Source organism: Delftia sp. S65 (assembly GCF_016516495.1).
Taxonomy (GTDB): domain Bacteria; phylum Pseudomonadota; class Gammaproteobacteria; order Burkholderiales; family Burkholderiaceae_C; genus Comamonas; species Comamonas acidovorans.
The window spans coordinates 1-56,490 of the sequence record NZ_JACVUR010000015.1 but is presented as its reverse complement, the minus strand read 5'-3'; the positions used below and the strand labels follow the sequence as shown (position 1 = coordinate 56,490).

The following is a 56,490-nucleotide window of genomic DNA, read 5'->3' as shown; positions in this document are numbered from 1 at the left end:
AGGGCCGCAAGGCCTGCCGCCACCGATGGTCCACTCCGCCTCCGATCCGCTTTCCATCGACCTCTACGACCAGCCGGGCCACCTGATCCGGCGCGCGCAGCAGATCGCGGCGCAGCTGTTCCGCGACGTGCTGGGGCCGGACGTGACGCCCGTGCAGTACGCCATCCTGCGCATGCTGCAGGAAAAGCCGGGCATCGACCAGGTGACGCTGGCGCGGCTGGTGGCGCTGGACAACTCCACCACGGCCGACATCGCGGCGCGCCTGGAGGCCAAGGGCTGGGTGCTGCGCGAGATCCTGCCCCGGCGCCAGCGGCGCCTGACGCTCACGGCCGAGGGCGAGACCATGCTGGCCGGCTTCGTGCCCAATGTCCACGAACTGCACGAGCGCATGCTGGCCGCGCTCGAACCCCAAGAGCAGGCCGAGTTCAAGCGCCTGCTGCGCAAGTTCGTGCAGTTGCACGACGCACGCGACACCCTCGACGCTTCCTCATCCGACTGACGGCGGCCCGGCCGCCTCCGCCTCCGCGTCCGCGTCTGCGCGGCCCCGCCTGATCGGGGAAACCCCGGTATCTGGCGCAGATTTTCATTCAGTAAACTGAATCACATTCAGCATACGTAATGATGTGCTGAGAACACAAGAAAGCTTCCACAGAGCTTCAACCCAAGGAGACCCACGATGACTGCCTCTACCCCTGTCCCATGGCTGCAGCGGCCTTGCGCCGCCGCATCGTCCAACTGTCCGTTGCGGGAGCTGCGGCCATGAGCGCCGACCTGCGTGCAAGCGTCGACCAGCGGCCGATGACGCGCTTCCAGTGGTCGGTCATAGCCCTGTGCATGGTGCTCAACATGATCGACGGCTTCGACGTCCTGGTCATGGCCTTCACGGCCTCGGCCGTGTCGGCGCACTGGCAGCTCAGCGGCGCCCAGCTGGGCTTTCTGCTCAGTGCGGGCCTGTTCGGCATGGCGGGCGGATCGCTGCTGATCGCGCCCTGGGCCGACCGGCTGGGCCGCCGGCCGCTGATCCTGGCCTGCCTGGCCCTCTCGGGCGTGGGCATGCTGGGCTCGGCCTTCAGCCACAGCGCCATCCAGCTTGCCGCGCTGCGCGTGCTCACGGGCCTGGGCGTGGGCGGCATCCTGGCCTGCAGCAACGTGATCGCCAGCGAGTACGCCTCGCAGCGCTGGCGCAGCCTGGCCGTCACCCTGCAGTCCACGGGCTACGCGCTGGGCGCCAGCATTGGCGGCTCCATCGCGGTGTGGCTGCTGGGGCGCCATGACTGGCGCGCCGTCTTCCTGTTCGGCGGCTGCGTGACGCTGGGCGTGCTGCTGCTGGCCTGGTGGCGACTGCCCGAATCCATGGATTTCCTGCTGGCGCGGCGCCCGGCCGGCGCGCTGCAGCGGCTCAATGCCCTGGTCGGCCGGCTGGGCCTGCCCGCATTGGCTGCGCTGCCGCCTGCCGCGCCCTCGGCGGCGGGGTCGGCGCGGCGGGGCCCGCTGCAGCTGTTTGCGCCGGGCCTGCGCCGGCCCACGCTGCTGGTCTGGCTGTCCTTCTTCGCGGTGATGTTCGGCTTTTACTTCGTCATGAGCTGGACGCCCAAGCTGCTCGCCGCCTCGGGCCTCACGCCCGAGCAGGGCGTGACCGGCGGCGTGCTGCTGAGCCTGGGCGGCATCCTGGGTGCCACTTTGCTGGGTCTGCTGGCGGCGCGCTATCCCGTGCACCGCGCGCTGGCCGGCTTCATGCTGGCCACGGCCGTGCTGCTGTGCTTCATCGTGAGCAATCCGGGCTCGCTGCTGCTGTCGTATGCGCTGGCCTTCCTGATCGGCGTCTTCGTCAACGGCTGCGTGGCGGGGCTCTATGCCATCGCGCCCATGGTCTATGGCGGCGAGGTGCGCGTGACCGGCGTGGGCTGGGGCATAGGCATAGGGCGCATCGGCGCCATCGTCTCGCCCATGGTCGCGGGCTCGCTGCTCGACGCCTCCTGGTCGGCCAGCCAGCTGTACGTGGGCTATGGCGCGGCCTTCGTGTTCGCGGCCTGCATCGTATCGCTGCACCGGTTGCAAGGGCCCGAAGCCGGCAGGCCCGCAGCCACGGGCCGCACGCTGTCGGCGCATTGAGCGCGGCTTGCAGACAAGAAGGAGAACCCCATGACCGAATGCACCACCGCACCCTCACCCGTGCCCGCCTTCCCGCTGGACCAGTGGTATGTCGCCGGCTTTGCCTGGGAGCTGCAGGACGCGCCGCTGGCCCGCACCCTGCTGGGCCGGCCCGTCGTGCTGTTTCGCACGCCCGATGGCAGCGTCGCCGCGCTGGAAGACCGCTGCTGCCACCGCGAGCTGCCGCTGTCCTGCGGCACGGTGGAGGCGCGCGGCCTGCGCTGCGGCTACCACGGCCTGCTGTTCGACCGCGCCGGGCAGTGCCTGGAGATTCCGGGCCAGCAGCGTATACCGCCCAAGGCCTGCGTCAAGTCCTTCGACCTGCGCGAGCGTGACCAGATCCTCTGGATCTGGATGGGCGCCGCGCCCGATTCCGTGCCCGCGCAGGAGCCGCCCGCCTATCCCGTGCACGGCGATGCGCGCTACCGCTTCGGCGGCGATGTCTACCACTACGACGCGCCCTACCAGCTCATCCACGACAACCTGCTGGACCTCAGCCACCTGGGCTATGTGCACCTCAAGACCATTGGCGGCAATGCCGGCGTCCACATGAATGCCGAGCTCAAGGTCCGCCAGGAGGGCGACAGCGTCACCGTGCTGCGCTGGATGCCCGACTCCGACCCGCCGCCCACCTATGCGGCGGCCTGGCCGTTCGCGGGCCGCATCGACCGCTGGCAGGAGGTGGAGTTCCACCCCTCGCATGTACGCATCTGGACCGGCGCCATGGACGCAGGCAGCGGGCAGCTGGACGACCCGCAGCGCGAAGGCTTTCACATGCGGGGCTTTCACGGCGTGACGCCGGAGACCGAGCATTCGGCCCACTACTTCTGGACCATTGCCACCAACCCGCATCCGGACATGCAGGACACCACGCGCCTGGTGATCGACCAGACGGCCGCCACCTTCGAGGAGGACAAGGTCGTCATCGAGGCCCAGTTCCGCAACCAGCAGCGCTTTGGCGCGCGCCCCGTCATCGACATACACGTGGACGCAGGCCCCAACCGCGCGCGCCGCGTCATCCACCGGCTGCGCGAGGCCAGCGCCCGTGCGCTGGCGGCGGCCTGATTTTTCCGAACCCCTCCATTCCCACGTTTTTCCCATGCAAGCCAACCCCATCCTCCAGGTGCGCGTCGCGCGCAAATGCGCCGAGGCGCAGGACATCTGCAGCCTTGAACTCGTGCCGCTGGACGGCCAGAGCCTGCCCGCCTTCACGGCCGGCTCGCACATCGACCTGCACCTGCCCGGCGGCCTGGTGCGCCAGTACTCGCTGTGCAACGACCCGCAGGACACGGGCCGCTACGTGGTCGGCGTGCTGCGCGAAGCCGCCTCGCGCGGCGGTTCGGCCGCCGTGCACGAACAGGTGCAGGAAGGCCAGCAGATCGCCATCGGCGCGCCGCGCAACCACTTCGCGCTGCATGCGGGCGGGCCTGCGCGGCATCTGCTGCTGGCCGGTGGCATAGGCATCACGCCCGTGCTGGCCATGGCGCGCCAGCTGGCGCGCGAGGGTGCCGATTTCGAACTGCACTACTGCGCGCGTTCGCGCGAGCGCATGGCCTTCACGGCCCTGCTGCAGTCGGTGCCCTGGGCCGACCGCGTGCACCTGCATGTGGATGGCGAGGGCGCGCTCGACATGGCGCAGCTGCTCGGCGCCCCGCAGGCGGGCCTGCACCTGTATGTCTGCGGCCCGCGCGGCTTCATGGACGCGGCGCTGGGCATGGCACGCACGTCGGGCTGGGGCGAGGACAGCCTGCACTACGAGTTCTTCGCGGGCGAGGCCGTGCAGCGCGAGGGCGATGCCGGGTTCGAGATCGAGATCGCAAGCACCGGCCAGGTGGTGCGCGTGGCGCCGGAGCAGACCGTCGTCCAGGCGCTGGCCGGCATCGGCGTGGAGGTGCAGACCTCGTGCGAGCAGGGCGTGTGCGGCACCTGCCTCACGCGTGTGCTCTCGGGCGAGCCCGAGCACCGCGACATGTACCTGACCGAGGACGAACAGGCCGCCTGCGACCAGTTCCTGCCCTGCTGCTCGCGCGCCAAATCCGCCCGGCTGGTGCTGGACCTGTAGGGCGGCACCGCGCAGGGCCGCTGGCGGGTGGACAATGGGTTTTCCCTTGCCCACAGCCCGTTGAAGCCGCTGATTTCCCCGCGGCAGCGGGCGCCGCTCTTTCGCCATGCAACCTGCCCTGCTTGTCCTGAACTTCAACGCCGAAGGCCATCTGCGCCAGATGGCCCAGGCCTTTCCCTCCTTCGACCTGCTCTACGCGCCCGACGCCAGCCAATGCGAGGCGGCTCTCGCCGAGCACGGCGCACGCATCCAGGCCGTGCTGACCATCGGCTCCATCGGCCTGTCGGCCGCGCAGATGCAGCGCATGCCTGCGCTTCGGCTGGTCTGCGCGCTGGGCGCGGGCTACGAGAACATCGATGTCGCCCATGCGCAGGCCCATGGCATTGCCGTGGGCAATGGCGCGGGCACCAATGACGACTGCGTGGCCGACCACGCCATGGGCCTGCTGATCGCCTCCGTGCGCGGCCTGGTGCGCCTGGACCGCGCCACGCGCGACGGCGTCTGGCGCACCGCCATGCCGCTGCCGCCCAATGTCTCGCACAAGCGCCTGGGCATCCTCGGCATGGGCGCCATCGGCGCCAAGATCGCCCAGCGCGCGCTGGGCTTCGAGATGGAGATCGGCTACCACAACCGCAGCCAGCGCAGCGAGCTGCCCCACCGCTACTTCGGCGATCTGCTGTCCCTGGCGCAATGGGCCGATGTGCTGCTGGTCGCCACGCCGGGCGGCCCGGGCACGCGCCACCTCATCAACACGCAGGTGCTGGATGCGCTGGGCCCGCAGGGCCATCTGGTCAATATCGCGCGCGGCAGCGTGGTCGATACCGCCGCCCTGGCCGCCGCCGTGCGCGAAGGCCGCCTTGCCGGCGCGGGCCTGGATGTCTACGAAAGCGAACCCGCGCCCCCGGCCGAACTGCTGGACCTGGACGCCGTGGTGCTCACGCCCCATGTGGGCGGCTGGTCGCCCGAAGCCGTGCAGGCCTCGGTGGACCGCTTCATCGCCAACATGCGCTGCCACCTGGAAGGCCGCCCGCTGGTCTCGCCGGTCACGGCCTGAGGCCGGATTCAGCCCTGTGCCATCCCGGCAGCTGCTGCCAGGTGCAGCAGCCCCATGACCAGGCAGATGGCCGAGGACACATGCCAGAAGCGGTCGCTGTTGTCCGGGAACCGCGGCTTCAGCCACGGATAGGCCACGGCCCGCGCCACCAGCACCAGGCCGGCCCCGGCCAGCACCGTGCGCATGAAGGGCAGGGGTCCTAGCAGGCCCGCGCCTGCCAGCGCATACCTCGCCAGCAGCGACAGAACCACGCCGATGGCCGCCGACACCAGCGGCGGATACCAGTGCCCGGCCTCGGCCATGCGCGCCATGCGCTCGCCGGCACCCATGAGCCGCAGCCCGCGTCCCCCCCAGACGATGCAGGCGAAGTGGGCCAGCGCGGCCGCCGTGTCGAACAGGGCGGCGGCCAGGGCCAGCAGTTGCAAGCCCTTCACGGCAGGGCTTCCCACGCGCCGGTGTGCTGATGTTTCTTCATGGTGTATTCCTTGGGATTTGCTGCAATGGCCGGCCACTGTAGTGCTTAAACTCCGGGCAGAAAACTCGCCTTGTGCTCAGGTTTTGCCGCATGCCCTCCCATACCTCCGCTACCACTGAATCCCAGAGAAGAAGACAGCCCGTACAGGCCCGTGCGCAGCGCACGCTGCAGGCCATTCTTCAGGCAGCAGCTCAGATTCTGGTCAAGGAGGGCGAAGCCGCGCTCACCACCAACCGCATTGCCGAGCGCGCAGGCGTCTCCATCGGCACGCTCTACCAGTACTTCCCCGACAAGCAGGCCGTCTTCCGCGCCATGGTCGATGGCCAGCGCCGTGCGGCCGTCGCGGCCATCGAGGCCTGGCTGGAGCAGGCGTCGGAGCAGGGCCTGTCGCGCGAGGCCGTGGCGCGCGGCGTGGTCGCCTGCATCGTCGAGGGCTTTGCGGGCCGCACGCCTGCGCGGCGCAAGCTGGCGCGCTTTGCCTGGCGCCAGGATGGCGATGAGCGCATTGCCCTGTCCATGCGCGAGACCGCCGAGCGCATGGCCGCCCACCTGCAGCGCTGGGGTGGCCCCTCGCTGTCCTATGCGCGCCTTTACGTGGCCACGCGGGCCGTGCTGGGCACCGTGCGCTTCGCCTCGCTGGAGGCTTCGCCGCTGATTGCCTCGGGCGCACTGGAGGAGCTGCTGTGCGAGATGGGGACAGACATGTTGCTGGGTGGCGTGCAGGGCGCCGGCGCTGTTGCCTCATAGAGGCTGTTCCATTCGCCGAGGCCATCATGGGGCATGGCGTTCGTTGATGGCGTGCCGGAGGCCCGGGCTGTTCCTGCGCAGCAGGATGGCGAAAAAAAAGGCCCCGCAGAGCGGGGCCTTTTGCTTCTACCGGAGTGTGCGATCAACCGATAGCATTCTAACGAGTTCGCGCGGCAATGGCTTTCTCCGCCACATCCACCAGGTCGGTGCCGACCTGCTGCTTCCACTTGTCGTAGACGGGGCGCGTGGCCTTGACGAAGGCTTCGCGCTCGGCCGGCGTGAGCTGGGTCACGGTCACGCCGTTGGCGGCCAGGTCCTTGAGCAGCGGCTTGTCGGCCTCGATCATGCCCTTGCGCGCGATCACGATCTGCTCCTTGGCGGCGTCCACGGCGGCCTGGCGCACGATGTCCTGATCTTCCTTGGTCCAGGTGGCCCAGATGTCCTTGTTGACCACGAAGATCAGCGGATCGTTGATGTAGCCCCACAGCGTCAGATGCTTCTGGCCCACGGACTGCAGCTTGGCGGCCATGTAGACCGAGACGGGGTTTTCCTGGCCGTCCACGGCGCCGCTGGCCATGGCGGGCTGGGCATCGGCCCAGCTCATCTGCGTGGGGTTGGCGCCCAGCGCGGTGAAGGTGTCCAGGAACAGCGGCGAGCCCACGACGCGGATCTTCAGGCCCTTGAGGTCGGCAGGGGTCTTGATGGCGTGCTTGGAGTTGCTGATCTCGCGGTAGCCGTTCTCGCCCCAGGCCAGCGGCACCACGCCGGCCTTTTCCAGGCGCTGGAACAGGCGCTTGCCGGGCTCGCCATGCGTGAGCGCGTCGGCGGCGGCGTAGTCGGGCATGAGGAAGGGCAGGGCGAACAGGTTCAGCTCCTTGATCTGGGGCGACCAGTTCAGCGTGGAGCCCACGGCCATGTCGATCACGCCCTGGCGCAGCGCGCTGAATTCGCGCGTCTGGTCGCCCTGGATCAGGGACACGCCCGGGTAGAGCTTGATGTTGATGCGGCCGTTGGTGCGCTCGCGCACCTTGTTGGCCCAGATCTCGCCGCCCTTGCCCCAGGGAAAGGCCGTGCCCAGCACCAGCGACATGCGGTACTCGCTCTTGTACTTGGCCTGGGCATGGGCCATCAGGGGTGCAGAAGACAGGGCCAGGGCCGCTGCTGCGGCCAGGCCGCTGGCGAGGAAGCTGCGAAGTTTCATTGCGAAGGTCTCCTTGTGAAATTGGAATGATTTGTAAGTCAATGGCACCGAAAGCGATTGCCAGTCTATGCAACTGGCGCGTCCCAAGCCAGGGACGCCTAGCAAGGGCCGCCCCGCAGCGAGGGTGTCGTCCCCCTCCCGCGCAGCGAGAGAGGGGGAAGCCGCGTAGCGGCTCAGGGGGTGCTTAATAACCCAGGCGGGCGGGCAGCCACAGGGCCAGCTGCGGGAAGGCGATCACGGCGATCATCACCAGGAACATGGCCAGCAGCATGGGGCCGACCCAGCGCACGGTGGACTCCATGCGCACGCCCGCGATGCGGCAGGACACCATCAGGTTCACGGCCAGCGGCGGCGTGAACTGGCCCAGCGCCACCTTGAGCGTGAGGATGACGCCGAACCACACCGGGTCCCAGTTGTAGTGCTGCATGATCGGCAGCAGCAGCGGCACGAAGATCAGGAAGATGGAGATGCCGTCCAGGAACATGCCCACGGTGATCAGCAGCAGGATCAGCAGCGCCATCACGCCGTACTCGCCCAGGCCCGAGTCCACGATGGCCTTGGCCACCGGATCGATCACGCCCAGCGTGGACAGCGAGAACGCGAAGATGCCGGCCAGCGACACCACCAGCAGGATCACGGCCGACAGCTCGCCGGCCTCGCGCAGGATGGGGTAGAGGTCGCGCAGCGTGATGGTGCGGTGGATCACCATGCCCACGAACAGGCCGTAGAACACGGCCACCACGGCGGCCTCGGTGGGGGTGAACCAGCCGGCGCGCATGCCGCCCAGGATCAGCACCGGAGCGGCCAGGCCCCAGGAGGCCTCGCGCAGGCTGCGCCAGAACGGCGGGCGCGGCATGGATGATTCCAGCGCACCCATCTTGTGCTTGCGTGACATCCACACGGCGGGAATGATCAGCGCCACGCCGGCCAGGATGCCGGGGATCATGCCGGCCGCAAACAGCGCCGGCACCGAGGCGCCGGGCACCAGCACCGAGTAGATGATGAAGGCCACGGACGGCGGGATCAGGATGTCGGTGGCCGCGGCCGCGCCCACCACGCTGGCCGAGAAGCTGCCCGGATAGCCGGCGCGGCTCATGGCCGCGATCATCACGCCGCCCACGGCGGCGGCATTGGCCGGGCCCGAGCCCGAGATGCCGCCCAGGAACATGGCCACGGCAATCGCCACCAGGGGCAGCATGCCGGGGCCGCGGCCGACGATGGCCACGGCGAAGTTCACCAGGCGCAGCGCCACGCCAGAGCGGTCGAAGATCGAGCCCACGAGCACGAACATCGGAATCGCCAGCAGCGGGTACTTGCCCAGGCCCGCATAGAAGTTCTGCGGCACGGCCAGCAGGCCGAACCACTGCGTGTCGGGGCTGGCCAGCGCGATGGCGGCGGCGCCCGCCAGGCCCAGGGCCGCGCCGATCGGCACGCCCAGGAACATCAGGCCCAGGAAGGCGATGAAGAGCAGGGTTGCGATCATTGCGCCTTCTCCCCGGTGCTGTCATCGAAGGCGCCAGGGCGGCCCTGGCGCTGGAACAGCTGCAGCGCGCGCAGCGTGATCAGTGCCGAGCAAATCGGCAGCCACATCGAATACCACCACTGCGGCACGCCGATGCCGGGCGAGGTTTCCTCGAACCGGTAGTCGTCCCAGACCACGCGCACGCTCAGTGCGGCGATCACGGCGAACAGCAGGGCCACCATCAGCGTGCCGAAGCGCGCCAGGCGCTTCCTGCGCAGGGCGCTGCCGCCTTCGGCGAAGTACTCGATGCGGATATGGGCGTTGCGCGCCACGGCCGCCGAGCCCGCGACCATGGCCAGCAGGATCATCAGGAAGACCGAGATTTCCTCGGTCCAGGCGAAGGAGGAGGAGGTGAAGTAGCGCACCAGCACATTGGCGAAGGTGATCAGGGCCAGCAGGGCCATGATCACCACGGTGAGCCAGTCCTCGATGCGCAGCGAACGCGGCTCGTCCGGCTGCGAAGGCGTCTCAGCGGCGCCGTTTTCGGTGGGAGGGGATGACATGGACGCGGGGAGTCAGAAAATTACACATGGCGGGGCAGATGCAGTCACTGAGCTTCCTCGGCGTCGTGTGCCGGGGGCCGTGAGGAAAAAATGTCACATTGGGTAAATGCGGCGCAGCGCCATTATGTGCGCATCCATGCGGTGTGGCAGAGGGACCATCCCTGCCCTGTCAGGCACCCGTCACGGCCCGGCGGATAATGAGGCCCATGGAAACCAAATGGCTAGAAGATTTCGTCAGCCTGGCTGAAACACGCAGTTTCAGCCGCTCCGCCCAACTGCGGCACGTGACGCAACCTGCGTTCTCGCGCCGCATCCAGGCACTGGAGGCCTGGGCCGGCACCGACCTTGTGGACCGCAGCTCCTACCCGACCCGGCTCACGCCGGCCGGCAAGACCATGTATGACCAGGCGCTGGAGATGCTGCAGTCGCTGCAGAGCACGCGCACCATGCTGCGTGCCCACGTCAGCGCGGGCAAGGGCATGGTGGGGTTTGCGGTGCCGCACACGCTGGCCTTCACTTTCTTCCCGAACTGGGTCTCCAGCGTGCAGGCCAAGTTCGGGCCGTTCCGCAGCCGGCTGTTCGCGCTCAACGTGCATGACGCCGTGATGCGCCTGGTCGAAGGCGGCTGCGACCTGCTGATCGCCTACTTCCATCCGTCCCAGCCCTTCCAGCTTGACCCGGCGCGCTACGAGATGGTCAGCCTGGGCCATGAGGTGCTCGCCCCCTACGCCAAGCCCGACGCCGACGGCCTGCCGCTGCACCAGCTGCCGGGCCGCCAGGGCCAGCCGCTGCCTTATCTGGGCTATGCGCCCGGCGCCTACCTGGGCCGGGTGACGGAGCTCATCCTCAAGGAAGCGGCCGAGGCCGTGCACCTGGAACGCGTCTACGAGACCGACATGGCCGAAGGCCTCAAGGCCATGGCGCTGGAAGGCCATGGCGTCGCGTTTTTGCCGTTCAGCGCCGTGCGCAACGAGCTGGAGGCCGGGCGCCTGGTCAGCGCCGCACCTGCGGGCGACAACGGTTTTCGCATGGACATGGAAGTGCGCGCCTACCGTGAAAAACCCGCCAGCAAGGACGCACCCCAGGGCGTGGCCGGCGCGCTGTGGAACTTCCTGCTGGAGCAGGGCGAGACCATCGGCTGACACGCCAAACGGCACGCATCAGGAAAAAAGGGGCTCTCGCAGCCCCTTTTTGCTGCACGTTGGTGCATGCGGGTGCCCGGCAAGAGCCCGACTTGGTGCGCGGGTTATGCCTAGGGTAAACACCTATTATGCATAGCATGCATAAGGGCTTTTGCAAACGGCATTGGCTGTGCCACCGGCCCTGGCATTAGAGTGCGCGCACAGCAACCACGCCGTGTGCAGGACCGCCGGTGCGCTGGATCGGGCAAAAAACGCGTGCCATGGCACGGCAGTTGCTTACCTGAATCCGGCTGACGTGCTGGAAAGCCCTAGCACGTGTCGGTGCTCCAGCACCGTGCGTGATTGCACAATATGTGTCACATCGTTGATAGTTCGAGCAAGCCCACAAGGCGACTCGACCGTTCTCATCAAGACCGTTTTCGTTCTCATCTCAGGAGACCCGTATGAAGAAGCATTTGTTGGCCATCGCCGTGACCGCCCTGGCTGCAGGCAGCGCTTTCGCGCAGGCTGGTGACACCCTGGCCAAGATCAAGTCCTCCGGCGCCGTGACGCTGGGCGTGCGTGAATCCTCCGGCCTGGGCTACACGCTGGGCAATGGCAAGTACGTGGGCTTCCACACCGAGATGGGCGAGCGCGTGCTGGCCGACATCCAGAAGGAACTGGGCCTGGCCAAGCTGGACATCAAGTACCAGCCCGTCACCTCGCAAAACCGCATCCCCCTGGTGACCAATGGCACCGTGGACATCGAGTGCGGCTCCACCACCAACAGCCAGGCCCGCCAAAAGGATGTGGCCTTCGCCGTGACCACCTACGTGGAAGAAGTGCGCATCGCCGTCAAGGGCAACTCCGGCATCACCGGCATCAAGGACCTGAACGGCAAGACCATCGTCACGACGACGGGCACCACCTCGGTGCAGACCCTGCGCAAGAACAAGCGCGCCGACGGCCTGACCTTCAAGGAAGTCATGGGCAAGGACCACGCCGACAGCTTCCTGATGCTGGAAACCGGCCGTGCCGATGCCTTCATCATGGACGGCTCCATCCTGGCCGCCAACATCTCCAAGTCCAAGGCACCTGCCGAGTACAAGATCGTCGGCGAAACTCTGTCGGTCGAGCCCATCGCCTGCATGCTGCGCAAGGACGACCCCGCCTTCAAGAAGGCCGTGGACGATTCCATCAAGCGCCAGATCGCCGACGGCTCGCTGGCCAAGCTCTATGACAAGTGGTTCATGCAGCCGATTCCCCCGGCCAACGTGAAGGTCGGCCTGCCACTGTCCGACGCCACCAAGGACGCATGGGCCCACCCCAACGACAAGCCCATGGAGTCGTACGAAGTCAAGTAAGCACCAGCTGAATGCCGCCCCTTCTGCCATGCGGTTGGAAGGGGCGTTTTTTGTTGCGTCGCCGGTTTTTCTGCCGGCACGCATTTCGTGTTTTGAATGAAGGGGTGCTCCTATGAGTTGGGATTGGCAGGTGTTCTGCCAGGACACCATTACCCAAGAGGTCGGTCAAAGCTGCTTCGGCAAGAACGGCGATATCACCTACCTGGACTGGATGCTGTCGGCCTGGGGCTGGACCATTTCCGTGTCGCTGCTGTCGCTGGTGATCGCACTGGTCGTCGGATCGCTGATCGGCACGCTGCGCACTTTGGAGGGCCGGCCGTGGATCGTGCGGCTGGGCAATGCCTGGGTGGAGCTGTTTCGCAATATTCCGCTGCTGGTCCACATCTTCATGTGGTACCACGTGGTTCCGTCCTTTGTTCCTGCGCTGAAGTCGCTGCCGGGCTTCGTGCTCGTGGTGCTGGCGCTGGGCTTCTTCACCTCGGCGCGTATCGCCGAGCAGGTGCGTTCGGGCATCCAGGCACTGCCGCGCGGCCAGCGCTATGCGGGCATGGCGATGGGTTTCACCACGTTCCAGTACTACCGCTACGTGCTGCTGCCCATGGCGTTCCGCATCATCATCCCGCCGCTGACCAGCGAGACCATGAACGTGTTCAAGAACTCGTCCGTGGCCTTCGCCGTGTCCGTGGCCGAGCTGACCATGTTCGCCATGCAGGCGCAGGAAGAGACTTCGCGCGGCATCGAGATCTATCTGGCCGTCACCGGTCTGTATGTGATTTCCGCCTTTGCCATCAACCGCATCATGGCCTTCATCGAGAAGCGTTCGCGCGTCCCGGGCCTGATCGCTGCCAGCGGCGGAGGACACTGACATGAACCTGCAAATCGACTGGTCGTTCTTCACCTGGGACCTGTTCAGCAACTTCGTGCTGAAGGGCCTGTACTTCAGCCTGACGCTGACCGTCATCGCCACCATCGGCGGTGTGCTCTTCGGTACCGTGCTGGCGCTGATGCGCCTGTCCGGCAAGAAGTGGCTTGATGTGCCCGCCACGCTCTACGTCAACGGCATGCGCTCCGTGCCGCTGGTGATGGTGATCCTGTGGTTCTTCCTGCTGATGCCGCTGATCATCGGTCGGCCCATCGGCGCCGAGGTCTCGGCCATCATCACCTTCATCGCCTTCGAGGCGGCCTACTTCAGCGAGATCATGCGCGCGGGCATCCAGTCCATCCCGCGCGGCCAGGTCTCCGCGGGCCAGGCCATGGGCATGACCTACGGCCAGAACATGCGCCTCGTGGTCCTGCCCCAGGCGTTCCGCAACATGCTGCCGGTGCTGCTCACGCAGACCATCATCCTGTTCCAGGACACCTCGCTGGTCTATGCCATCGGTGCCTACGACATGCTCAAGGGCTTCGAAGTGGCGGGCAAGAACTATGGCCGTCCCATCGAATCCTATCTGGCCGCTGGCGTGACCTACTTCTTGCTGTGCTACTCGCTCTCGTGGGCAGTCAAGCGCCTGCACAAGAAAATTGCCATCATTCGATGAGCCAGCACCCCATTGAGGAATTGCAATGATTGAACTCAAGAACGTTTCCAAGTGGTACGGCAGCTTCCAGGTGCTGACCGACTGCTCCACCAACATCCAGAAGGGTGAGGTCGTGGTGGTCTGCGGCCCTTCGGGCTCGGGCAAGTCCACGCTGATCAAGACCATCAACGCGCTGGAGCCCTTCCAGAAGGGCGAGATCTTCGTGGACGGCGTGGCTGTGCACGATCCCAAGACCAACCTGCCCCAGCTGCGCAGCCGCGTGGGCATGGTGTTCCAGCACTTCGAGCTGTTCCCGCACCTGTCGGTGACCGAGAACCTGACCATCGCCCAGATCAAGGTGCTGGGTCGCAGCCCGGACGATGCCAAGAAGCGTGGCCTCAAGATGCTGGACCGCGTGGGCCTGACGGCGCACAAGGACAAGTTCCCGGGCCAGCTGTCGGGTGGCCAGCAGCAGCGCGTGGCCATTGCGCGCGCGCTGTCCATGGACCCCATCGTGATGCTGTTCGACGAACCCACCTCCGCGCTGGACCCCGAAATGGTCGGCGAAGTGCTGGACGTGATGATTGGCCTGGCCAACGAAGGCATGACCATGATGTGCGTGACCCACGAAATGGGCTTTGCGCGCAAGGTGGCCAGCCGTGTGATCTTCATGGACGTGGGCGGCAAGATCCTGGAGGACTGCTCCAAGGACGAATTCTTCGGCAACCCCGAAGCGCGCCAGCCCCGGACCAAGGAATTCCTCAACAAGATCCTGCAGCACTGAACCGGTGCGGCCCTTGCGGGCACGGCGATCAAGGGGCGCTTCGGCGCCCTTTTTTGTGGCCAAGGCGAGCTGATGATGAGAATCGTTCTCGATACAATCGCCGGCTCAGCTGTTTGCATCGTGCTCCAGATTCCGCCCCCATTACCCCGCCGCCGGACAACTTCCACGTCCGCCGTGCCATGCCTGCCATGAAGCGCGACGACGCCCCGGGAGAGCCCGGTGGCCATTCCCGCAGTCTCTACACCCGCTGGCGCAAGCCGCTGCAGCGCATGCTGGCGCGATACTTCAAGAGCCCGGCCGATATCGAGGATGCCTCCCAGGAAGTCTTCGTGCGCATGCTGTCGGCCGACAAGCGCCTGCCTGTGGACGAAGAGCGGCCCTATCTGCATCAGGTCGTGCGCAGCGTGGCGGCCTTCGCGCACCGCACGGCGCCGCAGCAGGCCGGTGTGCGGCTGGTGTCCGTGGAGGATTGCCGCGACGAGGTCGAGTCCCTGCCGGCCCGCGACAGAGCCGATCATGCGCTGGACGATGAGCGCCGCCAGCGCCTGGCCCGGCTGCGCGATGCCCTGAACGAGCTGCCCGAGCGCCAGCGCCAGGCCTTCGTGCTTCACCGCGTGCAGGAACTGACGCTGGAGCAGACGGCCGAGCGCATGGACATCACCGTGCGCATGGTCTCGCGCCACCTGAGCCGGGCACTGTCCTATTGCGAGATCCGCGTACGCTACGCCAGCGCCGAGCAAATGCGTGCCCTGCTGCGCGCAGACGAGCAGCGGCCGGGCGCCGCAGAGAACACACGATGAGCAACGAACTTCCCCCGGGCGTTTCGCCGCAGGAGCTGGTGGGGCTGCATGACAGGGCGGCCGACTGGTTCGTGCGCCGCCAGCAGCCGGACTGGACGGGCGCCGATGAGCGCGCGCTGGACGCATGGCTGGGCGCCAACCCGCTGCACCGCAGCATCTTCGAAGGCATGTCGCGCCACTGGCATGGCGCACCACAGCTCAGGGAACTGTTTCCCGATGAGTTTGGCGCAGCGGTGCCGCCCGCCGAGCCTGCCGTCTGCGCTGCACCAGCGGCCGCGCCGCCGCGCCAGCGCGTTCTTGCCCGCTGGCCCGGCCGCCCTGCGGCGGCCCTGTCCGTGCTGGCGGTGGTCTCGCTGCTGGCCTGGGGGGGCTGGTACCGCTGGGACCACACGCCAGGCTATACGCTGCAGGCCCGCACGGCGCCCGGGCAGACGCAGAGCATCGAGCTGCCCGATGGCTCGCGCGTGGCCCTCAACGTGGACAGCGAACTCCAGGTGCGCTACTACCCGCGCCGCCGCGAGGTGGTGCTGGATCGGGGCGAGGCCTTCTTCGAGGTCACGCCCGGCCCGGACAGGCCCTTCACCGTGGACTCCGGCGCCAGCCGCGTCCGGGTGGTGGGCACCGCGTTCAATGTGCGCGCCGGGCCGCCGCGGCTGGTGGTGAAGGTGCTGGAGGGCAAGGTGCAGCTGCGGCCCGAGCGTGACCGGGCTGGGGGCGATGTCCTGCTGCTGGCGGCAGGCGCGGGCGTGGCTGTGGACGGCGCCGGCCGGCACAGCACCGTGGTGGCCGATGCGGACAGCGTGGGCGACTGGCGCACGGGCCAGGTACGCTTCAGCGGCACGCCGCTGGCGGAGGTGGCGCAGGAGCTGTCGCGCTATCTGGGTGCGCCCGTGGAGCTGGGCGACGAGTCGCTGGGCCGCCTGCGTGTCTCGGGCCTGCTGGCCACGGCCGCGCCCGAGCGCTTTGTGCGCGCGCTGCCGGCCTTGATTGCGGTACGCGTGCAGCCGCGCAGCGGCGGAGGTTGGCTGATCGTGCGGGGATGAATCGAAGGTTGAGAAACAATTTGTTTCAAACTGATGGCCAACCCCAGGTTCCAGCTTTGCACCGGTTTTGGCTTCTATAGGGGCAGGGGCGTGGATTTTCCAGGCCCGCACGGCTGCCAGCCAAGGACCACCGAGGGCGCTCGTCCCTCACGCCCCAGCCAACGGCCGCAACACCTGACGCGCATGCGCGGGTGGGCTGGCATGGCTTGTCCGGCGCGGTTCCTGATCGCCCGCGACGGCTGCCTGCGGCCTGCCCGTCGCGTGCCCGTGCAACGGCACAGCAACGGAGTGGCAATGAGAGCGCAAGAAGCAGCAGGCAGGGAATTCGCAGGCAGGGGCACACATGCCCGACGCAGGAACATGAAGGAGCAGGGCGCCGGCCCGCAGGCCAGTCCGCGCCTGCTGGCGTGGCTGGTGGCCGGTGCCGTGGCCGGCATGGGCGCCGCGCCGTCCGCCCGTGCGCAACAGCTTCAGCAGCCGGCCGCCTCTTCACCGATGCCGTCATCCGGACAGCGGCTGGCCTTTGACCAGCCGGCCCAGCCGCTGATCAACGCGCTGCGCGCCTTTGGCCGCCAGACCCAGTTCCAGGTGCTGTACGACGAAGCCGTGCTGGGCGGCCGCCAGGCGCCGGCCCTCCAAGGCAGCTTCACGCCGCAGGAGGCCATGGACCGGCTGTTGGCCGGCACCGGCGTGACCGCGCACAGCACCGAGCAGGGCACGTTCACGCTGCGAAAGGCGCCTGCGCCTGAGCCTGCGCCGCAGGCGTCGGCGGGCACCATGCTGTCCACGGTCAACGTGACCTCGCAGCGCATGGCCGCGCCGGGCAGCTACGTGGACAGCGGCAGGAGCGCCAGCACCAAGCTGGACACGCCGCTGATCGAGACGCCGCGCTCCATCTCCATCGTCACCCAGGAGCAGTTGCAGAACCAGGCGCCCAAGAGCATCGAGCAGGCCCTGTCGTACACGGCCGGCGTGTCCACCGAAGTCACGGGCGCGGACCTGCGCATGACGGGCGCCATCATCCGGGGTTTCAGCGATGGCAGCTCCTACTACAAGGACGGCCTGCGGCAGTTCTCCGCCGGCACCTATGGTTCGTGGAACGACGAGATCGACGAGCTGGACAGCATCGAGGTCATCAAGGGCCCGGCCTCCGTGCTCTTTGGCCAAGGGCGGCCGGGCGGCGTGATCAACGTGGTCTCCAAGAAACCCGAGGCCGACCATGTGAACAGCGTGGGCCTGTCCTATGGCCGCTACCAGCGCGCCCAGGCCACGGCCGATCTGGGCGGCGCGCTGGATGCTTCGGGCGACCTGCTGTACCGGCTCAACCTCAAGGCGCGAGACAGCGACGGACGCACCGTGGGCTCGCGCGATGACCGCATCTCCATCGCGCCCTCGCTGCGCTGGAACCTCTCCGGCCGCACCCACCTGACCGTGCTGGGCAGCTACTCGCGCGAGCGCGGCACGCCCAAGTCCTGGTGGCCCAGCCTGTTCACCTACCCGCAGATCAAGGACCTGCCCGCGCACCTGACGGCCGGCGACCCGTCCTTCGACCGCTTCGACCGCGACACGCGATCGCTGGGCTACGAGTTCTCGCACCAGACCGACAGCGGCTGGCAGCTCACGCAGAACCTGCGCTACTCCACCATCGACATCGACTACCGCCACATCTACGCCATGGACGTGCTGGCCGACGGCCGAAGCGTCTCGCGCGCCAGCCTGGCCCAGCGCACCAAGGGCCGCACGCTGGCGCTGGACACCCGCCTGCACAAGGACCTGCGATGGGGCGGGCTGCAGCACCGGATGGCCTTCGGCATGGACCATGTGAAGTACAGGGAGCGCGGCGGCCTGGGCTTTGGCTGGGATGTGCCCGACCTGGACATGCTCGACCCCACCTATGGCCAGTCCATCGCCTATCCAGAGCTGGAGGACAGCCGCACGGACCTGCGCCAGACCGGCATCTACACGCTCAACCAGTTCAAGTTGGACCGCTGGGTGGCCAATCTCAGCCTGCGCCATGACCAGGCGCGCACCACGCAGAACAGCAGCACCCAGCCGCGCATGAGCGACAGCGCCACCACCGGCAGCGCGGGCCTGCTCTACCTGTTCGACAGCGGCTGGGCGCCCTATGCGAGCTACGCGACCTCCTTCGATCCGGTCACGGGCCTGCAGTACGACGGCAATCCGTTCGAGCCCCGGCGCGGCAAGCAGTACGAGGCGGGCGTGAAGTACCAGCCTCCGGGAAGCACCTCGCTGATCACGGCCTCGGTCTTCGACCTGCGCCAGACCAACGTCACCACGCTGGACCCTGACCACCCGCGCTTCAGCATCCAGACGGGCGAGGTGCGCTCCACGGGGCTGGAGCTGGAAGGCCGCTTCGCGCTCACGCGCGAGCTGAACGCGCTGGCCAGCTACACCTACCTGGACCCGCGCACCACGCAGAGCAACCGGCCCGCCGAAATCGGCCGCCAGACCATACAGACCACACGCCACATGGCCAGCCTGTGGCTGGACTACCGACCGCGCGCGGTGCCGGGCCTGATGGTGGCCGGCGGCCTGCGCTACAAGGGTCGCTCTCCCTACAACGTGGCAGCGGACGGCACGCTGAACATCAACGACTCCGCCACGCTGGCCGACCTGGCGCTGGCCTACGAGACGCCGCAGTACCGCATCGCGCTGAACATCAACAACCTGTTCAACCGCAAGTACTTCGCAGGCATCTTCCGCGGCGTGGATCGCGAGGCCACGCTGAGCTTCAAGTACTACTGGTCTATGTAGAAGACCTGCGCGCGGGTGGCTTGCGCGCGGCGCGAGCCGGCCCGCGCGGCTCGGCCGTCCTGATCAACTGGTGGTTGAACTCCTTCCACAGCGCGTCGCGCCGGGCCAGGGCCTCGGACACATCCTTGTGGCGCAGCTGGGCCACGGCCGAGACCAGGGCGTTGCACAGGTAGAAGGCCGCCGTGTAGGAGTGAAAGGGCGAGGCATTGGCCGTGCGCACCTGCAGCCAGTGGTGGGCCACGGTGGCCAGCGGCGCGGCGGGGCTGTCGGTGATGGCCAGCACCTGGGCGCCGGCGTCGGCAAAGCGCTGCGCTATCTCGAAGGTGCCGCGCGAATACTGGCTGACGCTGAAGGCCAGCAGCGTGTCCGAGGGGCCGATCCACAGCAGCTGGTCGGCCGGCGCGATGGCTCCGGCATCCAGCTCCTGCACGCCGGGGCGGCACATGTTCAGGTGCAGGGCCAGCCAGGCGGATACCGGCGAGCTGTTGAGCTGGGCCAGCACGAACACGCGGCCCTCGCCCTGGGCCAGCTTGCGGGCCATGGCCTCGAAGGCCGCCATGTCCAGCCCCTCGCGCGTGGCCTGGATGTTGTGCTGGTCGTGCAGCAGCGCATCGTCCACGCACTCGCTCAGGCTGCGCTGCGCGCCCAGCAGCACGGGCGCGCGCTGGGCGGCCGTCTGCAGCAGCGCCGTCACTTCGCCGCGCGCCTCGCGCTGGGCTTCGGCATAGCTGGCATAGCCGAGCTTGGCGAACAGCCGCACCACGGTCGAGGCGCTGGTGCCCGTGTGCGCGGCCAGCGCCGTGGCCGACTCCAGCAGCGCATGCGGGTAGTTGCTGCCCAGGGTCTGGGCCAGCGTCAGCTCGCTGGCCGTCAGCTCCGCGCCCTGCTGCGCCAGGCGCTGCGGCAGCAGCAGTGCGGCTTTTTGCAATGGTGATTTCATATTTTTCTTGTATATGCAACGTGTGTTGCAAAATAGGGGGACGCGTGCAACACTGCATGCACTCTGGAGATTCCACCATGCACGATACCCTCGAACAAAGCCGCGTGCAGCAGCGCGCGAGACTGCTGGACTGGCTGGGCGGCCAGCAGCAGGCCATGCAAGACCTGTTGCACAGGATTGTCGATATCGACAGCGGCAGCCGCGATGAAGCCGGCATCCTGGCCGTGGCCCAGGCGCTGCGCGAGCGGCTGGAGGCGGCCGGCGTGGCCGTGCGTTTCGAGGACGTGCCCGGCTACGGCGTGCTGCTGCATGCCGATGTCGCCGGTCCCGACGGGGACGGCCCGGCCGAGGGCGCGCCCATCTATCTGATGGGCCACATGGACACCGTCTTCCCGGCGGGCACCGTGGCGCGCCGCCCCTTCCGCGTGGAAGAGGGCAGGGCCTACGGTCCCGGCGTGGCCGACATGAAGTCGGGCCTGGTGCTCAACGTCTTCGTGGCCGAGGCCTTTGCGCGCTGTGGCGGCCTGAAGGCGCCGCTCAAGCTGTTCTTCTCGTGCGATGAGGAAATCGGCTCGCCCGCCACGCGCCAGACCATCATGGACACGGTGCGCGGCGCGCGCGCCGTCTTCAATGCCGAGCCCGGCCGCGTCAGCGGCAACCTGGTGACCAGCCGCAAGGGATCGATGGCCGTGGAGTTCGAGGTGCAGGGCGTGGCCGCCCATGCGGGCATCAACCACGCGGCCGGCGCCAGCGCGCTGGAGGCCATGGCGCGCAAGCTGCTGGCCCTGCATGCGCTGACCGATCCCGCCACGGGCACGACCACCAATGTGGGCGTGCTGCAGGGCGGCATCGTGCCGAACATGGTGGCGCCCCACGCCAAGGCCGAGCTCGATGTGCGCTACACGGCCCAGACCGATCCCGATGCGCTGATGGAGCGCATCCGCGCCATCGTGGAGGAAGAATCCGTGCCCCGCACCCAGGGCCGCGTCACCGCCGTGCGCCGCACCCTGCCCATGGCGCCCACGCCTGATGCGTTGCTGCAGCTGTACCGGCGCGGCGCGCAGTCGCTGGGCTTTGATGTGCAGGGCGAGTTCACGGGCGGCGCGGCCGACAGCGGCCTGACCGCCTCGGTGGGCGTGCCCACGCTGTGCGCCACCGGCCCCGTGGGCGGCCATCCCCATACCGAGCGCGAGTACTGCGAGCTGGCCACCTTCGTGCCGCGCGCGCAGGCCGTGGCCCTCGCCATCTTTGATCACCCCTGATTGCGCTGATACCCATGAAAAACCTGTCCGTGAACCCCTCCCTGAACACCCGCCGCAAGCTGCTGGGCGCAGGCCTTGGCCTGGCGGGCCTGTCCGCGCTGGCGCCGCTGGCCGCACGCGCCGATGACAAGTACCCCTCGCGCCCGATCACGCTGGTCGTGCCGTTTCCGCCCGGCGGTTCGGTGGACATCATGGGCCGCCAGTACGCCGAGCCCCTGTCGCGCATCCTGGGCGTGCCCATCGTGGTGGAGAACCGGCCCGGCGCGGGCGGCTCGGTGGCCACGCAGTACGTGTCGCGCGCCAAGCCGGACGGCTACACCCTGGTCGTGTCCTCGCAGAGCAGCCACCTGGCCAATCCTCTGACTCAGCCCAAGGTGGGCTACGACCCCATCAAGGACTTCGAGAACATTGCCATCCTGGGCCGCCAGCCCAATGCGCTGATGGTGCATTCCAGCCTGCCCGTGAAGAACTTCCAGGAGTTCATCGAGTACGTGAAAAAGCGCCCCGGCCAGGTCAACTACGGCAGCGCCGGCATCGGCAGCATGGGCCAGCTCAATGTGGAAATGCTCAAGGCCGCCACGGGCATCTTTGCCACGCACATTCCCTACCGTGGCGGCTCGCCGCTGGTCACGGCCGCTATCGGCAACGAGGTGCAGTTCATCCTCGACAACCTGGTCTTCATGCTGCCCCACGTGCAGTCGGGCAAGGTGCGCGCCCTGGTCGTGGCCTCGGAGCAGCGCCTGCCCATGCTGCCCGACGTGCCCACCATGGCCGAGGTCGGCTATCCCCAGCTCAACATGAGTTCCTGGACCGGCATTGCGGCGCCTGCGGGCACGCCCGACGCCATCGTCCAGACGCTGTACAAGGCCATCCGCCAGGCGGCCACGGCGCCGGCCATGGTGGCCAGCCTCAAGGAGCGCGGCGTGGTCGCGCCCGAGGAGATGAGCCCCGCCGCCTTCGAGAAGATGATGGCCGAGCGCCTGAAGCTCTTCGGCGAGGTGGTGCGCAAGGCCCATATCGTGGCCGAGTAAGCAGGGCGCCCCCAGGGCGCCCCGGATGGCCGGGCGCAGCCGACGTATTTCCATAAGGAGGAGACATGAGCATGACCCCTATCGCCCGCCAGGCTGCCAGCCACCCTTCCCGCCGCCGCGTGCTCGGCGCGGGGCTGGGCCTGGGTGTGCTGGCCCCGCTTGCGGCGCTGGCCGCCGAAGGCAAGGCCGCCGGCTACCCCACGCGCCAGATCAGCTTCATCGTGCCGTTTCCGGCCGGTGGCTCGGTGGACGCCATGGCTCGCCAGTACGCCGAGCCCATGGCACGCATCCTGGGCGTGCCCATCGTGGTGGAGAACCGGCCCGGCGCGGGCGGCTCGGTGGCTGCGCTGGCCGTGGCGCGCGCCAGGCCGGACGGCTACACCCTGGTCGTGTCCTCGCAGAGCAGCCACCTGGCCAATCCGCTGACCCAGCCCAAGGTGGGCTACGACCCCATCAAGGATTTCGAGAACATCGCCATCCTGGGCCGCCTGCCCAATGTGCTGGTCGTGCCCGCGAGCCTGCCCATCCGCAGCTTCGCGGAGTTCATCGCCTATGCCAAAAAGCACCCTGGCCAGCTCAACTACGGCAGCGGCGGCACGGGCAGCATGGGCCAGCTCAACATGGAGATGTTCAAGGCCGATGCGGGCCTGGACATCACCCATGTTCCCTACCGTGGCGGCACGCTGCTGGTCACCTCGGTGCTGGCGGGCGAGGTGCAGGTGTTCTTCGACAACCTCATCTCCATGCTGCCCCATATCCAGGCGGGCAAGGTGCGCGCCCTGGCCGTGGCATCCGAGCAGCGCGTGGCACAAATTCCCGATGTGCCCACGCTGGCCGAGGTCGGCTACCCGCAGCTGAACATGAGCTCATGGACCGGCCTGGCTGCGCCGGCCGGCACGCCCGCGCCCGTGGTGCAGGCCCTCTTCAAGGCCGTGCGCCAGGCCGCCACGGCGCCGGCCATGGTGTCCAGCCTGCAGGACCGGGGCGTGACCCCGCCCGAGGAAATGAGCCCCGCGGCTTTCGAGGCCATGATGTCCGAGCGCCTGAAGCGCTTTGGCGAGGTGGTGCGCAGGACGGGCATCGTCGCCGAGTGAGTCTGGCCCGCCAAGGGCCTGCCCTCAGTCCAGCTGCACACCCACCTCGCGCACCAGCCGCCCCCAGTCCGCCAGGTCCTGGCGCAGCGTGTCGGCGAATTGCGCGGGCGTGGTCCGGGGCAGATCGGTCAGGTTGAGCTCGCCCAGCTTTTTGGCCGTGGCCGGGTCCTGCAGCAACTGGTTGATGGCGGCGTTGAGCTTGTCCACGATGGGCTGCGGCGTTTTGGCGGGCGCGAAGACGCCGTACCAGGAATAGTTGTGGAACGGGTAGCCCGCCTCGGTCAGGCTGGGCAGGTCCGGCTGGCTGGGAATGCGCTTGTCGCCGCTGTGGGCGATGGCGCGCACGCGGCCCGCACGCACCAGCTCCACGGTGGAAGAGGTGTCTGCAAACGCCGCCTGCACCTGCCCGCCCAGCAGGCCCTGCACGCAGGGGCTGCTGCCCTTGTAGGGCACATGCTGCATCTGCAGGCCGGCCTGCTTGAGCAGGAATTCCATGGTCAGGTGCCCGCCCGAGCCCTGGCCCCAGGAGCAGTAGCTGAGCTGGCCGGGCCGTGCGCTTGCATAGGCCACGAACTCCTTGAGCGTGTGCACGGGCAGATCGCGCGAGACCAGCAGCAGATTGCCGGCGCGGCCGATCTGCGCAATGGGCGTGAAGTCCTTCACCGGGTCATAGGGCACCTTGCGGTAGAGGCTGGGGTTCACGGCCATGGACGCCGTGTAGGTGAACAGCAGCCGGTAGCCGTCCGGCGCACTGCGCGCGGCCTGCTCCACGCCGACCAGGCCGTTGGCGCCGGGCCGGTTGTCCACCACGAAGGGTTGCCTGAGCAGCCGGGTCAGGCCTTCGGCAAACACCCGCGCGATGGTGTCCGTGCCGCCGGCGGCGGCCGTGGGCACGATCAGCGTGACGGGGCGGGCGGGGTAGTTGCCGGCATCCTGTGCCGGCTGGGTGTGGCCTGTGCAGGCCATGGCCAGCAGCAGTGCCAGGGCCATGCCGTGCTTCTTCATCGTCTTCATGCACTTGTCTCCTTGTGTCGCCTTGTGTCGCCTTGTGACGCCTTTCCTGTGCGCGGCCCCGTCAGCGCAGCCCCAGGCGCGCCTGCGTGCCCAGCTCGATCATGTCGGCCCCCACGCGGTAGAGGTTGCGCGAGACATAGCTGTCCACCTCGCGCGCACGCTCGCGCAGCCAGGCGGCCTTCAGGCTGCGGGCCTGGCCGATCTCGGGCGCGTCGCCGGCCGCGGTGGCCAGCACGTCGATCACATGCAGGGCCAGCTGCCACTGGCCCGCGTCGGCCAGCGCCTGGGCGCTGGCCACCAGGCCGGGCTTGTCGGTGATGGCATCGGCAATGGCGGCGCCTGCGGCCTCGGGCGGGGCCGGGTGCAGCGTGGTCGGGTTGCGGTCCCACCAGCCGTTTTCCGAGCGGTAGATGTCGCGCACGATGTAGCTGGGGTCGCCATAGGTGGGCTTCATCCACTCCACGCCGAACAGTGCCTGCGGATAGTCCATGGCCGCGAGCACCTGCTGCTCGTTCAGGCCCTCGTTCATCAGGCGCACGACTTCGGCGCGCAGCCAGCGCAGCGCCTGTGCGGTGTGCAGCAGCACCTGCTGCACGGCCTGCTCGCCCTCGATCACGGGACCGAACTCGCGCACGGCCTTGAGCGGGCGCAGCGCGGCCATGGCCTGCAGCGTGTCGGCCCAGCGCACGGTGTCGCGCAGCGTGCGAAACGGCGTGCCGATGTTGGGGATGGAGTCCAGCAGCGCCGCGCCGCCGTACAGCACGCGCTGGCCGGGGCTCCACAGCGCGATGGCGTCGTCGGTCTCGGACGGCGCCCAGAACAGCTCGATGCGGCTGTCCCCGCTGCCTATCTCCAGCCGCGTGTCGAAGGTTTCGGTGGGCTCGTGCATGTCCAGCCGGTGCTCGAAAAAGCCCGCGCTGCGGTTGAACTGGATCTCGGCCATGCGGTGCTGCAGCGCCCGGGTCTCGCGGTAGCGTGCCTGGCGGCGTGGCAGGTTACGGTGGGCGATCAGGCGCGGCACGGGTTCTCCGCGCGCGGCCGCATGCTCCAGCCAGGCGGGCACGCCCGCGTTGTAGCCGATGTGGCCGTGGCTGTAGCACAGCGCATGCACGGGCGCGTCGCTGAGCTGGCGCAGGCTGGCGATCATGTCCTGGCTGACCTTGCCGCCGGGGCCGGCGTCGATCACCACCAGGCCCGCGTCGGTCTCGGCCACGAAGGACTGGCCCTGGCCGCGCAGTATGTGCAGGCCCGGCGCCACGGTTTCGCTGCCGGTGCCCACCAGCAAAAAGGGCTTGTCGTCGTCTCTGGCGTTCATGGGGTCTCCGGGTCTGGTTCGATGGGGGGCAGGGCGTAGCGGCCGTCCAGCAGTTCGGGCTGGGGCATGTAGGCGCGCAGGCACAGGTAAAAGCCTTCGCGCGGCGTGGGCAGCCAGTTGGCGCGGTGGTCTTCACTGGCCGGTGGCGCGTGGCTGATGTGGATAGTCAACCCGCCATCGCCATCAGTGTCGGGGCGCAGGCCCGGCGTGCGGTCGCCGATCGCATAGCGGTCGATGGGGTTGTCCGCCAGCATGCAGTCGTGGGCGCCGTAGAGGGTCAGGGACCAGAAGGCCTGCACGGGCGGCAGCGCGCCTGGGGCAAAGCGCAGCCGGTAGCGGCGGCTGCCGTCCAGGGGCCGGCCCCGGGCGTCGTGCCAGGCCAGCGGGTAGATGGCCTCGCGGCTTTCCAGCATGCCGATGTACTTGAGCGCAATTTCGGCGCGGGCCTGGAAGTCGTCGCCAAAACTGCCTTCGACCAGGGCGGGAAGTTCCCAGCCCGAGTCCAGGCGCCGGCCCGTGCTGGCCGCGCGCAGCCGGGGCAGCACGCTGTCCAGTGCGCGCTGCAGTGCGGCTTGCTGTTGCGCATCGGGTGCGCCCAGCCCGGCGCCCAGGCCCACGGCCGCAAAGCGCGCGACCCGTGCGGCATGCCCTGCCGGCGGCGGGTTGTCGCGCAAGGCGGCATTCACCTGGGCTGCATAGTGCTCGGCATTTGGCGGGGCCTGGGGATCGCAGTCCGGGTCGAAGGCGCGGGCCTGCGAGGGAGTGCCCGCCTGCCAGTCGGGCAGCGGGCGCACCGCAAAGCCGTCCTGCAGCGCGTGCACGGCGGGCAGGTCGTGCTCGCCATCGACCAGGATGCGGCCTATCACCCACAGCCAGGGCGTGGGCGCGGCAACGTGTGCGCCGGGCGCATCGAACGGTGGCGGCAGCGCCCCCTGCCAGCCGGGCGGCGTGATCAGGAAGGAGCGCGCCGCCGTGCCCGTCAGGCGCTGGCCCAGGTGGGCGAAGGGGTTGGTGAAGAAGTCCAGCAGGCCCAGCACGTAGTAGCGGCCCGCCGTGTCGGGCACGTCGATCACCAGCGGCCCGGCGCCCAGGTCCAGCCAGGCGTTGGTGTAGAGCGTGTCGTTGTTGGGCGTGACCACGCGGCTGGTGCCGGCGCGCAGCAGCTGGCGCGCATGCACGAACTGGTTGCACCAGCGCAGCGGTGCGGGCGCGGCCTCGCCCGCCGCATTGCGCCGGGGCGAGGTGGCCGCGCGCATGCGGCGCATCTCGTACAGCGGGCAGGTGTGGATGACGGCCTCTTCGGCCAGGGTGCTCAGGTCCATGGCGTGTCTCATGCGGCCACGGGCTGCAGGGGTGGAACAGGCCATTGGTGCGCGCCTGCCTGCGGGTGGTACATGCGCAGGATGAGGTAGAAGCGCCCGTGCGGCGTGGGCAGCCAGTTGGCGGCGCCCTGTGCCGGACGGGCATGGCCCAGGTCGATTTGCAGGCTGCCGTCGGCCTCGCGCAGCAAGCCCGGCGTGCGGTCCCCTATGGAGTGGCGGCCGATCTCGTTGCCGTAGAGAAAGCGGTCGGCGTCATACAGGGTGACGGACCAGAAGGCATCGGCCGGCGGCATGTCGGCGGCATTGAAGCGCAGCACATAGCGCTGGTTGCCGTCCAGCGGCTGCAGGCCTGCGTCGTGGTGGGCGGCGGCGTAGATGGCCTCGCTGGTGGCCAGCGCGCCCAGGCCCAGGTAGGCGGTGCGTGCGCGGCCCAGGTACTCGCTGCCGTAGCGGCCGGTGGACGGCGTCATGGTCCAGGGCCGGGGGCGGCGGTTGCGCCCCATGGCGGCCACGGTGCGCACGCCGTCGGCAAAGCCCTCGGTCAGACCTTCGCGCACGGGCTCCTCCAGCTGCTCCCACGCCATGTGGGCGCTGGCCACCAGGCCGGCCTGGCCGAACCAGGCCAGCAGCCCCTGGTCCTCCTTGCGGCCAGGCGCCTCGGCCAGCGCATGGCAGAGGTTGGCAAAAAAGCGCGGCGCAACCTCGGCCGCAGGCTCCTGATTCTCGAAGGCGGCCGCCATGGCGTCCACGGGCGGGCCGACCCAGTTCGCGACGGCGGCCGGGCGGCCTCCTTTCGGCACGCCCGGCGCGGGCTCCAGCCGGATGTCGGCCTGCAGCGCGCGGGCCGCAGGCCAGTCGGGCGCATCGCCCACCACGGTGCGGCCGATCAGCCAGACCAGGTTGCTGGGGCAGTGCACCAGACGGTGGCCGGCCAGGTGTTCCGGCACCTGGCCGCCCGGCCCGACCAGGACCACGGTCTCGCCTTCGGGCGCGCAGTTGCGCGGGCCCAGGTTCTCGAAATTCTCGGTATAGGCGTCGTACAGGGCCAGCACGAAATAGCGGCCCGGATGCGCGGCGCTGGAGGGCACGGTCAGCAGGCGCGGGCCGTCGGCCAGGTGGATCCAGGCCAGCGAGTACAGCAGGTCGTTGGCGGGCGTGACCACGTCGCGGTCCTCATGGGTGGAGGGGCGCTGGCTGTGGTGCAGCGTGTCGAAGTCGCCGCGCATGTCCAGGCCCAGGCCCACACTCAGACCGGTAGCGCGCGCGGCGCCGGCATCGGTCTGCAGGCGGCAGGTGCGGTAGGTCTCTATCAGCGGATAGCCGTAGACAAAGGCGGCCAGGCCGATGGAGCGCGCCAGGGCGCGGCGGACTTCGGGCAGGGTGGGAGGGGTCGGGTTCATGTCCATTGTTTTCTTCAGGGGATGAGGGGGTCAGTCGAGGGTCACGCCCGTGGAGCGCGCCAGGTCCAGCGCCACGGGCAAAAAGGCGGCGTAGGCGGCGCTGGCCTCGGCCGGGCTGTTGCCCTGGGCCTCCAGGCCCAGCGCCTCGACACGCTGGCGCACCTGGGGCTCGCGCATCACGGCGGCCACCTCGCGGCCCAGGCGTTCGACGATGGCATCGGGCGTGCGCGCGGGCGCCATCAGCGAGATCGATCCCGTGATGGCATACACGGGCTCGCGGTAGCCCTGCTCGGCAAAGGTGGGCACATCGGGCAGTGCCTTGCTGCGGCGCGGTCCGGCCACGGCCAGGGCGCGCAGCTTGCCGGCGTCGATGAAGGGCTTGAGCGTGGCGGCCGAGCCCAGCGTCATCTGGATCACGCCGCTGATCAGGTCGATGGACATGGGCCCCTCGCCCTTGTAGGCCACGTGCAGCGACTGCAGGCCGTAGGCCTTGTCCATGAAGACCTGGACTTGGTGCGGCTGCGTGCCCGCCCCCCAGGAACCCATGGCGTACTTGCCCGGCGACTGGCGCACGGCCTCGACCAGGCCCTTGAAGTCCTTGGCCGGCACGGCCGGGTTGACCGCCATCACCATGGAGGGCGAGACCACGTCCGAGACCATGCGCAGCTCGGTGCGCGGGTCGTAGGGCAGCTTCTTGTAGAGCACCAGGTTGGCCGTGATGGGCCCGGGCACGGTCAGCAGCAGGGTGTGGCCGTCGGGCGCGCTCTTGGCCACATGCTCGGTGCCGATGATGCCGCCCGCGCCGCTGCGGTTGTCCACCACCACGGGCTGGCCCAGGCGCTTGGCCAGGCCCTCGGCCAGGATGCGCGCCACGGTGTCGGTGGAGCCGCCGGCCTGGTATTGCACGACGATGCGAACGGGCCGGGCGGGATAGCCGTCCTGGGCCAGCGCGGCGCTGCAGGCCAGGGCAAGGCAGGTCAGTGCGGTGGTGCGCAGCAGGGGTGTGTTCATGGTGGCCTCCTGGTGGGAGATGGAATGGGCATTGGCTTTCATGCAGCCTCCCTGCCGATGACCAGCGCATCGACGGCCACGCAGCCGCCGTCTGCGCGCGGGCGGGCGATCAGGGGGTTGATCTCGGCGCTTTCCAGCGTGGCGCCTGCGCGCTGCGCAAAGCCGGCCAGGGCGCACAGCGTGTCGGCAATGCTGTCCAGGTCCACGCGGGGGCGGCCGCGCGCGCCGTCCAGCACGGCAAAGGCCCGCAGCTCGCGCACCATGGCCAGCGCGTCGTCGCGCGTGATGGGCAGCAGGCGCAGCGAGACATCGCGCAGGATCTCGGCATGGATGCCGCCCAGCCCGAACATCAGCACCGGGCCGAACACCGGGTCGCGGTGCACGCCGGCGATGCACTCCACGCCGCCCTGCACCATGGGGGCGGCCAGCGCGCCGTCGATGTGCGCATCGGGCCGGGCCTGGCGCGCATTGGCCAGGATGCGGTCGAAGGCGGCCTGGGCGCCGGCCGCATCCGCCAGGTTCAGTGCCACGCCGCCCACGTCGGACTTGTGGGCGATGGCATCGCTGCAGACCTTGAGGGCAATGCGTCCGCCCATCTCCTGCGCGGCCTGCGCGGCCTGCGCTGCCTCGGCCGCCGTGCGCACCAGCCGGTGCGGCACCACGGGCACGCCGGCCTCGGCCAGCAGGGCCATGCTGCGCTGCTCCGACAGCGTGCCCGCCGGCAGGTGCAGTGCGCTGCCTGCATGAGCCATCGCGGGCAGAGCCTGCGGTGTTTCATGCAGGCGGGCCAGCGCGCCAATGCAGCGTATGGCCGCGCCCGGGTCGGCGAACACCAGGCAGCCCAGCGCCTCCAGCGCATCGCGGCGCTCGGGCGGGCACAGCGTGCTGACGGCCAGCAGGGTATCGGGATGGTGGGTGCGCAGCGTCTGCACCAGGCTTTGCAGCACGGGCCAGAAGGCGTCGGACAGGCCGCCTGCCGCGAAGAAGCCCAGCCAGCTGTCGAACTGCCGGTCGGCCAGCATCAGGCGGGCGCTGCGCTCCAGCAGCGTCATGTCGTTGGTGACCTGGCCCGTGATGTCCACGGGGTTGCGCGGCGCGGCAAACGGCACCCATTCGCGCAGCTGGCACTGGGCCGCATCGGACAGCGGTGCCACGTCCAGGCCGGCTGCGCTGGCGTCGTCGGCCATCATGGCGCCCACGCCGCCCGAGACCGTGAACAGTCCGATGGACCGCCCCTTGGGGGCCCGCGCGATGGAGGCGCTGGCCGCCAGCGCGAAGAAGTCGGTGATGGAATGCGCGCGCAGCACGCCGTAGCGGCGGAACACCGCGTCATAGACGGCATCGTTGCCCGCCAGCGAGGCCGTGTGCGATGCGGCGGCGGCCGCGCCCAGGGCGCTGGTGCCCACCTTGCACATGACCACGGGCTTGCCGCGCTCCTGCGCCAGGGCCAGGGCCGCGCGCAGCCGGGGGCCGTCGCGGCAGCCTTCCATGTAGGCCATGATCACGTCGGTCTCGGGGTCCTGGGCCAGCCAGGCCAGGCCATCGGCCAGCTGCACATCGGCCTCGTTGCCCGTGGTGGCCCACAGCGACAGGCCCAGCCCGCGCTCGCGCGCCAGGCTGTAGGCATAGGCACCGAAGGCGCCCGACTGGCTGACCATGCCGATGCGCCCGGGCCGCACGAGGCCGCCGCCCGGCGCGGGCGAGAACGTGGCGTAGACCTGGTGGCCGGGGCGCATGAAGCCCAGGCAGTTCGGGCCGATGAGGCGTATGCCCGCCTCCTGCGCGCGCCGCGCCAGCGCCTGCTGGGCGGCCGTGCCGTCGGAGCCGGTCTCGGCATAGCCCGAGGAAAACAGCACCATGGACTGCACGCGCGCGGCGGCCGCATCCTCCAGCACGCCGGCCACCTGCGACTGCGGCACGGCGACGATGGCCAGGTCCACCGGCGCGCCGATGGCGGCCAGCCGCTCGTGCGCGGGCAGGCCCTGCACGCGGCTGGCGCGCGGGTTCACCGCATACAGCGCGCCGCCGTAGCCGAAGCGCAGCAGGTAGTCCAGCGGAATGCCGCCGATCTTGCTGGCCTGGTCCGAGGCACCGACCACGGCGATGGAGCGCGGCGCGAACAGCGCGTCGAGCCGGGAAGTGTCGAAGCAATGGCTGTCGGTCATGGGTGTCCCTCAGAAGTTGTGGCGCACGCCCAGCGCCAGGGACCGCACGCCGTCGCCGCTGTTGGCAGCCACCGGCACGTTGGCAATGGCGGCCGAGGCATTGGCCGCGTTGCCCAGCTGCAGCCAGCGCGCGTAGAGCACGGTGCGCTTGCTCAGCGCGTAGTCGTAGCCCAGCGTCCAGGTGTTCTGGGCGCGGTCCGTGCCGCCCACCTCGCGCCGCGCCACCGAGACCAGCAGCTTGGAGCGCGCATCCACGCTCCAATCGGCGCCCAGCTGGGCCAGCTTCGCCTTGGGTGTGCCGGCACGGTCCACGCGGTTGATGACGTAGTTGCCCGTCAGGCGCAGCCCGTCCAGGGCCTCCCAGCTGGCCGACAGTGCCTGGTACTGGCTGGTGGCGGGCGCGGCCACGGGTGCGGCGGCGCTGCCTTCCACGGACTTCTGGAAGCTGTAGGCCAGGAACCAGGGCTTCTGGTTCCAGCCCAGCGTGGCGCCGTAGAGGCGGCCGTTGCTGCTGTTCGGTGAAGCCACTTCGCCGAAGGAATAGGCCAGGTCCGCCAGCCAGGGCTGGCCTGCTGGCGTGCGGTAGCGCACCAGGTTGTTGGCCCGCGCCGCAAACGGCCGCAGGCCGGCCTGGGCATCGGTGGCCGACACCAGGTTCAGCGAGGAAAACAGCGCGTTCATGCCCAGCGGATCGGCGCGGAACAGCGCGCCGAACATGGGCGTGTACATGCGGCCCATCTCCACGGCGCCCCAGCCGCTGTTCAGTCCTACCCAGGCCTGGCGCGTGAAGGCCAGGCCCGGGCCGGGAATGGTGCCCAGGCCCGTGTCGGGCGCCACGCCGGCCTCCAGCATGAACTGGGCGCGCAGGCCGCCGCCCAGGTCCTCGCTGCCGCGAAAGCCGATGCGCGATGCCGCGCTGCCCCCGTCCTCCAGCCGGCTCAGGCGCGTGGCGCCCGACCTTGCGCTGTTGATGTGGACATCGACGATGCCGAACATCTCCACGCTGCTCTGGGCCCACGCGGACGTGCCCAGGGCCGCCATGCCGCCGGCGGCCAGCCAATGCTTGTGCTTCACGAACTTGTCTCCTTGGTAGCGCCCCGGATGCTTTGCCCGGTGGCTTGCTTGCTACTATCCCGAGCGACAGGGGATGCACTCTGTCAAGCCATTGACAAATGGCGGTACATGGGCACCGGACTAACCCGGGGCCTTCGACATCGTGAGAGAACCATGCGCTCCAAGCCTGCTCCCGTGGCCGACCCTTCGGCGCTGATCCGCCGCGCCCTGGGCCTGTGCCGCATGCTGCGCAACTGGCCGCCCGAGGTGCTGGATGAGCTGACGGCGCTGTCCCGCCTGGGCCGCTACGAGCGCCACCAGCAGGTGCGCGCCGCCGACCCCAAGCGGCGCGAGGTGCTGGTGGTGGCTTCGGGCTGCGTGGAAGTGGGCGGCGTGGACGCCACGGGCTCGCGCTTCGTGCTTTCCATGCACAGCGCGGGCGACATCGTCGGCCTGGCGCGGCTGCTGGAGCACACGCAATTCGTCTACGACTACCACGCGCACCAGCCCACCGTGCTGGTGGAGATCCCCGGCGAGTCCTTCCTGGCCCTGCTCGATGCCCATCCGCCGCTGTGGAAGGACATCTGCCTGCTGGTGCTGGCGCGCATGCACGAGCTGATCGTCGTCCAGCAGCGCCACGCCTTCAGCAACATCGACAACCGCGTGGCCGAACTGCTGGCGCGGCTGGCCCCCACGCATGGCCAGCCCGCGCCCGACGGGCAGGGCGTGGTGCTGCGCATCTCGCAGAGCGACCTGGCCGCCATGCTGTCGGTCTCGCGCCAGACCATCAACAAGGAGCTGCGCCTGCTGGAGCAGCGGGGCCTGCTGCAGGCCGCCTATGGCCGGCTGACCATCGTCGACCTGGCGGGCCTGCTGCGCCTGGCCGATGCGCGCGCGCGGCCGGGGCCCTAGCCCCGGTCCGCTGGAATCAGTCCTCGTCCAGAGGCGAGGCATCCTCGCCGAACAGGGCCTGGCCGTCGGCGCGCAGCAGCTCCAGCATGTGCCGTGCCGCGGGAGACAGATAGCCGTCGCGCCGGCAGGTCACGCCCAGGTGGCGGCGCAGCGTGGTGGCCGGCAGGCGCACTTCCCTGAGCGTGCGGCTGCGCTCCAGCCGCAGCGTGTGGCGCGAGACGAAGGTCAGCAGATCGGTCTTGGCCACCATGCGCGGCAGCAGCGGGATGGAGCCCGCTTCCACCTGCACCGTGGGCGCAGGCATGCCGCGCGAGGTGAAGGCCTGGTCCAGCCATTGCCGGCTGGGAATGTTGGCGCTGGGCAGGGCCCAGGGATGGCGCAGCAGCGCGGCCATGGTGATGCGCTGGCGCTCGAAGACGGGGTGGTCCTGGCGCGCCGCGACCACCACCACATCCTCGGCGATCGGGTGGGAGACCAGCTCGGGATCGCCCTCGGCCGTGAGGCCGATCAGCAGGTCCAGCTGGCCCTCGCGCAGGCGGTCGCGCAGTTCCCAGCTGGGGCCGATCACGATGCTGATGGTGATGCGCCGCCCGTCGGCCAGTGCCTTGCTGCACAGCTCGGGCAGCAGGTGGTCGGCGGCCACCGGCCCGCTGCCGATGCGCACATGGCCGGCATGGCCTTCGTTGAAGTCGCGCACCTCGCGCAGCGCCTCCTGGCTGGCATTGCGCAGCATGCGTGCGCGCGCCAGCAGCACATCGCCCAGCGGCGTGAGGCGTATGCCGCGCCCGGCACGCTCGAACAGCGCGCCGCCCACGGTCAGTTCCAGGCGCTGTATGCATTTGCTCAGCGCGGGCTGGGTGCGCCCCAGCTGTTCTGCGGCCCGGCCCAGGTGCCCGAGGTCGGCCACGATCTCGAAGAAGCGCAGGTCGCGCAGGTGCAGGTCCATCGATGAATAAAAGTGATGTTTGAATGAACATTATCGAATGGACGGAATGGGTGGCGCTCACAAGAATGCGGTGCATCGACAAAGCGAATTGCCCGTTTCCATGACCGCCACTACCCACCCGCCCACCGTTTTCGTGACCGCGCCACGCCTGGCGCCCGCCGGGCTGCAGCGCCTGCAGGCGGCGCACTGCCGCGTGCTGTACCTGCAAGACGGCGGCGGCGAGGCCGAGGTGGCCGCCGTGCTGGCACGCGAGAGCGTCGATGCCGTGATCTCGCGCACGGCCACGCTGTCGGCCGCTGCCATCGCGGCCTGTCCCACGCTCAAGGTCATCTCCAAGCACGGCGTGGGCGTGAGCAATATCGATGTGGCCGCGGCCAGCCAGCGGGGCATTCCGGTCTATGTGACGCCGGGCGCCAATGCCCAGTCCGTGGCCGAGATGACGCTGGGCCTGATGTTCGCGGCCGCCCGCCGCATCGCCTGGATGGATGCCGAGCTGCGCGCCGGCCGCTGGTCCCGCGCCCAGGACGGCCTGGAGCTGAGCGGCCGCACCCTGGGCCTGCTGGGCTTTGGCCAGGTGGGCCAGCGCGTGGCGCGCGTGGCGCTGGCGCTGGGCATGCAGGTGGTGGCCTTCGATCCGGCCTGCGCCCCAGGGCCCGGCACCGTGGCGGGCGTGCGCATGCTGGGCTCGGTGGACGAGCTGCTGCCCCTGTCCGATGTGCTCAGCCTGCACGTGCCCCTGAATGCCCGCACGCGCCATCTGCTCGATGCCGGCCGCATCGCCCAGCTGCCGCGCGGCGCCCTGCTGGTCAACACCGCGCGGGGCGAGGTGGTGGACGAGGCGGCGCTGATCCACGCCCTGCGCAGCGGCCACCTGGCCGCCGCCGGCCTGGACACCATGGCCGAGGAACCCCTGCCTGCGGGCCACGCCCTGGCCGCGCTGGACAACGTGGTGCTGACGCCCCATGTGGGCGGCTCCACGCCCGCCGCGCTGGCGGCCATGGCCGGCATGGCCGCCGCCAATGTGCTGGGCTGGCTGCAGGGCAGCCCCGCCGACCCTTCCCACTGCGTGAACCCCGAGGTTCTGCGCTGAGCTGTTTTTCCCGGAGATTTGCCATGACCACCCCATCCAGCCAATGGCCTGCGGGCTACCGCATCCATCCGCGCGCCGCAGGTCCCGAGGCCAGCGTCGTCCAGGCCTTCAAGGCCATTCCCGTGGCCGCCATCGGCGACGCCATGAGCCGCAATGTCGGCGCCATCGGCCTGCGCCAGTACCACGCGCGGCTGGAGGCCGTTCTCTGCGGCCCCGCCGTCACCGTGCGCGTGCGGCCCGGCGACAACCTCATGATCCACAAGGCGCTGATGATGGTGCAGCCCGGCGACGTGCTGGTCATCGACGGCGGCGGCGATGTCTCGCAGGCCCTGGTCGGCGGCCTGATGCGCACCACCTGCCTGGCGCGCGGCCTGGGCGGCCTGGTCATCGACGGTGCCATCCGCGACCTGTGCGAATGGGCGCAGGACGGCATGCCCATCTTTGCGCGCGGCCACACGCACCGCGGGCCCAGCAAGGACGGCCCGGGCGAGATCAATGTGCCCGTGGCCTGCGCCGGCCTGGCCGTGCTGCCCGGCGACCTGATCGTGGGCGATGCCGACGGCGTGATCGCCGTGCCCGCGGCCGAGGCCGCCGAGGTGCTGCGCCGCAGCCAGGCCCACCTGGCCCGCGAGGCCGTCATCCGCGAGACCAACCGCAGCGGCACGGCCGACCCCGAGCGCTTCGACGCCGTGCTGCGCGCCAAGGGCCTGCCGGTCTAGCGTCCCGCGCGCAGGCTGCGCCCGACTTTTTCCCGCCACAACGATTCCAAGGAGACAAACAATGACAATGCGCAGACGGCATCTTCTGGGCGGCGCTGCCGCCGCCCTGGCCACGGCCTTCCCTGCACTGGCGCTGGCCCAGGGCGAATGGCCGCAGCGGCCCGTGCGCCTGGTCGTACCGTTTCCGCCCGGCGGCGGCACGGATGCCACCTCGCGCCTGGTGGCCGACCGGCTCAACCTCGCCATGGGCTGGACCATGGTCATAGACAACAAGCCCGGCGCGGGCGGCAACATCGGCCTGGATGCCGTGGCCAAGGCCGCGCCGGACGGCTACACCATCGGCATGGGGCAGGCCGCCAACCTGGCCATCAATCCCAGCCTCTACGCCAAGATGCCCTTCGATGCGCTCAAGGACTTCACGCCCATCGCCAGCGTGGCCCTGCAGCCCGTGGTGCTGACCGTGCGGCGCGACTCGCCCTTCAAGAACCTGCAGGACTTCATCAAGGCGGCCAAGGCCAGGCCCGGCACCTACGGCATCGCCCAGGCCGGCAATGGCACGGTAGGCCACCTGGCCGGGGAAATGCTGGCCCGCCGCGCGGGCATCGAGGTGCTGCAGGTGCCCTACAAGGGCGCCAATACCGCGCTCACCGACCTGATGGGCGGGCAGGTGGACCTGTACTTCGGCAACACGGTGTCGGTGATGTCGCAACTGGCCACGGGCAAGATCCGTGCGCTGGCCGTCACCTCGGCCCAGCGCGTGCCGTCCCTGCCCGATGTGCCCACGGTGGCCGAGCAGGGCTATCCGGGCTTCGAGGCTTCCACCTGGCTGGGCCTGGTGGGGCCGGCCAACCTGCCTGCCCCCATCGCCGAGCGCATTGCCGACGCGACCATGAAGCTGCTGGCCACCAAGGAGGTCAAAGAGAAGCTGGCCCAGGAAGGCAGCATGGCCACGCCCGCCAATGGCGCGCAGTTCGGCGAGTGGATTCGCAGCGAGCACGCCAAATGGGGCAAGCTGATCCGCGAGGGCAAGTTCCAGATCAACTGACCATGGCAGCCCCAATCGAGGTCGACCGGCTCGACACCCCCAGTTCCTCCGCACCCATGCCCGCACACCTAACCGCACTCTTGGGCGCGGGCCAGGCCTCCTCCACGCCGCGCAGGCTCAGGCGCATCCTGTCGCTCGATGATTTCGAGCGGGCGGCGCGCCACCACCTGCCTGCGCCGATCTTCGCCTACGTCAGCGGCGGCTGCGAGACCGACAAATCCCTGCGCGCCAACCGCGAGGCCTTCGATGCCCACCGCTGGGTGACGCGCGTGCTCACCGACACTTCGCGGCGCACGCTGGCCACGCCGCTGCTGGGCCAGACCTGGGCCGCACCCTTCGGCATCGCGCCCATGGGCATCAGCGCGCTGTCGGCCTACCGGGGCGACCTGGTGCAGACGCGCGCGGCGGCGGCCGCCCGCATCCCGGCCATCCTGAGCGGCACCTCGCTGATCCGCATGGAGGAGGTGGTCCAGGCCAATCCCCAGGCCTGGTTCCAGGCCTATGTGCCCGGCGAGACCGAACGCATCGTGCAGTTGCTGGGGCGCGTGGAGGCCGCAGGCTTCGCCACCCTGGTCGTCACCGTGGATACGCCCGTGTCGGGCAACCGCGAGAACAACATCCGCGCGGGCTTCTCGACGCCGCTGCGGCCCGGCCTGCGCCTGGCCTGGGAGGGCATCACCCATCCGCGCTGGCTGCTGGGCACGGCGCTGCGCACCCTGGTGCGACACGGCATGCCGCACTTCGAGAACTCGCAGGCCGCGCGCGGCGCGCCCATTCTCTCGTCCACCGTCACGCGCGACTTCGGCGCGCGCGACCACCTGAGCTGGGAACACCTGGCCCTGATACGCCGGCGCTGGAAGGGCCGTCTCGTTGTCAAGGGCATCCTCAGCCCGCAGGACGCGCTGGCCGCGCGCGATGCCGGGGCCGACGCCATCATCCTGTCCAACCACGGCGGCCGCCAGCTCGATGGCGCGGTCGCGCCCCTGCACATGCTGCCCCTGGTGGTGGAGGCGCTGGGGCCGGACTACCCGGTGATGATCGACAGCGGCTTTCGCAGGGGCAACGACGTGCTGGTGGCGCTGGCCCTGGGCGCGCACTTCGTCTTCGTGGGCCGGCCCTTCAACTATGCGGGCGCCGTGGGCGGCGAGGCCGGCGTGCTGCACGCCATCGCCATCCTGGCGGCCGAGATGCGGCGCAACATGGCCCTGATCGGCGTGCAAAACCTGCAGCAGCTGGGGCCGCAGCACCTGCGACCGCGTTAGCCACGCGCCAGTCCCGAGGGTGGCGTGCCCCGCAATTGGCGCGCGGTTTCGCGGCGATGGGAAAATGGCGGAATGACCGCCTCCACCAACACCCTCACGATCACCCGTCCCGATGACTGGCACCTGCACGTGCGCGATGGCGAAGCCATGCGCAGCGTGGTGCCGCATACGGCCGCGCAGTTTGCGCGCGCCATCATCATGCCCAACCTCAAGCCGCCGGTGACCACCGCCGAGCAGGCGCTGGAGTACAAGCAGCGCATCCTCTCGGCCGTGCCCGAGGGCATGGCCTTCGAGCCGCTGATGACGCTGTACCTCACCGACAACCTGCCGCCCGAGGAAATCGTGCGCGCCAAGGCGGCTGGCGTCGTGGCCTGCAAGCTCTACCCGGCTGGCGCCACCACCAACAGCGACCACGGCGTCACCGACCTGCGCAAGATCTACCCCACTTTGGAAGCCATGCAGCGCGAAGGCCTGCTGCTGCTGGTGCACGGCGAAGTCACCAGCAGCGACATCGACCTGTTCGACCGCGAGGCCGCCTTCATCGACCAGCACCTGATCCCGCTGCGCCGCGACTTCCCCGAACTCAAGATCGTCTTCGAACACATCACCACGCGCGAAGCCGCCCAGTACGTGACCGAGGCCGACCGCTTCGTGGGCGCCACCATCACGCCCCAGCATCTGCTGTTCAACCGCAATGCCATCTTCACGGGCGGCATCCGTCCCCACTACTACTGCCTGCCCGTGCTCAAGCGCGAGACGCACCGCCTGGCCCTGGTGGAGGCGGCCACCAGCGGCCTGCCCAAGTTCTTCCTGGGCACCGACAGCGCGCCGCACGCGGCCCATCTCAAGGAACACGCCACAGGCTGCGCGGGCTGCTACAGCGCCCATGCCGCCATCGAGATGTATGCCGAGGCCTTCGACAATGCCGGCGCGCTGGACAAGCTCGAAGCCTTCGCCAGCTTCAACGGCCCGGACTTCTACAGCCTGCCGCGCAACACCGGCAAGATCACCCTGGTGCGCGAAAGCTGGACGCCGCCGGACAGCTTCGCCTTCGGCGAGGCGCAACTGAAGCCGCTGCGCTCCGGCGAAGCCCTGCCCTGGAAGCTGGTTTAAGCTGGCGGGACTGCCACCCGCCAGAGGATTGCCATGCCTGAGCCGCAACCGCGCATCGCCCTGCTGATCGACGCCGACAACGCGCCGGCCGAAATGATCGACGAGATCCTGACCGAGCTGTCGACCTTCGGCGTCATCGACATCCGCCGCGCCTACGGCAACTGGACCAAGCATTCGCTCAGCGGCTGGCAGCGCAAGCTGCTCGATTTCGCACTGCGGCCCATGCAGCAGTTCGACTACTCCAAGCACAAGAACGCCACCGACATGGCGATGACCGTGGACGCCATGGAGCTGCTCTACACCGAGCGGCCCGACGCCTTCGGCATCGTCTCCTCCGACGCCGACTTCACCCCGCTGGTGATGCACCTGCGCTCCAAGGGCGCGGCCGTCTACGGCTTCGGCATGGCGCAGACGCCCCAGCCCTTCGTCAATGCCTGCTCGCGCTTCCTGTACCTGGAGGCGCTGGGCGAGGCGGCGCCCGCCAACGGCAATGGCCAGGACGCCGCGCATGAGGCGGGCCAGGCAGCGGTGCCGCCCGTGGCCGCAGCCGCAGTGGCTACCGCTCCCCAGCCGCCGAACGGCGCTGGAAAGGAGCGTGCGCCGGCCCAGGCCGAGAACGAACCCTCGGCAGAACCCCAAGCCCAGCCCCAGCGTCCCTGTTTGCGCGTTCCCAGCCAGGAACTGCGCCAGGACAAGCGGCTGCTGGCCATGCTGCGCAGCGCCGTCAACGCCACGCAGGATGAAAGCGGCTGGGCCCATGTGGGCGCCGTGGGCGCGCAGATCGGCAACAAGGCCTCGTTCGATGCGCGCAACTACGGCTACGCCACGCTCACCAAGCTGCTGGCGGCCACGCAGGCCTTCGAGATGCGCGACGAGGGCACCTCGCGCGTGGCCGTGCGCGACAAGCGCCTGGCCAAGGCCCAGTCCAGGCCGTCCGGCAATTGACGTTTCCCATCGACTGGAATGCGCCCTGGCTGCAGGGGCTGCAAGCGCAGGGCAGGGCGGCTTGCCTGCAGGTGGAGCAGGGCCGGCCGGTCTGGCAGGCCTTGCAGTCACTGGCCGACGCACAGGCGCTGCCCTGGCGCTTTGTGCCCCAGCACGATCTGCCCGAAGGCAAGGCCTACGAGCAATTCATCTTCGAGACGCGCTGCATCCCCACGCGCGACAACCTGCATGACTTCTTCAACGGCCTGATCTGGTTGCGCTGGCCCGCGCTCAAGCAGCGCTGCAATGCCCTGCAGGCCCGCGCCATTGCCCAGGCGGGCGTGGGCGCGCAGCGCGGGCCGCTGCGCGATGCCGTCACCGTGCTGGACGAGAACGGCGCCCTGCTGCTGGCGCCGGCCGCGCTGTGCGAGGCGCTGAGGCACCGGCGCTGGCACCAGCTCTTCGTGGAGCGGCGCGCGCTATGGGGCCAGGCCAGGCTGCTGCCCATAGGCCATGCGCTGCTGGAAAAGCTGGTGCAGCCGCGCAAGCCCATCACGGCCCATGTGCTGTGCGTGCACACGGATGGTGCAGGCGCCACGGCAGGCCCCGCCACGGCGGACATCGACGCCTGGCTGGCCGGCAGCATCTGGCTGGAGGCCGACACCCTGGCGTGCAAGCCTTTTGCACCCTTGCCCGTGCTGGGCGTGCCTGGCTGGTGCCACGAGAACGAGAACTTTTCCTTCTATGATGACTCTCTCGTGTTCCGGGCGCCCCGTTCCGCACAAGCATCACAACAAGGAATGACAACGGCGCAGGACCCGGCTTGAAAACAGCCGGTGGGGCCCTCACTTTTCAACGCTGCAGGGCCCAGATCCTTCCCCCTTTCCCCACTTTGTGGAGAACCCACTGATGAAACGCATCGCACTTTTTCTTTTGACCAACGTCGCCGTCGTGGTGGTGCTGGGCATCGTCGCCAGCCTGCTGGGCGTCAACCGCTTCCTGACTTCCAATGGCCTGAACCTCGGGGCCCTGCTGGGCTTCGCCTTCATCATGGGCTTTGGCGGCGCCATCATCTCGCTGCTGATCTCCAAGCCCCTGGCCAAGTGGAGCTCGGGCGTGCACGTGATCAACGAGCCGCGCAACGCCGATGAGGCCTGGATCGTCAACACCGTGCGCGGCTTCGCCGACCGTGCCGGCATCGGCATGCCCGAAGTCGGCATCTACGAGGGCGAGCCCAATGCCTTCGCCACCGGCGCCTTCAAGAACTCGGCCCTGGTGGCCGTGTCCACGGGCCTGCTGGAAGGCATGACGCGCGAAGAGGTGGAGGCCGTGATCGGCCACGAGGTCGCCCACATCGCCAATGGCGACATGGTGACCATGACCCTGATCCAGGGCGTGATGAACACCTTCGTGGTCTTCCTGTCGCGCGTCATCGGCTATGCCGTGGACAGCTTCCTGCGCAAGAACGACGAAAGCAGCTCGGGCCCCGGCATCGGCTACTACGTGACCACCATCGTGCTGGACATCGTGCTGGGCTTCCTGGCCGCCATCATCGTGGCCTGGTTCTCGCGCCAGCGCGAATTCCGCGCCGACGCGGGCGCCGCCCAGCTCATGGGCCGCAAGCAGCCCATGATGAATGCGCTGGCCCGCCTGGGCGGCATGCACCCCGGCGAGCTGCCCAAGAGCGTGGCCGCCATGGGCATTGCCGGCGGCATCGGCAAGCTGTTCTCGACCCACCCGCCGATCGAAGAGCGCATTGCCGCGCTGCAAAACGCGCAGAACCTCTGATTCAGGATCAGGTTCGACACGCTGGAGTCTGTCCAGTGGGAGCCCGGTCATCCACTGGGCTCCGCTTCCCGAAGCCCCATCAGAAATGCTTGTCCGGTGCTGCATTTATGCGAATGTAGTAACGTACAAGCATTTTCTTTGACGGAGGTGCGTCATGCAGATTTCGACCTTCAGCAGCCGTGAATTCAACCAGCATGTTTCCGCTGCCAAGAAAGCGGCCAGCGGTGATGACGTGGTCTACATCCTGGACCGGGGGCAACCTGCCCACGTGCTGATGAGCATTGAGAAATTCCGTGAACTGTCGGGGCAGACCCGGAACATTCTTCAATTGCTGGCCATGCCCGAGGCCGCAGATATCGATTTCGACATTGAGCGCACGAAGGATTTGCCGCGCGCCGTGGACCTGTCCTGATGTATCTGGTGGACTCCAACATCGTTTCCGAACTGCGCAAGGCATCGTCGGGCCGCGCGAACGATGGCGTTGTGGCCTGGGCGCAATCGGTCGCGGCCGAGTCCCTTTTCATCAGCGCGATCACGCTGATGGAGCTGGAGAAAGGCGTGCAGTTGAAAGCCCGGCAAGACCCGGTTGCCGGGCAGGTGCTGCGCCGCTGGCTGGTGGAACGCGTGTTCACGGCCTTTCAGGGGCGTGTGCTGCCTGTGGATGCGATGGTTGCCATGGAAAACGCGGCCTACCACGTGCCTGCGCCGCGGCCGCTGGCCGACAGCCTGATCGCGGCCACGGCGAAGGTGCATGGCTTGTGCGTGGTCACCCGCAACATCAAGGATTTCGAGCCCTTCCATGTTCATGGAGTGCGCGTCTTGAACCCTTGGATGTAGGGCCCGTCTCAACCTCACGTACAGCCAGACTTGATCTTTACCCAGGCTTCACAAGCCCCTGTCAACAACCGGCAGGGGCTTTTTCGTTGTATCTGCATGGCCGCACTAAGCGCGGCCAGGAGTGCATCGTGAAGTCTGTATCGATTCAAACGCCGGGCCGTCGCCTGGTTCCGGCCCTGGTCCTGGCTGCCGCCACCGTGGCATTGACCGGCTGCGTGGTGGCGCCTGCCTATCCCGTAGGTCCTTCGGGCGAGGTGGTCTACGCGCCCATGGCGCCGCCGCCGCTGCAGACCGAGGTCATTCCGGTCGCTCCCTCGCCTGTCCATGTCTGGATCGGCGGCTCCTGGGGCTGGGGTGGGGGGCGCTATGCCTGGCGCCCGGGTTACTGGGCCGCGCCGCCGCACCCCGGCTATGGCTGGCGTCCGCACGGCTGGGACCATGGCCCGCGTGGCTGGTACCAGCGCCCGGGCGGCTGGTACCGCCGCTGATTCAGGCGGCGGCAGCGTCGCCGCTGCCGCTGCCGCCCTGGCCGGCCTTGGCCAGCAGGAAGTCGATGCAGGTGCGTACGGCCCGCGTCTGATGACGGTCGGGCAGGTACAGCAGGTACATGTGGGTGCCGAAGATGCTGAGCCGGTACTCCTGCAGGGTCAGCACCACCTCGCCGCTGGCCACCTTGTCCTGCACCACGTAGTCGGGCACCAGGCCCACGCCCAGGCCCGCCAGAATGCCCTGGCGCAGGAATGGGAAGTGCTCGGAGATCATGGTCGGCGCCAGCAGCACCTCCTGGCGGTCCGTGCCCTGGTAGGCCGACAGGCGCAGCTGGCGGCCCATCACGCCGGCCGTGATCAGGGGGCTGTTGCGCAGCTCGTACAGCGTGGTGGGCAGGCCGTGCTGCTGCGCATACTCGCGTGAGGCGCAGGCCACGTAGTGCACATTGCCCAGGCTGCGCGCAATCACCGACAGCGGCGGCTCCTGGATCACGCGGATGGCGATGTCCACCTCGTCGCGCAAATGGTCGGCCCGGTTCTCGAACAGCACATCCAGCACGATGCCCGGATACAGCCGCTTGAACTCGATCAGCCAGTCGCTCATCACGATCTGCCCATAGCCGCTGGGCACGCTCAGCCCCACGCGGCCCGCCATCCCCTGGCCCAGCGACGTGATCGTCTCGCGCGCCGACATCATCTCGTTCTGGATCGCGCGGCCATGCTCGTACATCCGCATCCCCACCTCGGTCGGCTCCACGCGCCGCGTGGTGCGCCGCACCAGCTGCACCCCCACCGATTTTTCCAGCTGCGTCAGGTGATAGCTCACATTGGCCCGCGTCATCTTCAGCTTGCGCGCCGCCTGGCTCAGATTGCCGCTATCGATGATTTCCACCAGCAGGGTCAGCGAGTTCAGATCCATGGATATGTCCAGATACTTTGCTTCGCCCACAGCCTATGAAATGGGCGGGGCTCCAAAACCAGGGACACCGAGCAAGGGCCTACGCCGGCCGTGCCGCCCTGCAGCGATGGTGTCGTCCCCCTCCTCGCGCAGCGAATAGAGGGGGGAAGGCGCGCAAGCGCCTCAATGTCAAAGATTTTTTTACAGTCTGTCAATGATTCATGGGATTGTAAAGAACCATTGTCGTGGCAAGAATGGATGTTTTGAGTGGAAAACCCAAGTTCGGAGACATACAGATGAGCGAACAAGCCCAGGCTTCCGTGGTCCAGACCCGCCTTGATGGTGCCGTGCTGGTGGTCAGCATCAACAACCCCCCCGTGAATGCCCTGGGCCAGGCCGTGCGCGCCGGCCTGCTGGCTGCCGTGGAGCAGGCCGAATCGGATGCCGCCGTCAAGGCCGTGCTCATCGTGGGTGAGGGCAAGGCCTTCATCGCCGGAGCAGACATCCGCGAATTCGGCAAGCCCGCCATGCCGCCCTCGCTGCCCGAGGTGCTCAATCGCCTTGAAGCCTCCGACAAGATCGTGGTCGCCGCCATCCATGGCCCGGCCCTGGGCGGCGGCCTGGAAGTGGCCATGTCGGCCCACTACCGCCTGGCTTTGCCGGCTGCCAAGCTCGGCCTGCCCGAAGTCAACCTGGGCCTGCTGCCCGGCGCCGGCGGCACGCAGCGCGCACCGCGCCTGATGGGCGTGAAGGCGGCCGCCGACCTCATGCTCAGCGGCAAGCACCTGTCGGCCAAGGCCGCGCTCGCTGCCGGCCTGGTGGACAAGCTGGTGGACGGCACCGACGCCACGGCCGCAGGCCTGGCCTACGCCAACGAGCTGCTGGCAACCAATACCGCGCCGCGCCGCACGCGTGACATCGAGATTGCCGACAAGGCCGCCGCCCTGGCCGAACTCGACGCGCTGGCCGCCGAGACCGCCAAGAAGAGCCGCGGCCTGTTCTCGCCGCTGAAGATCGTGGAATGCGTGCGCGCCGCCGTGGAGCTGCCCTTCGACGAAGGCATCGCCAAGGAGCGCGCCCTGTTCGTGGAATGCCTGAACAGCCCGCAGCGCGCCGGCCTGATCCATGCCTTCTTCGCCGAGCGCGAAACCGCCAAGATTCCCGAAGCCAAGGCCGCTGCGCCGCGCCACTTTGCCAAGATCGCCGTCATCGGCGGCGGCACCATGGGCGCCGGCATCACGGTGTCCGCGCTGGACGCGGGCCTCACGGTGACCATGATCGAGCGCGACGCCGACTCCATCGCGCGCGGCCAGGCCAATGTGGAGAAGGTCTACAACGGCCTGATCGCCAAGGGCCGCATGACCGAGGAGGCCAAGGCCGCCGTCATGGCGCGCTACACGCCCAGCACCTCCTATGACGACATCAAGGATGTGGACCTGGTGATCGAGGCCGTGTTCGAGGACCTCGAAGTCAAGAAGGCCGTGTTCAAGGAACTGGACCGCGTCTGCAAGCCCGGCGCCGTGCTGGCCACCAACACCTCCTACCTGGACATCGACGCCATTGCCGCCGCCACCTCGCGCCCGCAGGACGTGATCGGCCTGCACTTCTTCAGCCCCGCCAACATCATGAAGCTGCTGGAGATCGTGGTGCCCGCCAAGGTGGCGCCCGACGTGGTGACCACGGCCTTCGAGCTGGCCAAGCGCATGAAGAAGGTGCCCGTGCGTGCCGGCGTCTGCGACGGCTTCATCGGCAACCGCATCCTGGCCGTCTACAAGCAGGCTGCCGACTACATCATGGAAGACGGCGCCAGCCCCTACGAGATCGACGAGGCCGTGCGCGGCTTCGGCTACCCGATGGGCCCGTTCCAGGTCACCGACCTGGCCGGCGGCGACATCGGCTGGGCCACGCGCAAGCGGCGTGCTGCCACGCGCGATCCCAAGGCCCGCTACGTCGAAGTGGCCGACCGCGTCTGCGAGCGCGGCTGGTTCGGCCAGAAGACGGGCCGTGGCTTCTACCTCTACCCGCAGGGCGCACGCGTCGGCCAGCCCGACCCCGAAGTGCTGGCCATCGTCGATGCCGAGCGCGCCAAGAAGGGCGTGACGCCGCGCAAGTTCACCCCTGAGGAAATCATGCGCCGCTACATGGCCGCCATGGTCAACGAAGGCGCCAAGGTGGTGGAGGAGGGCATTGCCCTGCGCCCGCTGGACGTGGACGTGACCTTCCTGTCCGGCTACGGCTTCCCGCGCTTTCGTGGCGGCCCCATGAAGTGGGCCGACATGCAAGGTCTGGACAAGGTGCTGGCCGACATCCGCGAATTCGCCAAGGAAGACGCGCTGTTCTGGAAGCCCGCTCCCCTGCTCGAAAAGCTCGTGGCAGAAGGCCGCGATTTCGAAAGCCTGAACAAGGCAGCGTAAGCCGCCCCCGCGTTTCCCCGCCATGCCCTTGACCCGCTCCGTCCAACGCAGAGCGGGCAGGGCCGTGCACAACCACAACAATTTTCCAGAGACAAGCAAGGACCGACCATGCGCGAAGCCGTCATCGTTTCCACTGCCCGCACGCCCCTGACCAAGTCGCACCGCGGCGAGTTCAACGTCACGCCCGCCGCCCAGCTGGCGGCCTTCTCGGTCAAGGCCGCGGTCGAGCGCTCGGGCATCGACCCGGCCATGATCGAGGACCTGATCCTGGGCTGTGGCAACCCCGACGGCTTCCAGGGCCGCAACCTGGGCCGCCAGACCGTGCTGCGCGCCGAGCTGCCCCTGTCCATCGCGGGCACGACCATCACACGCTTTTGCGCCTCGGGCCTGCAGTCCATCGCCATCGCGGCGGGCCGCATCGTGGCCGAGGGCGTGGACGCCATGCTGGCCGGCGGCATCGAGACCATCTCGGGCATCCGCCCCGGCAACAACCTGCCCACCGACATGGACCCCTGGCTGGTCGAGCACAAGCCCGCGCTGTACATGGCCATGATCGACACGGCCGACATCGTGGCGCGCCGCTACGGCATCAGCCGCGAGGACCAGGACGCCTTCTCGCTGCAAAGCCAGCAGCGCACGGCCGCCGCCCAGGCCGCCGACCTGTTCAAGGACGAAATCATTGCCTGCGCCACGCGCATGGCCGAGAAGAACAAGGACACGGGCGAGATCACCTACCGCGACGTGGTCGCCACCAAGGACAACTGCAACCGCGCCTCCACCACGTTGGAAGGCCTGGCCAAGCTGGAACCCGTCAAGGGCCCGGACCAGTTCATCACGGCCGGCAATGCCTCGCAGCTGTCCGATGGATCGTCGGCCTGCGTGCTGATGGAAGCCAGGCAGGCCGAGCGCCTGGGCCTGTCCCCGCTGGGCGCCTTCCGCGGCTTTGCCGTGGCCGGCTGCGAGCCTGACGAAATGGGCATCGGCCCCGTCTTCGCGGTCCCCAAGCTGCTGGCGCGCCACGGCCTCAAGGTCGAGGACATCGACCTGTGGGAACTCAACGAGGCCTTCGCCTCCCAGGCCCTGTACTGCCAGCGCAAGCTGGGCATTCCCAACGAGCGCCTGAACGTCAACGGCGGCGCCATCTCCATCGGCCACCCCTTCGGCATGACGGGTGCGCGCCTGGCGGGCCACATCCTGCTGGAAGGCCGGCGCCGCAAGGCCAAGTGGGGCGTGGTCACCATGTGCATCGCAGGTGGCATGGGCGCCGCAGGCCTGTTCGAAATTTATTGAATAAGCACCCCCTGAGCGGCTGGCGCCGCTTCCCCCTCTCTCGCTTCGCGGGAGGGGAACGACGCCCTTGCTGCGGGGCGGCCCTTGCTCGGCGTCCCTCGCTTAGGGCACGCCAATTTCAGGGCTGCAAACGGCTTACAACGCCACGGATTACTGGGGAATAGCAATGGATTTGCAATTTACGACTGAAGAACTGGCCTTCCGCGACGAGGTTCGCGGCTTCCTCCAGGACAAGCTGCCCGAGGACCTGTCGCACAAGGTCAAGAACGGCCTGCAGCTGACCAAGCAAGACATGGAGCGCTGGCACGCCATCCTCAACGAGCGCGGCTGGCTGGCCAACCACTGGCCCGAGCAGCACGGCGGCCCGGGCTGGAGCGCGGTGCAGAAATTCATCTTCGAGCATGAATGCGCGCTGGCGGGCACGCCGCGCATCGTGCCCTTCGGGCTGAGCATGCTGGGCCCCGTCCTGATCAAGTACGGCAACGAGGCGCAGAAGGCCCACTGGCTGCCGCGCATCCTCAATGGCGCCGACTGGTGGTGCCAGGGCTATTCGGAGCCGGGTTCGGGTTCGGACCTGGCCTCGGTCAAGACGTCGGCCGTGCGCGATGGCGATCACTACATCGTCAACGGCCAGAAGACCTGGACCACGCTGGGCCAGCACGCCAACATGATCTTCTGCCTGGTGCGCACCAACCGCGAGGCCAAGGCGCAGCAGGGCATCAGCTTCCTGCTGGTGGACATGAACTCGCCCGGCGTGGAAGTGCGCCCCATCATCACGCTGGACGGCGAGCACGAGGTCAACGAAGTCTTCTTCACCGACGTCAGGGTGCCCGTGGAGAACCTGGTCGGCGAGGAGAACAAGGGCTGGACCTACGCCAAGTACCTGCTGACCTACGAGCGCACCAACATCGCGGGCGTGGGTTTCTCGGTGGCCGGCCTGGAAAAGCTCAAGGCCGTCGCCGGCCGCATGCTGCGCAACGGCAAGCCGCTGACGCAGGACCCGCTGTTTGCGGCCCGCCTGGCCAAGGTCGAGATCGACCTGGAGAACATGAAGACCACCAACCTGCGCGTGATCGCCGCCGTGGCCGGCGGCGGCGTGCCGGGCGCCGAAAGCTCCATGCTCAAGATCCGCGGCACCGAGATCCGCCAGGAAATCCTGTCCCTGGTGCGCCGCGCCATGGGACCCTACGCCGCGCCCTTCATCGAAGAGGCCCTGCAGGCCGGCTACGACCAGCCCGCCATCGGCGACGCGGCTGCCGCCACGGCCGCCGCCGCGTACTTCAACTACCGCAAGCTGTCGATCTTCGGCGGCTCCAACGAAATCCAGAAGAACATCATCTCCAAGATGATCCTCGGCCTCTGATCCGGCAAGGAAAACGGAACATGAACTTCGAACACACCGAAGACCGCCGCATGCTGGCGGACAGCCTCAACCGCTTCGTCTCCGAGCAGTACGCCATCGAGGCGCGCAACCACGTCGCCTATGGCGAGGAAGGCCACAGCCCGCTGCTGTACGGGCAGTTCGCGGACATCGGCGCCATCGGCGCGCTGTTCCCGGAAGACGCTGGCGGCTTCGGCGGCCAGGGCTTCGACATCAGCGTGGTCTTCGAATGCCTGGGCCGCGGCCTGGTGGCCGAGCCGCTGCTGGGCGCCCTGGTCGTGGGCCAGGCCCTGATCGCGGCCGGAAGCGATGCGCAAAAGGAACAGCTGGCAGCCATCATCGGCGGCACGTCCATTGCGGCCCTGGCCCATGACGAGCCCGGCAGCCACTACGAGCTCAACAACGTCGCCACCACGGCCGTGCGCAGCGGCGACGGCTGGGTGCTGAACGGCGCCAAGGGCGTGGTCGCCTTCGGCGAGAAGGCCGACCTGCTGCTGGTCTCGGCCCGCACCTTGGGCAGCCAGTACGACGAGGCCGGCATCAGCCTGTTCCTGGTCCCCGGCAATGCCGCAGGCATCGCCAAGCGCGGCTACAACCGCATCGAGGGCGGCCGCGCGGCCGAGCTGGTGCTGGACAAGGTGCAGGTCGGCGCAGACGCCCTGCTGGGCGAAGAAGGCCAGGGCCTGTCCCTGCTGGAACGTATCAGCGGCTACGCCGTGCTGGCGCTGACCGCCGAGGCCGTGGGCGCCATGGACGTGGCCAAGGACCAGACGCTGGAGTACCTGCGCACGCGCAAGCAGTTCGGCGTGCCCATCGGCAGCTTCCAGGCCCTGCAGCACCGCATGGCCGACCTGCTGCTGGAAGTGGAGCAGGCGCGCTCGGCCGTGATCAACGCGGCCGCCGCCATTGCGGACGAAGACCGCGTGGCGCGCGAGAAGGCCCTGTCGGCCGCCAAGTACAGCATCGGCCGCATCGGCACCCTGGTGGCCGAGGAAAGCATCCAGATGCATGGCGGCATCGGCATGACCTGGGAGCTGCCCCTGGCCCACTACGCCAAGCGCCTGGTCATGATCGACCACCAGTTCGGCGACGAGGACCACCATCTGTCGCGTTACATCGCACTCGGCTCGCAACACTGAGCCAAGGAAAGCCGCCATGACCGAAGCGAACCAAGTCCTGCTGACCCGTCGCGAAGGCGCCGTGCTGGTGCTGTCCAACAACAACGTGGCCGCGCGCAATGCGCTGTCGCCCGAGTTCTACGCGGCCGTCTCGGCGGCGCTCAAGAGCGCGGCGGCCGACCCCACCGTGGGCGCCGTGGTGCTCACGGGCGAGGGCGGCCACTTCTGCGCGGGCGGCGACCTGCGCCAGCTGGCCAAGCGCCGCGAGCTGCCTGTGCAGGAGCGACGCGCCAAGCTCGAAGGCCTGCATGACCTGATCCGCAGCGTGCGCGACTTTCCCAAGCCTGTGATCGCCGCGGTCGAAGGCGCGGCGGCCGGCGCGGGCCTGTCGCTGGCCCTGGCCTGCGACATGCTGGTGGCGGCGAAGAACGCCGTGTTCTCGGTCGCCTACGTCAAGGTCGGCCTCACGCCCGATGGCGGCGCCACCGCCTTCCTGGCCGAGTTCGTCTCGCGCCAGGTGCTGACCGAGCTGTGCCTGACCGGCGAGCGCATCAGCGGCGAGCGCCTGCATGCCCTGGGCCCCGTCAACCGCCTGTCCGAACCGGGCCAGGCCCAGGCCGACGCCGTGGCGCTGGCCGCCCAGGTGGCCACCGGCCCCGACCAGGCCATGGCCCTGATCAAGGACCTGTGCCGCCAGGCGCCGCGCAACACGCTGGAAGAGCAGCTGGAGCTGGAGGCGCAGTACATGGTGCGCTCGCAGGAGAGCGAGGAATCGCGCGAAGGCATTGGCGCCTTCCTCGAAAAGCGCAGCGCCGACTTCACCAAGCTGCGCGGCTGAAACCGCTCAAGACCTAAAAGACTTTCCAAGGAGACAACGCACATGGCCGACAGCCACAACGATCAGAACCAGGACATCGACTTCCCGCTGGAGGGTGTGCGCGTGCTCGACCTCTCGCGCGTGTTCGCGGGGCCGCTGTGCGGCATGGTGCTGGCCGACTTCGGCGCCGAAGTGGTCAAGGTCGAGCACCCGGGCCGCGGCGACGACACGCGCGACTGGGGTCTGCGCATCGGCAAGACCGAGACCACCTACTACAACAGCATGAACCGCAACAAGCGGTCCATCACGCTGGACCTGCAGACCCCCGAGGGCGTGAAGATCGTCCACGACCTGCTGCCCCAGTTCGACGTGGTCATCCACAACTTCAAGACCGGCGGCGCCGAGAAGCTGGGCCTGGGCTACGAACAGCTCAAGGCCATCAAGCCCGGCATCATCTACTGCGCCGTGGCCGGCTATGACAGCAGCGGCCCCGAGGCCAAGCGCCCCGGCTACGACCTGGTCATCCAGGGCGAGGCGGGCCTCATGGCGCTCAACGGCGAGGCCGGCACGCCGCCGCTCAAGTTCGGCGTGGCCGTGGTCGATCTCATGACCGGCATGTACGCGGCCCAGGCCATCCTGGCCGCGCTGTTCCGCCGCGAGCGCACGGGCAAGGGCCGCCTCATCGAGATGGCGCTGTACGACAGCGGCATCATGATCACCGGCTACTACGGCCTGGATGCCATGCAGCTCGGCCACGACCCCGAGCGCTACGGCAATGCCCACCCCTCCATCGTTCCCTACGGCATGTATGAGGCGGCCGACGGCCCGCTGATCATCGCCGTGGGCAACAACGCCCAGTTCGACAAGTTCTGCCGCCAGGTGGTGATGCGCCCCGACATCGTCGAGGACGCGCGTTTCTCCACCAACGTCAACCGCGCCAAGAACCGCCTGGAGCTGGGCCCCATGCTCAAGGAACTGATCCGCTCCTTCCCGCGCGATCTGCTGCTGGAGCGCCTGACGGCCGCCGGCATCCCCTGCGGCCGCGTGGCCGGCCTGCACGAGGCCCTGACCAGCGAGCGCACGCGCCGTGGCGGCCTGCTGCAGGACATGCCCCACCCCGTGGTCGGCACCACGCCCGTGTTCGCGCCGCCCTACCGCCTGGACGGCCAGCGCCTGCCCATCCGCCATGCACCGCCCACGCTGGGCGAGGGCACGCGCGAGGTGCTGCACCGGCTGCTGAGCCTGAGCGACGAGCAGCTGCAGCAGCTGCAGTCCAAGGGCGTGCTGACCCTGCCCGAGACCCCCGCGCAACAGGGATAAGAGGACCGATCACGCGACTGATTCCACGGGGGCCATTGATGCCCGGCTCCCGACCCGCCAGGTTTGCATGCCGCACCAAGACGGCACCCATAGACAGCAATACCCAGGAGACAAAACCATGAGCAACCAAGTCACACGCCGCGACATTCTTCAAGGGCTGGCCGCCATCGGCGGCACCAGCCTGCTGGCCACGGGCGCCACCAGCGCCCTCGCACAGGCCGGCAAGCCGGCCGCGTGGCCCACCAAGCCCATCCGCGTGGTCGTGCCCTTCAACGCGGGCGGCGCCACCGACATCATTGCGCGCACCATCGGCGAGGCCCTGGCCAAGCGCGTGGGCCAGCCCGTGGTCATCGACAACCGCGCGGGCGCGGCCGGCATCCTGGGCACGGACGCCGTGGTCAAGGCGCCCGCCGACGGCCACACCCTGCTGGTCTCGCTCAGCACCTCCATGCTGATCAACCAGTTCCTCTACACCAAGCTGCCCTACAACCCGCAAAAGGACATCGCCCTGGTCACCCAGATCGCGGCGGCGCCCGTCACCCTGGTGGTCCATCCCTCGGTGCCGGCCAACAACATGAAGGAGCTGCTGGCCTACGTGAAGGCCAACAAGGGCAAGCTCTCGTACGGCTCCTGGGGCGTGGGCTCGTATGCCCACCTGGCCGGTGCCTACATGAGCAAGACCATGGACGCCGACATGACCCACGCCGCCTACAAGGGCGAGGCGCCCATGATCCAGGAGCTGATCGGCGGCCAGCTGCAGATGTGCTTTTCCAGCGCGCTCAACACCAAGCCCTTCATCGACTCGGGCAAGCTCAAGGCCATCGGCGTCACGGGCAAGGAGCGCATGGAAATCCTGCCCAAGCTGCCCACCATCCATGAGCAGGGCGTCACCGACGACGCCTACGCCATCTACGGCTGGGTGGCCATGGGCGCACCGGCCGGCGTGCCCAAGGAGATCGTGGACCAGCTCTACGGCCACCTTCGCGAAATCGCCAAGGACCCCAAGGTGCTGGAGCGCACCGTGGGAGCAGGCTTCATGCCGCTGATGAACAGCCCGCAGGCCTTCCGCGAGAACTACCAGCGCGACATGCCCATCTGGAAGGCGCTGGTGGAAGAAGCCGGCGCGAAGCTTGATTGATTTTTCCGGCCCGCAGCAGCGGGCCGCCACCGACGACTGCTGAGACAGCTTTGAGAGGAGACTTCATGTACACGCGCAATCCCGCATCCCCGGCACGCCCCACGCGGCGCAGCGTTCTGGCCCTGGCCGCAGCCCCGCTGCTGGCCGGCATGGCCGGCGGCGCCCTGGCCGAGACCGGCTGGCCCAGCAAGATGCTGCGGCTGGTCGTTCCCTTCCCGGCGGGCGGCCCCACCGACACGGCATCGCGCATCGTGGGCCAGAAGCTGGGCGAGCGTCTCAAGCAGACCGTGGTGGTGGAAAACCGCCCTGGCGCCTCCGGCTCCATCGCGGCCGTGCAGGTCGCCAAGAGCCCCGCCGACGGCTACACGCTGATGATGCTGGCCACGCCCACGCTGCTGGCGCCGCACCTGTACAAGAAGGCCGGCTACGACACCGTCAAGGACTTCACGCCCGTGGCCACGGTCTATGACCTGCCCATCGTCATCGTGGTCAACCCCACGCTGCTGCCCGATGTCACCGACCTCAAGAGCCTGATCGCCCACGCCAAGGCGCAGAAGGTCGCGCTCAACTACACCAGCTCGGGCGCAGGCAGCTTCGGCCACCTGAGCATGGAGCTGCTCAAGCAGATGGCCGGCTTCGACATGCAGCACGTGCCCTACAAGGGCGGTGTGCCCGCCATCACCGACACCATCGGCGGCCAGGTGCCGATCATGTATGCCGACCTCGTGGCCGCGCTGCCCCATATCCAGGCCGGCAAGCTGCGCGCCATCGCCGTGGGATCGCCCCAGCGCGTGGCCATGCTGCCCGACACCAAGACCATTGCCGAGCAGGGCATCAAGGGCTACGACGCCGTCTCCTGGGGCGGTCTGCTGGCGCCCAAGGGTACGCCCAAGGCCGTGGTCGACCGCATCGCCAGCGAAGTGCAGCAGATCCTGGCCGACAAGGACATCCAGGAAAAGCTGCTCAACGCAGGCGCCATCGCCGCCTACCAGAACCCCGCCCAGCTGGGCCAGCGCATCCAGCAGGACTACACGCGCTGGGGCCAGCTGATCCGCGACAAGGGCATTGCAGTGGAGTGACATCGACATGAAGACACGCATCACCGAACTCTTTGGCATCGAGCACCCCATCATCCAGGGCGGCATGCACCATGTGGGCCTGGCCGAGCTGGCCGCCGCCGTCTCCAACGCGGGCGGCCTGGGGCTGATCACGGGCCTGACCCAGCGCACGCCCGAGCTGCTGGCGCGCGAGATCGCGCGCTGCCGCGAGATGACGGACAAGCCCTTCGGCGTCAACCTGACCTTCCTGCCCTCGGTCAACCCGCCCGACTACCCGGGCTACGTCAAGGCCATCATCGAAGGCGGCGTCAAGGTCGTGGAGACGGCGGGCAACAACCCGCAGAAATGGCTGCCCGCGCTCAAGGAAGCCGGCATCAAGGTCATCCACAAGTGCACCTCGGTGCGCCATGCGCTCAAGGCCGAGGCCATCGGCTGCGACGCCATCAGCGTGGACGGCTTCGAATGCGGCGGCCATCCGGGCGAGGACGACATCCCCAATTTCATCCTGCTGCCGCGCGCGGCCGAAGAACTGAAGATTCCCTTTGTCGCCTCGGGCGGCATGGCCGACGGCCGCTCGCTGGTGGCTGCGCTGGCGCTGGGCGCCGAGGGCATCAACATGGGCACGCGCTTCATCGCCACCCAGGAAGCGCCCGTGCACGACAACGTCAAGCAGGCCATCGTCGCGGCCAGCGAGCTGGACACGCGTCTGGTCATGCGCCCGCTGCGCAACACCGAGCGCGTGCTGACCAACCCGGCCACCGAGCGCCTGCTGCAAAAGGAGCGCGAGCTGGGCGCGGCCATCACCTTTGCCGACATCGCGCCCGAGGTGGCCGGCGTCTATCCGCGCATCATGCATGACGGCGAAATGGACGCAGGCGTCTGGTCCTGTGGCATGGTGGCCGGCCTGATCCACGACGTGCCCACGGTCCAGCAGCTGATCTCCGGCATCATGGACCAGGCCCATGCACTGATCAACGAGCGGTTGGCCGGCCTGGCCCGCTGACCGCCCATCTTCACAGGGCTTACGCAAACAGGATGCGACAACGTGCTGCGCCCCATGGCAAGCCGCTTGCCTTGTTCCTTCTTGCGTAAGTCGTACTTCAAAAACCAGGAAAGAGCTTTCTCATGAAAATCCTTGTACCCGTCAAACGTGTCGTGGACTACAACGTGAAGGTCCGCGTGAAGTCGGACGGCACGGGCGTGGAC

At 68.7% G+C, this 56,490-nt stretch carries 52 protein-coding genes and 1 pseudogene; 39 read left to right on the top strand and 14 right to left on the bottom strand.

All coding sequences use genetic code 11. The features are described from left to right. Positions 1–25 precede the first annotated feature (25 nt). The 5 genes from IAE24_RS14710 (at position 26) to IAE24_RS14690 (ending at position 5,267) form a co-directional block, all read left to right on the top strand. A complete protein-coding gene (locus IAE24_RS14710; RefSeq protein ID WP_012203283.1) occupies positions 26–499 on the top strand; it encodes a MarR family winged helix-turn-helix transcriptional regulator in 474 nt (157 codons plus the stop codon). 260 nt (positions 500–759) lie between these two features. After that, complete coding sequence (locus tag IAE24_RS14705) at positions 760–2,112, top strand: MFS transporter (protein ID WP_199961639.1); 1,353 nt, start codon at positions 760–762, stop codon at positions 2,110–2,112. Positions 2,113–2,142: 30 nt separating this feature from the next. Then, positions 2,143–3,216: an aromatic ring-hydroxylating dioxygenase subunit alpha gene (locus tag IAE24_RS14700; RefSeq protein WP_199961611.1), complete on the top strand. Its 1,074-nt coding sequence runs from the start codon at positions 2,143–2,145 to the stop codon at positions 3,214–3,216. Positions 3,217–3,250: 34 nt separating this feature from the next. After that, positions 3,251–4,213, top strand: coding sequence for a PDR/VanB family oxidoreductase (locus IAE24_RS14695; RefSeq protein ID WP_199961612.1), 963 nt, complete (start codon positions 3,251–3,253; stop codon positions 4,211–4,213). A gap of 106 nt (positions 4,214–4,319) precedes the next feature. Beyond that, the gene (locus IAE24_RS14690; protein WP_012203287.1) at positions 4,320–5,267 is read left to right on the top strand and encodes a 2-hydroxyacid dehydrogenase; all 948 of its coding nucleotides are present in this window, start codon (positions 4,320–4,322) and stop codon (positions 5,265–5,267) included. An 8-nt stretch (positions 5,268–5,275) separates the two neighbouring features. Here IAE24_RS14690 and IAE24_RS14685 read toward each other — a convergent pair whose 3' ends face one another. Beyond that, positions 5,276–5,701, bottom strand: coding sequence for a hypothetical protein (locus IAE24_RS14685; RefSeq protein ID WP_199961613.1), 426 nt, complete (start codon positions 5,699–5,701; stop codon positions 5,276–5,278). Positions 5,702–5,832: 131 nt separating this feature from the next. Between IAE24_RS14685 and IAE24_RS14680 the strand changes: the two genes are divergently transcribed. Next, a complete protein-coding gene (locus tag IAE24_RS14680) occupies positions 5,833–6,489 on the top strand; it encodes a TetR/AcrR family transcriptional regulator (protein WP_199961614.1) in 657 nt (218 codons plus the stop codon). A 157-nt stretch (positions 6,490–6,646) separates the two neighbouring features. Here IAE24_RS14680 and IAE24_RS14675 read toward each other — a convergent pair whose 3' ends face one another. The 3 genes from IAE24_RS14675 to IAE24_RS14665 form a co-directional block, all read right to left on the bottom strand. Further along, positions 6,647–7,690, bottom strand: coding sequence for a DctP family TRAP transporter solute-binding subunit (locus IAE24_RS14675; RefSeq protein WP_141830327.1), 1,044 nt, complete (start codon positions 7,688–7,690; stop codon positions 6,647–6,649). A gap of 184 nt (positions 7,691–7,874) precedes the next feature. Continuing rightward, positions 7,875–9,173, bottom strand: coding sequence for a TRAP transporter large permease (locus tag IAE24_RS14670; protein WP_043819923.1), 1,299 nt, complete (start codon positions 9,171–9,173; stop codon positions 7,875–7,877). Further along, the gene (locus tag IAE24_RS14665; RefSeq protein WP_192367237.1) at positions 9,170–9,715 is read right to left on the bottom strand and encodes a TRAP transporter small permease; all 546 of its coding nucleotides are present in this window, start codon (positions 9,713–9,715) and stop codon (positions 9,170–9,172) included. Before IAE24_RS14665 ends, IAE24_RS14670 begins: the two co-directional genes overlap by 4 nt. Positions 9,716–9,921: 206 nt before the next feature. On the opposite strand from IAE24_RS14665, the gene IAE24_RS14660 reads away from it, so the two are divergent. The 8 genes from IAE24_RS14660 (at position 9,922) to IAE24_RS14625 (ending at position 19,119) form a co-directional block, all read left to right on the top strand. Then, positions 9,922–10,857 carry a LysR substrate-binding domain-containing protein gene (locus IAE24_RS14660; protein WP_170962088.1) on the top strand — a complete coding sequence of 312 codons (936 nt, stop codon included), beginning with the start codon at positions 9,922–9,924 and terminating at the stop codon, positions 10,855–10,857. 443 nt (positions 10,858–11,300) lie between these two features. Further along, positions 11,301–12,200, top strand: coding sequence for a transporter substrate-binding domain-containing protein (locus tag IAE24_RS14655; RefSeq protein ID WP_063327262.1), 900 nt, complete (start codon positions 11,301–11,303; stop codon positions 12,198–12,200). A 112-nt stretch (positions 12,201–12,312) separates the two neighbouring features. After that, the gene (locus tag IAE24_RS14650; protein WP_043819928.1) at positions 12,313–13,065 is read left to right on the top strand and encodes an amino acid ABC transporter permease; all 753 of its coding nucleotides are present in this window, start codon (positions 12,313–12,315) and stop codon (positions 13,063–13,065) included. 1 nt (position 13,066) lies between these two features. After that, positions 13,067–13,738: an amino acid ABC transporter permease gene (locus tag IAE24_RS14645; protein ID WP_199961615.1), complete on the top strand. Its 672-nt coding sequence runs from the start codon at positions 13,067–13,069 to the stop codon at positions 13,736–13,738. A gap of 25 nt (positions 13,739–13,763) precedes the next feature. Further along, a complete protein-coding gene (locus IAE24_RS14640) occupies positions 13,764–14,501 on the top strand; it encodes an amino acid ABC transporter ATP-binding protein (protein WP_012203297.1) in 738 nt (245 codons plus the stop codon). A gap of 179 nt (positions 14,502–14,680) precedes the next feature. Further along, positions 14,681–15,301: an RNA polymerase sigma factor gene (locus IAE24_RS14635; protein ID WP_199961616.1), complete on the top strand. Its 621-nt coding sequence runs from the start codon at positions 14,681–14,683 to the stop codon at positions 15,299–15,301. After that, entirely contained in the window at positions 15,298–16,344 is a 1,047-nt protein-coding gene (locus tag IAE24_RS14630; protein ID WP_199961617.1) for a FecR family protein, read from the top strand. Before IAE24_RS14635 ends, IAE24_RS14630 begins: the two co-directional genes overlap by 4 nt. A gap of 360 nt (positions 16,345–16,704) precedes the next feature. Then, positions 16,705–19,119 (top strand): TonB-dependent siderophore receptor, encoded by a 2,415-nt coding sequence (locus tag IAE24_RS14625; RefSeq protein WP_199961618.1) that lies wholly within the window; start codon positions 16,705–16,707, stop codon positions 19,117–19,119. Here the strand turns inward: IAE24_RS14625 and IAE24_RS14620 are convergent. Next, entirely contained in the window at positions 19,112–20,059 is a 948-nt protein-coding gene (locus tag IAE24_RS14620) for a MurR/RpiR family transcriptional regulator (RefSeq protein WP_199961619.1), read from the bottom strand. The genes IAE24_RS14625 and IAE24_RS14620 overlap by 8 nt on opposite strands. A 77-nt stretch (positions 20,060–20,136) precedes the next feature. On the opposite strand from IAE24_RS14620, the gene IAE24_RS14615 reads away from it, so the two are divergent. The 3 genes from IAE24_RS14615 (at position 20,137) to IAE24_RS14605 (ending at position 23,446) form a co-directional block, all read left to right on the top strand. After that, positions 20,137–21,321 carry a M20 family metallopeptidase gene (locus IAE24_RS14615; RefSeq protein ID WP_012203299.1) on the top strand — a complete coding sequence of 395 codons (1,185 nt, stop codon included), beginning with the start codon at positions 20,137–20,139 and terminating at the stop codon, positions 21,319–21,321. A 14-nt stretch (positions 21,322–21,335) separates the two neighbouring features. Further along, entirely contained in the window at positions 21,336–22,352 is a 1,017-nt protein-coding gene (locus IAE24_RS14610) for a Bug family tripartite tricarboxylate transporter substrate binding protein (RefSeq protein ID WP_013804170.1), read from the top strand. Positions 22,353–22,417: 65 nt separating this feature from the next. Then, positions 22,418–23,446 carry a Bug family tripartite tricarboxylate transporter substrate binding protein gene (locus tag IAE24_RS14605; protein WP_199961620.1) on the top strand — a complete coding sequence of 343 codons (1,029 nt, stop codon included), beginning with the start codon at positions 22,418–22,420 and terminating at the stop codon, positions 23,444–23,446. 24 nt (positions 23,447–23,470) lie between these two features. On the opposite strand, the gene IAE24_RS14600 is transcribed toward IAE24_RS14605, so the two are convergent. The 7 genes from IAE24_RS14600 to IAE24_RS14570 form a co-directional block, all read right to left on the bottom strand. Continuing rightward, positions 23,471–24,460: a Bug family tripartite tricarboxylate transporter substrate binding protein gene (locus IAE24_RS14600; RefSeq protein WP_199961621.1), complete on the bottom strand. Its 990-nt coding sequence runs from the start codon at positions 24,458–24,460 to the stop codon at positions 23,471–23,473. 61 nt (positions 24,461–24,521) lie between these two features. Beyond that, entirely contained in the window at positions 24,522–25,775 is a 1,254-nt protein-coding gene (locus IAE24_RS14595; protein ID WP_043819942.1) for an alkyl sulfatase dimerization domain-containing protein, read from the bottom strand. Next, positions 25,772–27,097: a DUF1254 domain-containing protein gene (locus IAE24_RS14590; protein ID WP_199961622.1), complete on the bottom strand. Its 1,326-nt coding sequence runs from the start codon at positions 27,095–27,097 to the stop codon at positions 25,772–25,774. The genes IAE24_RS14595 and IAE24_RS14590 overlap by 4 nt, the downstream gene beginning before the upstream one ends. Positions 27,098–27,105: 8 nt before the next feature. Beyond that, positions 27,106–28,503 (bottom strand): DUF1254 domain-containing protein, encoded by a 1,398-nt coding sequence (locus tag IAE24_RS14585; RefSeq protein WP_199961623.1) that lies wholly within the window; start codon positions 28,501–28,503, stop codon positions 27,106–27,108. 24 nt (positions 28,504–28,527) lie between these two features. Then, a complete protein-coding gene (locus tag IAE24_RS14580) occupies positions 28,528–29,550 on the bottom strand; it encodes a Bug family tripartite tricarboxylate transporter substrate binding protein (RefSeq protein ID WP_099734659.1) in 1,023 nt (340 codons plus the stop codon). Further along, the gene (locus IAE24_RS14575; protein ID WP_199961624.1) at positions 29,547–31,673 is read right to left on the bottom strand and encodes an acetate--CoA ligase family protein; all 2,127 of its coding nucleotides are present in this window, start codon (positions 31,671–31,673) and stop codon (positions 29,547–29,549) included. The genes IAE24_RS14580 and IAE24_RS14575 overlap by 4 nt, the downstream gene beginning before the upstream one ends. 9 nt (positions 31,674–31,682) lie before the next feature. Next, complete coding sequence (locus IAE24_RS14570) at positions 31,683–32,747, bottom strand: porin (RefSeq protein WP_071954377.1); 1,065 nt, start codon at positions 32,745–32,747, stop codon at positions 31,683–31,685. Between the two features lie 153 nt (positions 32,748–32,900). Between IAE24_RS14570 and IAE24_RS14565 the strand changes: the two genes are divergently transcribed. Next, positions 32,901–33,638, top strand: coding sequence for a Crp/Fnr family transcriptional regulator (locus IAE24_RS14565; RefSeq protein ID WP_043819957.1), 738 nt, complete (start codon positions 32,901–32,903; stop codon positions 33,636–33,638). A 16-nt stretch (positions 33,639–33,654) separates the two neighbouring features. Here IAE24_RS14565 and IAE24_RS14560 read toward each other — a convergent pair whose 3' ends face one another. Further along, on the bottom strand, positions 33,655–34,584 hold the full coding sequence (locus IAE24_RS14560) for a LysR family transcriptional regulator (RefSeq protein WP_013804160.1): 930 nt from the start codon (positions 34,582–34,584) through the stop codon (positions 33,655–33,657). A 100-nt stretch (positions 34,585–34,684) separates the two neighbouring features. Between IAE24_RS14560 and IAE24_RS14555 the strand changes: the two genes are divergently transcribed. From IAE24_RS14555 to IAE24_RS14505, 11 genes are all read left to right on the top strand, one after another. Further along, positions 34,685–35,674, top strand: a complete 990-nt coding sequence (locus tag IAE24_RS14555; RefSeq protein ID WP_199961625.1) for a hydroxyacid dehydrogenase — start codon at positions 34,685–34,687, stop codon at positions 35,672–35,674. Positions 35,675–35,697: 23 nt separating this feature from the next. Next, on the top strand, positions 35,698–36,393 hold the full coding sequence (locus tag IAE24_RS14550) for an RraA family protein (RefSeq protein ID WP_199961626.1): 696 nt from the start codon (positions 35,698–35,700) through the stop codon (positions 36,391–36,393). A 61-nt stretch (positions 36,394–36,454) separates the two neighbouring features. Then, a complete protein-coding gene (locus tag IAE24_RS14545; RefSeq protein ID WP_013804158.1) occupies positions 36,455–37,438 on the top strand; it encodes a Bug family tripartite tricarboxylate transporter substrate binding protein in 984 nt (327 codons plus the stop codon). A gap of 2 nt (positions 37,439–37,440) precedes the next feature. Further along, positions 37,441–38,700, top strand: coding sequence for an alpha-hydroxy acid oxidase (locus IAE24_RS14540; RefSeq protein ID WP_199961627.1), 1,260 nt, complete (start codon positions 37,441–37,443; stop codon positions 38,698–38,700). 72 nt (positions 38,701–38,772) lie between these two features. After that, positions 38,773–39,813, top strand: a complete 1,041-nt coding sequence (gene pyrC, locus IAE24_RS14535; RefSeq protein WP_012203315.1) for a dihydroorotase — start codon at positions 38,773–38,775, stop codon at positions 39,811–39,813. A gap of 33 nt (positions 39,814–39,846) precedes the next feature. Then, entirely contained in the window at positions 39,847–40,758 is a 912-nt protein-coding gene (locus tag IAE24_RS14530; protein WP_012203316.1) for an NYN domain-containing protein, read from the top strand. Continuing rightward, the gene (locus IAE24_RS14525) at positions 40,755–41,564 is read left to right on the top strand and encodes a DUF3025 domain-containing protein (RefSeq protein WP_199961628.1); all 810 of its coding nucleotides are present in this window, start codon (positions 40,755–40,757) and stop codon (positions 41,562–41,564) included. Before IAE24_RS14530 ends, IAE24_RS14525 begins: the two co-directional genes overlap by 4 nt. A gap of 82 nt (positions 41,565–41,646) precedes the next feature. Next, entirely contained in the window at positions 41,647–42,525 is an 879-nt protein-coding gene (gene htpX, locus IAE24_RS14520; protein WP_013804154.1) for a protease HtpX, read from the top strand. Between the two features lie 154 nt (positions 42,526–42,679). Next, entirely contained in the window at positions 42,680–42,937 is a 258-nt protein-coding gene (locus tag IAE24_RS14515) for a type II toxin-antitoxin system Phd/YefM family antitoxin (RefSeq protein WP_012203319.1), read from the top strand. After that, positions 42,937–43,362 (top strand): type II toxin-antitoxin system VapC family toxin, encoded by a 426-nt coding sequence (locus tag IAE24_RS14510; protein ID WP_154835727.1) that lies wholly within the window; start codon positions 42,937–42,939, stop codon positions 43,360–43,362. The genes IAE24_RS14515 and IAE24_RS14510 overlap by 1 nt, the downstream gene beginning before the upstream one ends. Before the next feature lie 128 nt (positions 43,363–43,490). Next, positions 43,491–43,850 (top strand): YXWGXW repeat-containing protein, encoded by a 360-nt coding sequence (locus IAE24_RS14505; RefSeq protein ID WP_034398157.1) that lies wholly within the window; start codon positions 43,491–43,493, stop codon positions 43,848–43,850. A gap of 1 nt (position 43,851) precedes the next feature. Here IAE24_RS14505 and IAE24_RS14500 read toward each other — a convergent pair whose 3' ends face one another. Then, positions 43,852–44,769, bottom strand: coding sequence for a LysR family transcriptional regulator (locus IAE24_RS14500; protein WP_199961629.1), 918 nt, complete (start codon positions 44,767–44,769; stop codon positions 43,852–43,854). A gap of 275 nt (positions 44,770–45,044) precedes the next feature. On the opposite strand from IAE24_RS14500, the gene IAE24_RS14495 reads away from it, so the two are divergent. The 10 genes and pseudogenes from IAE24_RS14495 to IAE24_RS14450 form a co-directional block, all read left to right on the top strand. Next, positions 45,045–47,162 carry a 3-hydroxyacyl-CoA dehydrogenase NAD-binding domain-containing protein gene (locus tag IAE24_RS14495; protein ID WP_071954385.1) on the top strand — a complete coding sequence of 706 codons (2,118 nt, stop codon included), beginning with the start codon at positions 45,045–45,047 and terminating at the stop codon, positions 47,160–47,162. Between the two features lie 108 nt (positions 47,163–47,270). Then, positions 47,271–48,452 (top strand): acetyl-CoA C-acyltransferase, encoded by a 1,182-nt coding sequence (locus IAE24_RS14490; RefSeq protein WP_063327246.1) that lies wholly within the window; start codon positions 47,271–47,273, stop codon positions 48,450–48,452. Between the two features lie 166 nt (positions 48,453–48,618). Further along, positions 48,619–49,815 (top strand): acyl-CoA dehydrogenase family protein, encoded by a 1,197-nt coding sequence (locus IAE24_RS14485; protein WP_199961630.1) that lies wholly within the window; start codon positions 48,619–48,621, stop codon positions 49,813–49,815. Positions 49,816–49,835: 20 nt separating this feature from the next. Then, on the top strand, positions 49,836–50,972 hold the full coding sequence (locus IAE24_RS14480; RefSeq protein WP_199961631.1) for an acyl-CoA dehydrogenase family protein: 1,137 nt from the start codon (positions 49,836–49,838) through the stop codon (positions 50,970–50,972). 16 nt (positions 50,973–50,988) lie between these two features. After that, positions 50,989–51,789, top strand: coding sequence for an oxepin-CoA hydrolase, alternative type (locus IAE24_RS14475; protein ID WP_199961632.1), 801 nt, complete (start codon positions 50,989–50,991; stop codon positions 51,787–51,789). 42 nt (positions 51,790–51,831) lie between these two features. Further along, entirely contained in the window at positions 51,832–53,088 is a 1,257-nt protein-coding gene (locus tag IAE24_RS14470; protein WP_199961633.1) for a CaiB/BaiF CoA transferase family protein, read from the top strand. 118 nt (positions 53,089–53,206) lie between these two features. Then, positions 53,207–54,226: a Bug family tripartite tricarboxylate transporter substrate binding protein gene (locus IAE24_RS14465; RefSeq protein ID WP_013804145.1), complete on the top strand. Its 1,020-nt coding sequence runs from the start codon at positions 53,207–53,209 to the stop codon at positions 54,224–54,226. 65 nt (positions 54,227–54,291) lie between these two features. Next, positions 54,292–55,305, top strand: coding sequence for a Bug family tripartite tricarboxylate transporter substrate binding protein (locus IAE24_RS14460; RefSeq protein WP_013804144.1), 1,014 nt, complete (start codon positions 54,292–54,294; stop codon positions 55,303–55,305). A 7-nt stretch (positions 55,306–55,312) separates the two neighbouring features. Beyond that, positions 55,313–56,287, top strand: a complete 975-nt coding sequence (locus tag IAE24_RS14455; RefSeq protein WP_199961634.1) for an NAD(P)H-dependent flavin oxidoreductase — start codon at positions 55,313–55,315, stop codon at positions 56,285–56,287. A gap of 122 nt (positions 56,288–56,409) precedes the next feature. Continuing rightward, positions 56,410–56,490 (top strand): annotated as a pseudogene (locus tag IAE24_RS14450) (electron transfer flavoprotein subunit beta/FixA family protein); the annotation flags it as partial.

Coding starts and splice junctions, on each gene's coding strand:
- IAE24_RS14650 (WP_043819928.1), top strand. CDS start 12,313: ATGAGTTGGGATTGGCAGGTGTTCTGCCAGGACACCATTACCCAAGAG.
- IAE24_RS14475 (WP_199961632.1), top strand. CDS start 50,989: ATGACCGAAGCGAACCAAGTCCTGCTGACCCGTCGCGAAGGCGCCGTG.
- IAE24_RS14695 (WP_199961612.1), top strand. CDS start 3,251: ATGCAAGCCAACCCCATCCTCCAGGTGCGCGTCGCGCGCAAATGCGCC.
- IAE24_RS14640 (WP_012203297.1), top strand. CDS start 13,764: ATGATTGAACTCAAGAACGTTTCCAAGTGGTACGGCAGCTTCCAGGTG.
- IAE24_RS14580 (WP_099734659.1), bottom strand. CDS start 29,550: ATGAAAGCCAATGCCCATTCCATCTCCCACCAGGAGGCCACCATGAAC.
- IAE24_RS14620 (WP_199961619.1), bottom strand. CDS start 20,059: ATGAAATCACCATTGCAAAAAGCCGCACTGCTGCTGCCGCAGCGCCTG.
- IAE24_RS14540 (WP_199961627.1), top strand. CDS start 37,441: ATGGCAGCCCCAATCGAGGTCGACCGGCTCGACACCCCCAGTTCCTCC.
- IAE24_RS14670 (WP_043819923.1), bottom strand. CDS start 9,173: ATGATCGCAACCCTGCTCTTCATCGCCTTCCTGGGCCTGATGTTCCTG.
- IAE24_RS14630 (WP_199961617.1), top strand. CDS start 15,298: ATGAGCAACGAACTTCCCCCGGGCGTTTCGCCGCAGGAGCTGGTGGGG.
- IAE24_RS14705 (WP_199961639.1), top strand. CDS start 760: ATGAGCGCCGACCTGCGTGCAAGCGTCGACCAGCGGCCGATGACGCGC.
- IAE24_RS14655 (WP_063327262.1), top strand. CDS start 11,301: ATGAAGAAGCATTTGTTGGCCATCGCCGTGACCGCCCTGGCTGCAGGC.
- IAE24_RS14600 (WP_199961621.1), bottom strand. CDS start 24,460: ATGAAGACGATGAAGAAGCACGGCATGGCCCTGGCACTGCTGCTGGCC.
- IAE24_RS14480 (WP_199961631.1), top strand. CDS start 49,836: ATGAACTTCGAACACACCGAAGACCGCCGCATGCTGGCGGACAGCCTC.
- IAE24_RS14660 (WP_170962088.1), top strand. CDS start 9,922: ATGGAAACCAAATGGCTAGAAGATTTCGTCAGCCTGGCTGAAACACGC.
- IAE24_RS14515 (WP_012203319.1), top strand. CDS start 42,680: ATGCAGATTTCGACCTTCAGCAGCCGTGAATTCAACCAGCATGTTTCC.
- IAE24_RS14460 (WP_013804144.1), top strand. CDS start 54,292: ATGTACACGCGCAATCCCGCATCCCCGGCACGCCCCACGCGGCGCAGC.
- IAE24_RS14645 (WP_199961615.1), top strand. CDS start 13,067: ATGAACCTGCAAATCGACTGGTCGTTCTTCACCTGGGACCTGTTCAGC.
- IAE24_RS14680 (WP_199961614.1), top strand. CDS start 5,833: ATGCCCTCCCATACCTCCGCTACCACTGAATCCCAGAGAAGAAGACAG.
- IAE24_RS14555 (WP_199961625.1), top strand. CDS start 34,685: ATGACCGCCACTACCCACCCGCCCACCGTTTTCGTGACCGCGCCACGC.
- pyrC (WP_012203315.1), top strand. CDS start 38,773: ATGACCGCCTCCACCAACACCCTCACGATCACCCGTCCCGATGACTGG.
- IAE24_RS14605 (WP_199961620.1), top strand. CDS start 22,418: ATGAGCATGACCCCTATCGCCCGCCAGGCTGCCAGCCACCCTTCCCGC.
- IAE24_RS14495 (WP_071954385.1), top strand. CDS start 45,045: ATGAGCGAACAAGCCCAGGCTTCCGTGGTCCAGACCCGCCTTGATGGT.
- IAE24_RS14610 (WP_013804170.1), top strand. CDS start 21,336: ATGAAAAACCTGTCCGTGAACCCCTCCCTGAACACCCGCCGCAAGCTG.
- IAE24_RS14490 (WP_063327246.1), top strand. CDS start 47,271: ATGCGCGAAGCCGTCATCGTTTCCACTGCCCGCACGCCCCTGACCAAG.
- IAE24_RS14635 (WP_199961616.1), top strand. CDS start 14,681: ATGCCTGCCATGAAGCGCGACGACGCCCCGGGAGAGCCCGGTGGCCAT.
- IAE24_RS14595 (WP_043819942.1), bottom strand. CDS start 25,775: ATGAACGCCAGAGACGACGACAAGCCCTTTTTGCTGGTGGGCACCGGC.
- htpX (WP_013804154.1), top strand. CDS start 41,647: ATGAAACGCATCGCACTTTTTCTTTTGACCAACGTCGCCGTCGTGGTG.
- IAE24_RS14530 (WP_012203316.1), top strand. CDS start 39,847: ATGCCTGAGCCGCAACCGCGCATCGCCCTGCTGATCGACGCCGACAAC.
- IAE24_RS14455 (WP_199961634.1), top strand. CDS start 55,313: ATGAAGACACGCATCACCGAACTCTTTGGCATCGAGCACCCCATCATC.
- IAE24_RS14665 (WP_192367237.1), bottom strand. CDS start 9,715: ATGTCATCCCCTCCCACCGAAAACGGCGCCGCTGAGACGCCTTCGCAG.
- IAE24_RS14575 (WP_199961624.1), bottom strand. CDS start 31,673: ATGACCGACAGCCATTGCTTCGACACTTCCCGGCTCGACGCGCTGTTC.
- IAE24_RS14470 (WP_199961633.1), top strand. CDS start 51,832: ATGGCCGACAGCCACAACGATCAGAACCAGGACATCGACTTCCCGCTG.
- IAE24_RS14550 (WP_199961626.1), top strand. CDS start 35,698: ATGACCACCCCATCCAGCCAATGGCCTGCGGGCTACCGCATCCATCCG.
- IAE24_RS14675 (WP_141830327.1), bottom strand. CDS start 7,690: ATGAAACTTCGCAGCTTCCTCGCCAGCGGCCTGGCCGCAGCAGCGGCC.
- IAE24_RS14625 (WP_199961618.1), top strand. CDS start 16,705: ATGAAGGAGCAGGGCGCCGGCCCGCAGGCCAGTCCGCGCCTGCTGGCG.
- IAE24_RS14690 (WP_012203287.1), top strand. CDS start 4,320: ATGCAACCTGCCCTGCTTGTCCTGAACTTCAACGCCGAAGGCCATCTG.
- IAE24_RS14500 (WP_199961629.1), bottom strand. CDS start 44,769: ATGGATCTGAACTCGCTGACCCTGCTGGTGGAAATCATCGATAGCGGC.
- IAE24_RS14615 (WP_012203299.1), top strand. CDS start 20,137: ATGCACGATACCCTCGAACAAAGCCGCGTGCAGCAGCGCGCGAGACTG.
- IAE24_RS14560 (WP_013804160.1), bottom strand. CDS start 34,584: ATGGACCTGCACCTGCGCGACCTGCGCTTCTTCGAGATCGTGGCCGAC.
- IAE24_RS14710 (WP_012203283.1), top strand. CDS start 26: ATGGTCCACTCCGCCTCCGATCCGCTTTCCATCGACCTCTACGACCAG.
- IAE24_RS14590 (WP_199961622.1), bottom strand. CDS start 27,097: ATGGACCTGAGCACCCTGGCCGAAGAGGCCGTCATCCACACCTGCCCG.
- IAE24_RS14565 (WP_043819957.1), top strand. CDS start 32,901: ATGCGCTCCAAGCCTGCTCCCGTGGCCGACCCTTCGGCGCTGATCCGC.
- IAE24_RS14545 (WP_013804158.1), top strand. CDS start 36,455: ATGACAATGCGCAGACGGCATCTTCTGGGCGGCGCTGCCGCCGCCCTG.
- IAE24_RS14485 (WP_199961630.1), top strand. CDS start 48,619: ATGGATTTGCAATTTACGACTGAAGAACTGGCCTTCCGCGACGAGGTT.
- IAE24_RS14465 (WP_013804145.1), top strand. CDS start 53,207: ATGAGCAACCAAGTCACACGCCGCGACATTCTTCAAGGGCTGGCCGCC.
- IAE24_RS14585 (WP_199961623.1), bottom strand. CDS start 28,503: ATGGACATGAACCCGACCCCTCCCACCCTGCCCGAAGTCCGCCGCGCC.
- IAE24_RS14700 (WP_199961611.1), top strand. CDS start 2,143: ATGACCGAATGCACCACCGCACCCTCACCCGTGCCCGCCTTCCCGCTG.
- IAE24_RS14510 (WP_154835727.1), top strand. CDS start 42,937: ATGTATCTGGTGGACTCCAACATCGTTTCCGAACTGCGCAAGGCATCG.